Genomic DNA, 57,671 nt, shown 5'->3' with positions numbered 1-57,671 from the left:
GATCAGCTTAAGCTACTTAGCAGCCGCATCCAGCAGCTGCGTGCACTTGGCCATGAACTGCAGCAACTGCAGCAACAGAGCCAGCAACTGGACATCCAGCTACAGCAAGCCCGGCAGCAACAACAGCTGCTCGCAGAGCGGCTGGCACAGCAACAACAAAACCTTAGTGCCGAGCAAACAGAAGGTGCCAAGTTACAGCAACAACTGGATGCACAGTGGCAGCAGTTAACTCAGCTGGTGCAGGCGCAGCAGCAGACCATGCCTGCGCAAGCCGATTTTGCTGATTTTCTGGCACAAAAACAAAAAGATGCCGATCGTTGGCAGCAACAGCAGCAACAATTGCACAGCCTCAGGCCACAACTGGAACGCCATCAGAGCGACTGCGATCACCTGCAACAACAGCAATTGGAACTCAAACAATTGCTGGAAAAGCTCTCCACCACTCTCAAGGAAAGCGAAGCGGAACTGAAGCATCTTGCAGACAAACGGCAACAACTGTTTGCCGACAAAGATCCTGCCACTGAGCGTAAGCAGAGTGAGCAACAATTAGAGCAGCTGGAACACAAACACCAACAGGCCGGGCAACAACGGCAGCAGCACCAGCAGGCATTGCACCAACTGGAAGCTAGCATTCAGAGCCTGCAGGAAAGTGTGCAGCAATGGCAGCAGCGCACGAAAGAGCAGCAACAGGCCTTTACCGAGGCACTAAGCAAGTCAGTGTTTGCCGATGAACAAGCCTTTATAAATGCCTTGCTCTCACCTGAAGACAAGCAACAATTAACACAACTACGCGAACAATTGCAGCAACAAAAACAGCAAGCGGACTTTGCCATGCAGCAAGCCGAACAGCGGTTGCAACAGCTGCAGCAGGATCCACAGGCCAGCCAGTATGCTGCCAGCTCTGTCGCTGAAACCGAGCAGCAACTGCAGCCCCTGCATGAACAACTGGATAGCCTGAACCAGCAACTCGGCAGTATCACCGGTCAGCTGCAGCAAGATGCCCGCTTACGCGGTGATCAGCAGCAATTGCTGGCGCAAATAACCGGGCAACAGGCCCAACTGGATGATTTGAGCTACCTGCATGCGCTGATTGGCTCGCGTGATGGCGCTAAATTCCGTAAGTTTGCCCAGGGTCTGACGCTGGATCATTTAATCCATCTGGCCAACCGCCAGCTGGAGCGGCTGCATGGCCGTTATCAACTGCAACGCAAAGCTGGCGAAGGGCTCGAGCTTAGCGTAATGGACACCTGGCAAGGTGATGTGGTGCGCGATACCAAAACGCTGTCGGGCGGCGAAAGCTTCCTGGTTAGTCTGGCGTTAGCACTGGCACTATCGGATCTGGTCAGCCACAAAACCAGCATCGATTCGTTATTTCTGGATGAGGGCTTCGGCACCCTGGATAGTGAAACGCTGGATATTGCGCTGGACGCGCTGGATAACCTGAATGCCAGCGGCAAAATGATTGGCGTGATCAGCCATATTGAAGCGATGAAAGAACGCATCCCCACCCAGTTGGTGGTGACACGCAAAAGCGGCTTGGGTATCAGCCAACTGGCGAAAGCCTATCGGGTTGACCCAACAGCAGACTAGGGATCCAGCTGCGTTGCCAGCCATTGCCAGGCTTGCAGTTGTTGCGCAGCGTTAAACTCGTGGCCAGCGCCGGGCCACAACCCGGTCTGCAGCTGGTCAGCCGCGTCATGCGCTTGCCAGATCTGCTGCATTCGCTGATAGGCAGCCTGTACCCCGGCTATTGGCATCAGTTGGTCCTGAGCACCATTGATCAACATCATCGCTTTAGGCGCAGCAATACCAGCGACATCAGGGATATCCAGCTGAGCATTCAGACCAGGATGCAGCATATAAAACGACGACTGCCCCCGCAGTATGTTGTTACCCGGCAACAGTAAATCCTGATAACGATTCATCCAGGCGACGGCCACTGTGGCTTTCACTTGATCAGTCAGCGCCGCCAGTTGCCAGGCCCGAAAAGCGCCCATGGAAAATCCAACCACCCCAATACGGTCCGCATCCACGCCATCCAGACCGCTCAGGAAATCAACTAACCGCATGTCCTCGTAAGCCGCCATACCGGCTAACGAACGCCCGGCCAGAAAGAAATTTGCCGCTAAGGCCTGCTGTTGTTCATACTCCACCCGGCCACGATCACTCCAGCCAAAGGTATCTGCCGCCAGCACCAGATACCCCTGCCGTGCCAGCTCATCACCTATAAAGTGGCCACTGAAGTAACGCTCTACCCACTCAGTGGCTGATGCCAAGCGATGATCACCCGCCAAAGGCCGGATCATTTTCTCTTTCCCTATATCAAAGCGGGCACCATGATCATGCAGCAGCAACAAAGCTGGCTGTGGTTCAGTGCTATCCGGCCGGAGCAGCAGGACGGTGATCCTGCTTTCAGCGGTGACTTGCAGCGCCCAGCGCTCTGCACGATAGCCCTGACGTGGTTCGCTGGCCAGTAGTTCCGGCGAAAAGTCGACCACTTGATCCGGCCAGAGTAGTGCCTTTCGCAGCATGATCCTTGCTTGGGTTTTCCATAAGGCAATGTTTTCATCGCCCGACCAAGCCGCGCGATAAGACGTTGGCTTTAGCTCCAGATAAAAATCAGTGGTGCCATCCTCCGCTAAAATGAGCGAAGGCCAACCTACACAGCACAGATAGATCAACAGAAATCGTTTACACATCTCAGCCTCAGTAGCCAGAGCCATAGGTGTTTATTAGGGGCCTGGTGTAAGTTCATCAGAAAAAAGAATGCTCGATCGTTTAAAAGAAACACTATCTTATATGAGCTTATTTCAACTCAAAAGTCGTTTATTTTTTAATGTTATGCCAGCATTGGTTTAACTGGCGCTTGCGTGAGTTCCTGCACCTGCTCTGATGATTTGTTGATGTTGAAGAGCTTCTGGCGATGCCAATACGCCTGAGTATTGGGCTTAGCAAATAAGTAACCTTGCATTTTTTCGCAGCCGAGTCGCATTAGAAAGCGACGTTGTAGATCCGTTTCAACACCTTCCACAACCAGCTCCAGATTTAATGATTTCGCCAACTGAATAGTTGTTTGCAGAACTTTGACCTGAAGTGTATCCGTCGGTATATCTGTCAGAAAGCTTCTATCAAGCTTTAACGTTGTAGCGGGTAACTTTGCTAATAAACTTAGTGATGCCTGCCCGGTACCAAAATCATCGATAGCAAGATTAAACCCGAGTTTTCTGAGCACTCCAAGCTTTTCATACATCAATTGGCTCTGAGTAATGATGCTGGTTTCAGTTAATTCTAACTCAAGGACATCGACCAACCAGGGTTTGTGTGTGGCTAATGACACCAATTCAGCAAAAAACAACGCATCAATGATGTCAGGCCCGGCAAGATTAATAGACAATACGAAGGGCAGCCCTTTCTGACGCCACTCAGTCAATAGTCGCACGGCATCATTCAGTACAAACTCGGATAATGTCACAATAAAGCCGTACTGCTCAGCAAGCTGAACCACCCGATAGGCAGGCACAAACTGACCGGGTTTGCGCTCCCATCGCAGTAAAGCTTCAAAACTGTACACCTTTCCGGCCGCGTTAACCTTAGGTTGTAACCACAAGCATAGCTCACGCATGCTCAATGCTGCTTTCAGTTCTTCCACTAATTGCAACTCAGCCTCTCGTTCAGCGAATGCTTTGGGATTAAATAGTGCAATGGGATTAGTATAATAATCTGCAAACTCTAACGCCGACTCACACTGTTCAATATACTTCTCAATACAATCCGACGAAGCAGGTGTCACCGTAGCACCAAATTCATAGGCTAAACTCAAATCTTCACCTTCAACAGGCAAAGCAGTTGGTAGTTGTTGATATAAGCTTTTTGAATAGGCACTGACATCGCTCTCTCTCTCGGGTAAAGGACTCCATAATATAAACTTTACTCCCCGTATCCGCCCAATCATCACTTTGGCAGGAAGCACTGCTCTAACCTTTTTTGCAAAAGCGGATATCAAACCATCACCTGCGCTATAACCATGCGACTGGTTAAATTGTTTAATATTGCATATACGCACAATGATCAACATCCCTGGCATTCGCTCCGGCTGTTGCTGCAGATGTTTACGAATTAAACGACTAAAAAAATTTAGATTGGGCAAATGTGTCAGCGTATCGTAACAGCGCCACACTTTCTGTTGCTGCTCGTTTGTCAGTAAACGATGATTTAAATCGCGAAGTGCTGAAATATCTTCCAGTTGAAAAATGAAATGCCCCTGCTCCGTAGTAGCAATATGATTTATGACAATGATGCTTTTATTTGTAGTCAGGCATTCAATATTTTGCCCAAGCCAAAAATCATCTTTTTTTTCGCTGTTGTGCTTAGGGGTTAAAATGGTCGATAAATTAACATCATGATCCAAACTCAGCCTCAACAGCCTGAGCGCTTTGCTATTTGCCTTTAAAATTGTGCCTGGCTGGTCGGTTAACAGAGTCGCAAGGTGGCTATTTTCAAACACCTCTTCATATAACTTGTTGCTGCGCATCACTTGCTCATTCAGTGAGCGTAGTTGATGGGTATTCCGCTTTAAGGTTGAAAATACGCGTACGATTGACAGTGGAATACACAAGTTAAAGAATAAAAACAATAGGATATGCACATAGTGATGAGTATCAGGCAAATCAATCGATAGCTTCAGAAAGCTAATGGGCGTCTGCCATAGCAACAGAAAACCGAAAGGAATAAAATTGACCAGCATGATTGCCACGGTCACCCGGAGAGGGAAAAGCATCAGACTAATTAAGGGGGCTGCATAGACAAATAAAAGCCCGAGTTTAGAGAGCTCAAAATCATGGACAAATAACAAAATACACAGACCAGCACCAAAAACGCAGGTTATTAGCAAAATACTACTGATGATTTGAAAGCGAAACGAAAACACAAGCGCGAGAAGCAACACCAGGTAAAACGATAAAATGATCGCGATGATATGATGGGCACCGATGGCATAGGCTTCCAAAGCACTATGCAGTACAACACCACCTGCCAACAGCAAGCCTGTCAGAATAATAATACGCAAAACACTCAGGCGGACGGTCTTCATTGAGTCGGAGTTCAAATCTCGCTCTGTTAACAAACAAAAACGTCTTAGTCGCTCCAACATGACACCTCAATCATCATGAGTAATGATCACTCTTTTATCTAACACCTAATTGGCTCCATTCCAATAAAAACCATACAGTCGTTTAAAACAGCTTACCCAGCTGTTTCGAAAATCACAACGTATTATTTGTATGATTTTATTTCATTAGCTAACAACCCGTTTATAGCTTGTATATTACTTAGTCAAAATACACATTGAGCCGATAAAACCACAGCCAGAAACTCCGCAGGAACTGCTACTCTATACAGAGTCTTGTTATTTATACAGTTACCAAAGGTCATGTAGCATGCCAGACTATATTATTGCCGTTGATCAAGGCACCAGCTCCAGTAGAGCTATTCTTTACAATCGGCAGTTACAACCTATAGCCAGCCATAACGAAGAACTAGCGCTGAGTTACCCGCATTCGGGCTGGGTTGAACAGGATCCAGAGGCCATCTGGCAAAGCGTATTGAACTGCATCCAGCAACTGATGCGGCAAAACGAAATTAAAGCGACACAAGTGGCTGCACTGGCGCTTACCAATCAGCGCGAAACCACCCTGTTATGGGACAAAGCGACCGGCAAAGCCTTGTATCCAGCTATTGTCTGGCAAGACCGGCGTACCGCCGATCAATGTGTGGAACTGAAGCAATCGCATGAAGCCATATTAAGGCAGAAAACGGGGTTGCTGGCCGATCCCTACTTCTCCGCCACCAAGTTGCAATGGATGCTGGATCAGCAAGCCGACATCCGGCGCCGTGCCGGGGCTGGTGAGCTGTGTTTTGGCACCATCGATTGTTTTTTATTGTGGCGACTAACCGCTGGCAAGGTACACGCTACCGAAGCCAGCAATGCCAGCCGTACTCTGCTGTTTAATATTCATCAGCAGCAATGGGATCCCGAACTACTGTCTCTATTTAACATCCCCGCGGCCTTACTACCTCAGGTCTGCGACAGTGCAGCCGAACTTGGTATCACAATGCCAGACCTATTTGGCCACCCCATTCCTATTCTAAGCATCTTAGGCGATCAACAAGCAGCCCTGCTTGGTCAGGCTTGTATCGAGCCTGGTATGCTGAAAAGCACCTATGGCACCGGCTGTTTTGCCGTAGTCAATACCGGCAAACAAGTGCTTAATAGCCAACACCAACTGCTCAGCACCGTGGCCTGGCGTATCAAGGGCGAATGCACTTACGCGCTGGAAGGCAGTATATTTATGGCTGGCGCCACCGTGCAATGGCTTCGTGACAAACTGGGTATCATCCGCCAGGCGAGTGACACCGAAACATTGGCGAAAAAGGTGAGTTACCAACAAAGCGAGTTGTTAATCCCCGCTTTTACAGGCCTTGGCGCTCCGCATTGGCAACCAAAAGCACAAGCCGCCCTGTTCGGCCTGACCCGCAACAGTGGCCGGGAGGAGATCTGCGCGGCGGCCCTTCGAAGTGTCGCCTATCAAACGCAGGATTTGCTGCAAGCAATGAGGAAGGATGGCATCGAACTCTCGGATATCCGTGTCGATGGTGGCATGACGACCAATCAATGGTTCCTGCAAGCATTAGCCGATCTGACACAAACAAAGGTCCTCAGCAGCAAGCAACCGGATGCCACCGCCTTTGGTACCGCCTTTCTGGCTGCTTATCAATTGGGCTGGTACCCGCAATTAAGTGCTATCAACACACTCCGGCAAAAGCCCACTCAATTCACCCCAGAATTGAGCCCACACCAACAAGCTATCTGCTATCAGAACTGGTGTCAGACCATAAATAAACTACTGGCATAGCACCACAGCAACCTAACACCGGCTCAGAGGATATAGCTGAGCCACAACATCCAAAATAACTGTAAATATATAGTGTTGCGGCCGTAAAAGATTTATCATAAGGCATCTGATGCAGCCACCAATCCCAATAAAAAAGGCAGCCCCCGGGAGGAATCATGGATTCAAAAAAACTGGAGTATCAACATGCAAAACATATTGATCGTTGGGGGTGGCGCCGGAGGACTTGAACTAGCTACCAGGCTGGGTAAAAAACTAGGCAAAGCCAGTAAAGCTCGAATTACTTTGGTGGATAAAAACACCAGCCATATATGGAAACCTTTGCTGCATGAGGTAGCCAGCGGCTCATTAGATACCGATACCGACGGAGTGATCTACAGTGCTCATGCGGCCCGGCATGGCTATCAGTTCCAGCATGGTGAATTTATCGGCCTCAATACCGCTGAAAAAAATCTTACACTAGCAGCAATTTATACCGATGAAGGCGATTTGTTGGTGCCAGAGCGCACACTTCACTACGACACTCTGGTACTGGCTATTGGCAGTGTCAGCAACGATTTCGGCACGCCTGGCGTGAGCAAGCACTGCTACTTTCTTGATTCAGCACCACAAGCTCTGCGCTTCCACCGTGCTTTGATGAATAACTTTGTTCGCATCAATCAACAAGACGATGATCGGGCGCTGAATATCGCCATTGTTGGCGGCGGAGCCACCGGTGTAGAGCTGGCAGCAGAGCTGTACCATGTAGCTGCCCTAGCCAAGCGCTACGGTTTATCTGCCATGAATGCAAAGAAGTTAAAAATTCACTTGCTGGAAGCTGGCCCCAGCATTCTGCCAGCACTCCCCAGCCGTATAGCCGATGCCGTTCGAAAAGAGCTGAGCTTACTGGGTGTAGAAGTACGCGAAAACACCAAAGTAAGTGCAGCCAATGCACAAGGCTTTATTACCGCCGATGATCAGCAGATCATTGCCGGGATGATGGTATGGGCAGCCGGGGTGAAAGTCCCAAACTTCATTGCTAAGCTGGCAATCTTCGAACTCAACCGGCTACAGCAAATTCTGGTGACGCCAGAGCTCAAGGCCAAAGGCTTTGACGATATTTATGTACTGGGCGATTGTTGTGGCTTTCAGCAGCAAGATGGAAGCTGGGTACCGCCACGCGCGCAGTCAGCCCACCAAATGGCTAGTCTGGTCGCTGATAATATCTTACGACAACGCCGTCAAAAGCCACTTAAACCCTTTGTCTACAAAGATCATGGTTCACTGGTCAATTTAAGTCGCTACAGCACGGTTGGTAGCCTGATGGGCAACTTGACCGGCAATAGCATGTTCATTGAAGGCAAACTGGCGCGCTTTGTCTATATTTCGCTATACCGCATGCATCAGATAGCCATTCATGGTTGGTGGAAAGGCATGCTGCTGGTGTTGGTAGAAAAAATGAACCGGGCGGTCCGACCGAAACTAAAACTGCATTAGCCTAAGACAGCGCCAATGTGTCTATTGGCGCTGAAGGCTTAACACCAACGGGTCAGTTGAAACTCACTCAGGCAACGAATTTTGGCATCAGCAATGGCAAATTTTTCATGATGCCATTCATCCGCTGCCGGAATTGCCACCACCGTCATGCCAGCAGCTTTGGCCGCACTGATGCCAGTATAGGAATCTTCAAATACCAGACAATCGGCTGGTGCTATCCCCAACTTACCTGCTGCCAGCAAGTAGATATCCGGGGCGGGCTTGCCTTTGCTCACCATTTCGACGCAGCAATGGGCATCAAAGTAATGATGGATCGCCAACGTTTGCAAGGTGGTGTCCATTAAAAATTGCGACGAGTTGGTTGCCAGTGCCGTCGGTATTTGGCGCTGCCGTAGCTGCTGCAATAGCGTATGCACACCTTTTTTTGCTAAACCTTGCGTCACAATAGCCTGCCCCACCTGCTGAATAACCGCTTCCTCAGTCTCTGCCAGACTTTGCCCCTGCCAAGGCGAATGTTGATACCAGAAATCAGCAACGGCTTGGGTCGTCATACCTGCAGTTTGCTTGGTTTGCTCCGCGGTTAACTTCACGCCAAGCTGGCTAAACACACTTAATTCTGCCTGTTGCCAGAACGGTTCTGAATCGATCAACACCCCATCCATATCGAAAATAACCGCTTTCACCACGGACTCTCCTCATTAATTTTCATGCTGCTTCATGAACCACTATGCACTATGCTGATAATCAACGCTATTAGTGAACAGATCCATCAATAGCAACGTACACAAGCAGAACTTTTCATTCTATACAGTGCTGTCCATATTGACATGGCAGTGGTCTGACACACAAGGTATACACATGAACAAACTGATCTCCATTCCGCAAGAAGCCTTTGATTGGTATGACGATTATGCCCATGGTAAAATGGATCGCCGCACTTTTATGAAAAAGCTTGGCGGCTTGGCTGCGCTGGGCTACTCCATGACTTTTCTGACCTCTGCGTTGTTGCCCAATTATGCATTTGCAGAGCAAGTATCATTTAACGATCCTGCGATCAGAGCCAGCTACCTGAGCTTTGCCTCACCAGAAGGCCATGGTACCGGCCGGGGTTACTTTGTGCAGCCTGCGACAGCAGAAGAGTTACTGCCGGTCGTGTTGGTGGTGCATGAAAACCGTGGACTTAATCCCTACATCAAAGATGTAGCAAGGCGGTTAGCCAAAGCTGGTTATGTTGCTTTTGCTCCCGACGCCCTGCACTCATTGGGTGGCTACCCCGGCAATGATGATGAGGGACGCGCCATGCAAAGCTCGTTGGATCGTGACAAAATACAGCATGACTTTGTTGCCGCCGCTCATTTTTTAAAAAAACATCCGCTTAGTAGTGGCCAACTCGGCGCCGTAGGCTTTTGCTTCGGGGGGTACATGGTTAACTACCTTGCTGCAGTTGAACCAGACTTATTGGCTGCAGGCGTCCCATTTTACGGAACTCCGGCGCATGAAAGCCTTCGACACCAGATCAAGGCTCCGTTGATGATCCATTTAGCCGAGCACGACAGCCGGGTGAATGCGACCTGGCCTGACTACGAAAAAGCCCTTACCGCACATGGGGTTGTCTATCAGATGCATATGTATGAAGGCACGCAACATGGCTTTCACAATGACTCAACCCAACGGTACGACAAAGCCAATGCAGAACTGGCCTGGCAAAGGACGCTGGCATTTTTTCATGAAAAACTTGCGTCACATCAGCCGTAATTTATGTATGCATCCCTTGACTAGTTGAGTATCCGCCCCAAGATGCAGTACTTGAATTTTATTTTTGTGCAGAGACGATGAACCACGAAATACGTTACCGCTTTACCACTGCCCAAATCGCCAATCGATTTGCCAGCGAACTCAAGCATTGGCCAGTGGCTGATGTGAAAACCAGTCTGCTCGATGGTGGTCTGGCGGTGAAGGTCCGTTATCAATTTGATGGCACCGGCTTCGATTACACCTGTGCCGAGCTGGATGACATGGCAGCTAAACATGGCGGCACCGAAACCACTTAAACTGTGTGCATCCGGTGATCGTCTTTTAGCTCCTATGCGTACTCGCGGCACGACGCTTTGGTTTCATGCTACAGCAAAAATATAAATCTGATCTTTCTTTCGTGTCATTACGTTTCTTACACGGACTGTTACATCCAACTTACAACGAAGAGGAAGATTTATGAAACTGTCTTATGCTATTACCGGTGCTCTGTTAGCTGGCTCGTTGGCGTTTACTGCCCAAGCACACAACCACAAATCAAAAGCTGATATCGTAGACACAGCTGTTGCTGCGGGTAGTTTCACCACCTTGGTGACCGCAGTACAGGCTGCAGATCTGGTCGATACATTAAAAGGTGAAGGTCCTTTTACTGTGTTTGCTCCTAACGATGATGCCTTTGCCAAAATCCCAGCTGCAGACTTAAATGCATTGGTGGCTGACAAAGCTGCACTTACCAATGTACTTACCTACCATGTTGTCGCCGGCAAAGTCATGGCTTCCGATGTGGTCAACCTGACTTCGGCAACAACGGTTCAAGGTCAAGATCTGGCAATCGAAGTTAAATACGGTAAAGTCTTTGTCAATGGCGCTGAAGTAGTAGCCACCGACATTGAAACCAGCAATGGCGTGATCCACGTCATCGATACCGTAGTAATGCCAAGCAGTAGTTATTAAGGAGTAGCGTTAAAACGCTAGTCTTTTATGCACTCTCCAATGACACTTTCGGCCCTTTTAGGGCCGTTTTTTTGAAGATCCAAGCTCTATAACCGTATTGGAAGTTTTTCTTAAAGCGTTTGACAGGTGCGAACTTAATGGATCACTTGCTTGGTTCTGACAAGACTGGTGGCGTACTATCCATATAAGTTAAGAAGTTCGACCAAACCTCGTGGGTTCTCTGTTTTGTTAACTTAGTTTTGCAAGCGACAGCCATGACGCCTCGAATTGTGCCTTCACGCCATTTCGTATACACGGAGTCACAGTGGGATTGCATATAAACCTGCCAATCTTTTTGAGCTATTGTGATGGACTCGATGAGCTCGGAATCGAACGCATTATGCTCAAGGCTTGCTTCCAAATACTGGGTTAGTTCAGTTTGCGCTAACTCCAGTTCGATCAACGCACACTGGTTAATCTCAAGCGTGCTTAGAGCATTATCGCAGTCGAGAGTTTTATCGGTTGCCATAGCGGTAAATGACGAGATCGCTAGAGCTAATGTAATATACTTTTTCATAATTCACCTCGAAGCACACAGTCCCCACACAAGCTATCACGCCTTTTTAGTTGGCATCATGACCTTGAGCAACAACAAAGTACCACACGTTGGAAGTCCCTCTTAAAACATTTGATATGCCTTTAGCTTAAGACTTTATGAAGTACTTGCGTTTCGGTGCCGATGCGGCCATCAGGCCGATCAACCCTGTTGCTTGTATAGCGATCAGGGCAATGGCCCCCGATGCATCCAGTGCCCACAAAGTCAGGGCCGAGATAAGCAGCCAGCAGGCCGGGATGATCATGCTGAGCCACAACACCCAGCCGCGAAGCATGATCAGCAACAACCCCAGTGTAGTGATGGCAGTAGGGTCAGCATGAATACCAAAGACTTCGGCTTGCTGCCATGAGGCACCAGTAGTGAGTGGCGCCAGTAACGGTAGAGCAATGAGGCCAGCGAGGGCGATGGCTATACCGATCAAAACCGCGACCTTATCCACCCCCCCTAAAAAAACAGCTGGCTTTTGCTGTGGCATCGTATGAATACCTTTACCGCTAAGTGAAATGACAAGCAGCAACATCGCCTGAGCAAAAAATACATAGCCTATATAGCCACCCGCCCAATTCAACTCGGCATAGTGCTGCATAAAAAATGCCACGGCAACAAAGGTCCAAATGGGAGCAATAAACAGACAAGCCAAGCGAGTACGATTGGTGAGTGCCAGCCACACCACTGCCATACCCAAAGTCAAAGTGATCAGGTGTAGTGGCCAAAGGGTTTCATTTAAGCGCTCAAGCAGTCGAACATAGATTTCAATCGTAAAAGGAATAAAGTCTTGTAACTGATAGCTGGCCCCGCCGTTCATAGCGACTCAATGTAGCGTACCATGCGCTGTCGGTTGCTGGCCGAAGGCATGGGATGATGGCCGGCGCGCATATTCTCCTGCAAATGCTCCAGCTGAGTCGTGGCCGGAATAACACAGGTTATGCCGGGATGACTGACAATGTACTTTAGCAGAAAGTCCGCCCACGTTGTGCAGCCGCACTCAGCTTGAGCCCACTCGGGCAACGTTTCACCACGGCGTTTTAACGCCTTAATCAAACTACCGCCGTTGTAGGGTCGGTTGGCGATGACAGCAATGCCCTGCTCTTCTGCCAGAGGAAGCAGCCGGCTTTCCGCACGGCGTTGGGTGATGTTGTAAGTCAGCTGAACAAAGTCGATATCTCCGGCAGCCATGATCTGTTCTATCTCTCTGTGGCGGCGGCCATGTGAGGTGGTGATACCAATATAGCCAATCTTACCTTCCGCTTTCATGTCCCGCAGTTCAGCCAGATGCTCCCGCCAATCGGTTAGATTGTGTACTTGCACCAAATCGAATTGCGGTACTTTCCAACGTGATTGCAAGTCGTCTACCTGCTCGCGTGTCGAGCCACCAGCCGGGCTCCAGACTTTTTCGGCTGAGAACAGACGGCTCGGAATACCCAGCTGTTGCAAGGCGTACCCCATCACATCGGGTGCAGAACCATACATTGGGGAGGAGTCAATCAAGCCGCCGCCGAGCTGAAAAAATGCCCGGACCACTTCCATTCTGGCGTTAAGCAGCTGCGGATCGCGGCCAACATTGAAGGTACGCCAGGTGCCCATCCCGATGACAGGCAGGGTTTTGTCACTTTTGCCATAGCGTTTTTGATACAGCCCATCGCTGCTTGTATTCTGTGAGTGTTCGCCTGCTGACAAAGCAGCCATGGACTGGCCAAACAATGGTAAAGAAGGCAGTAAGCTAGCGGCCACACTGGCGCCAAGCAGCTTGAGGCTCTGTCTGCGAGTGAAGCGATTGTTCATAGTTCACGCTCCTTCAGATCATGGGGGCAGCCTGCTGGTCGTGTTGCTCTGCAGGACCCATCCGAAACACCAAGCATACCAGCCCATACACCGCGTTGACAAACCAGCCATTATTTAAGCTTGAAGCTAGCCTATGCAGTCAGCGGCTGGCGGTTAAAGTAGTACCTTTAAACAGTATTTTACGGTAGCTTAGGCAATTGGAGTCGGAGTTAGCCATTGCCAACTGCCAGTCACTACATTGAGGAATACATGCATTTACCCACTGTTACTCTGCTTGCGCTGGCTATTAACCTTATTGTGGGCATTTACCTGTATCTGCTTTACCGGCGCAAGCCTAAAGACAGGTGCTTTAAACTGTGGTCGTACTCCTGCGGCTTTTTTGTGTTGGGCTCGGCTCTGGTGGCAATGCGCCCTTACCCTATCCCTGAATTTTTCAGCTTTTTTATCGCAGACTGCTTATTGCTGCTAGCACCGGTCTATGTGCTGGCAGGGCTGGTTCAATTCTCACGTTTTCGCTATACCAAACGCCGACGTCAGCTGGCTTTTGTGGCTCTTGCCATTGCAATCACGATTTTTTTGCTCAGCTATCCGCAGCCAGGGCTACTCAGTATCATGGCCGCACTGGCCATCGGGCTGACATTTTGTTTGTGTGCCTTTTTATTAAAGAAATCGATTATCACCGAACCCATATTTACCAGAACCCTGCAAGCCATATTTGTGCTGCATGCATTGCTGATGTTTGTGCAGGCTGCGCTGGTTCTCTTTCATTGGCAGCAGTTGAATATTCATGGTTTGCCGGAATCGTCGATTTACACGCTGCTAAGTCATATTCTGCTCACAACTCTAACCGCCTTACTGCTGCCATGGTTAAGTTTTTTAAAACTGGAACGTAAACTTACCCTGAAGTCACAACGAGATGGCTTAACCCGTCTGGCCAACCGCGAACATTTTTTCAATCAGCTTGAATACTACTGGCAGCAACACCCATATACTCCAGCTGTATTTATGATGATCGATATAGATTTTTTTAAAAAGGTGAATGATACCTTTGGCCATGCAGTAGGTGATCGGGCCATTGCCTCCGTAGCAAAGCTGTTATCTAAGCAATTACGCAGCAATGATATTATTGGCAGAATTGGCGGGGAGGAATTTGCTGCTCTGTTAATTGATATTGATGAGCACACTGCGTTACAGGTGAGTCAGCGCTTATGTCAGCAAGTGGCTAAGCAGTTAAAGAGCATTGAAGACGCACAAGTTGAACTCACTATCAGCATTGGGATGGTACATGTGATCCCCTCATATCATGATCATGTGACAGCCTTTAAACAAGCGGACGAGGCATTGTATGCCAGCAAACAGGCTGGTCGAAATACTGTAACGCTAGGCAAACTGCACAGTGCCTGAACCAATCGTATGTAAACAGCACTGGATCGACGCTGGAGTTTCATGCATGCTACTGCCGCATATTTACTGACTGCAGATGACTGCACGAGAGCTTGTTTTATGGCGTTTCTTTGGGCGATTACCCTGTTATGGGCTTTTTCATTTTCACTGATTGGTGTCTATCTGGCTGGTCAGGTTGATAGCTATTTTGCTGTACTGAGCCGGGTAGCATTGGCAGCATTGGTGTTTCTACCCTTTTTGCTCCGCCAAAAAATCGCCCCAACACTGGCAATACAGCTGATGGGTATTGGCGCCATTCAACTCGGTTTAATGTACTTGTTTTATTACCAGTCATTTTTACTGCTCAGCGTACCCGAAGTGCTGATCTTCACCATTTTCACTCCCGTCTACATTACCTTGTTGCATGATCTGCTGGAAGGTCGTTTCCATGGGCGTTATTTACTCAGTGCGCTACTCGCCATTGCAGGTGCTGCCATTATGCGCTGGAACAGCCTGAATGATGATTTCTGGTTCGGTTTTTTGGTGGTGCAAGGGGCCAACCTCTGCTTTGCCAGTGGTCAGGTCTTGTACAAATACCGATTGGCTCACTGGCCAGTTGCAACCCCACCCGCCCATCATACTCTGTTTGGCTGGTTTTACTTGGGTGCGCTACTGATCGCTCTACCCGCCTGGTTGCTGTTGGGGCAACCTCAGTACCCCACGACAAGCCTGCAGTGGAGCATCTTGCTGTGGCTAGGGGTAGTGGCATCTGGCCTTGGCTATTACTTATGGAACCGGGGAGCGACCAAGGTCAATAGTGGCCAGCTGGCCATTATGAACAATGCACTGATCCCTGCGGGCTTACTGGTTAATCTGTTGATTTGGAATCGGGATACCGATGTCCTTCGTCTGGCTCTCGGCGCGGGCCTAATGCTTGTCGCGCTATGGCTGGTCAGCCGCCACCAGCAGAAGCATTAGTACCCCTTATTCTGATAGCCTCAGCAATCGTTCGGCCTGACGCTTCACCGCTTGTTTAAGCTCAAGCGGCTCCAAAATGGTGAAGTCAAAGGGCAACTGGCTTAGCCACAGTGCAAACCAATAGCTGCTGTCGGTGCGGGTGCTCAGCAGCAAACCATTGTGCTGCGGCTGCAGCATAGCAGCCATAGAGCCTAACACCTCCTCAGCTTCAACTTTGTTGGTGTGAAGGCATACCTTCACCTCCAGATTGCACGGCATGTTATTCAGGCTCTGGTGAAAATGCTCTGCTGTATTAAAGTCTGTCGGCCGTTCAAAGCGGTGTTCGAGCAGTTGAACCTGCTGTAACCGATCCAACCTAAAGGTTCTGAGCTCTTTGCGCAGATGGCAATAACCACTCATGTACCAACGGCCGCGGCGGAACAGCAAACCATAGGGATCCACTTGACGAGACACCGGCTCTTGCTGATATGAAGCATAGCGGATGCTGATAGAGCGCTGCTGCTCCAATGCATCCAACAATGGCTCCAGATGCGGTTCATAGGTATCCGACACAGACTGCGGCAGCACCAAACTGACACTTGAAGCAATGGCTTTCGCCCGGGATTTTAACTTAGCTGGCATCACCCGCTCCAGCTTTGCCTGCACACTGTGAAGTGCAGGCTCAGTGCCGGCCAAACGAAGGTTACTTGCAGCCAGTAAGCCCAGCGATAAAGCAAATGTCTCTTCATTGGTAAACATCATCGGCGGCAATTTAAAGCCGGCCACCAGCATATAGCCCCCCTCTCGCCCCTGCTCGGTGGTCACAGGAACGCCCATGTCTTCAAGCACCCGGATATAGCGTCGTACTGTGCGGGTATCAACCCCGAGCTGGTTGGCCAACTCAGTGCCGGTCAGTCGCCCATTGGACTGCAATAATTCCAATACCGTCAGAACCCGAAGCGTAGGGCCGCTCACTTGATTTTCCTTCTACTCATCTATTATTCATGTTCATGCTGCAAAAAAACAACTATAGCGGAAAACTAGGACGTATTCTGTCCTATATTGATTTTATAGTGCTGCTCAGGGGACCAACTACCTCTTATCTGCTTAACCAACAAGGAATGGAACCATGCAAACATTAACGCTTTACACCAACCCCAATTCACGTGGCCGTGTTGTCCGCTGGCTACTGGAAGAACTGAAAGTACCCTATCAAATCAAAGTACTGGAGTACGGTGCTGACATGAAATCTGCCGACTTTCTGGCCCTGAATCCTATGGGGAAAGTACCGGTCATTACTCATGGCGATGTGGTGGTCACTGAGGCAGCAGCAATTTGTGCCTACCTTGCTGATCACTTTGCCGATAAACAGCTTGCCCCTGCCACCAACAGCCCAATGCGAGCAACCTATTACCGCTGGTTATTTTTTGCGGCCGGCCCGGTGGAAATGGCCACCTCCGCCAAAGCGTACGATTGGCGTATCGATGCTGAAAATGCCCCAGCCGTTGGATCTGGTTTCTATCAAAATACCGTTGATGCATTGGAAACGGCTTTACAGCATGGACCTTACTTGTGTGGCGAGCAATTTACGGCCGCCGATGTGTATGTCGGCAGCCAAATTATCTGGGGCATGATGTTTAAAACGTTGGAAGAGCGACCAGCCTTTACCCAGTATTCAGAGCGGTTGCAAGCCCGTGAAGCCGCCATTCGGGCCAATCAGCTCGATGATGCACTGCAAGCATAATAGGACAACACTCAGACAAAATTAAGCTCATAGGGTATCGCTGTCACATAGGTGCACGGTGCTACCCTGTAACCTGCTGTATTAAATTGTTTTTATTGGTAATAATACTTCTTTGTGCATTCAACTCTGGGTAGGCTCATGTTTTTACTAACCAGAAAGGTATTTCCCATGTTGATGCAATTTCGTGTAATCGCTTTGAGTATAACCTTGCTATCAGGGTTAGTTGCCTGCGGCAGCAGCTCGGATAGCGATGAAGACCAACCTGACTATTCACAAAGTTATGTACAGTTTTATCATGGTGCAAACAGCCAGGAGCCTGTTCGATTGCAGCTGAATGACAGCCAGCCGACTCAACTTACCCTGGGGCAAGCCTCCAGTTTACGCACGCTGGAAAGTAGCGAGCATGAGTTTAGTCTTACCACAGTGCATAGCCAACAAGTTCTGCTGGAAGATAACCTGGTCTCAAAGTCGGGCTATAAGCATTTATTGATTCTGGCTGAAGAAGCTGGTGAGCCGAGCCTCCTGGAAGTTCAGTTCGATCGCAACATCACACTTGAGCAGCAATTTATGCTCACGCTCACCAACCTTTCGCAACAATTCCCGGAGTTGGATATTTATTTGGGTAAGGCCGATGAGGGTTTTGATAACGCCGAATTTGTAGAACAACTGAGCCTCATGGAAATTGCCTATCCAGCTGAAAAACTGGAGCGTGGACACTATACCATCTTCCTGACGGAGCCAGGCCAGCAAGACGTGCTGTTTCAAAGCCAAAGCTTTCATTATCAATATAGCAGTACGTACAGCTTGATCATACGCGATCAGCAAGGTCCACTGCCTGAGCAACTGATTGCCGATGTGGTATTGAACACAGGTTCGACCGATCAGCTGCTTCACCGCTATGCCCCCGCGCAATTCCGATTGTACAACAACGTGCAACCAGTAGAAATTCTGCTTGACCAAGAGTCTCTGCTTACACTTAATCAACATGAATTCAGCAGTTACGTCGCGCTGTCGCAAGGGGATTATCAGTTATCCGTAAACGATCACGAAGCCAACCCACTATTGAATAATCAGTTGCTCAGCCTGCAACAAGGTCAGAGTAAAGTGGTGGTATTGTTTCAGGATAGTGCCGGTGAAACCAGAAACCTTCAGTACACTGAGGCTAATCGACCACAGATCCATCAGCACGATGTCACTGTGATGAATCTCAACCACACCTATGATGAGTTGAACCTGTACTTTGTCCGGGCTCACGAAACCATTCAGGACGCGCACTATAAGGTACAAAAGTTAGAGATAGGTGACCAACAACAAATCCGCCTACCCGCTAATCAGGTGTCACTGGCATTGACCGCAATAACCAGTCAGGGCAATGAGCTGTTACTGGATAAAACAGCGCCCATGACCTTGCAGCAGGGACAGCATTACTTAATCAGTTTAGAGCACGACCCCGCTAGCCCAAATGATGTAAAGCTACGGATCGTTCATTAAGCCAAAGCGTTATGCAGCAGTAGATAGCTTAGTATACCGTTGTCTACTGCTTGTTGGTCAACTTGATAAAAAAGCCAGAGCAGTCCGGCTTTCATCACGAGATCACACTCACGGTATCCACTGAAACCCGCCAGTAAAACTGCGGTAAATCCCAACCAGCATATAAAAACTTTATTCCTGCTCCCGACTGCTCTAATTTAGCTACTAATCGATGTACTGGCGATCTGCTTTTAAAAGCTTTTTCGCTCGCCTGTGCAAAACCGCCATACTTTGCTGCCACCAGTAAAAATGAGCTGCTGAAAGTACTACTTCCATCATTTTCAGCAACTTCAGTACATCTGTAATAAAGCCCATATCCAGAAGGCAGCGGTCTTACCGGTACCGGTGACATGTCGCTGTAGCCATATTCAAGCAAAGCACGCTATAAATCTGCAACTAAATCTAAAGATGAAAATTGCATACGAGTTCCTCTGTAGATTTGCTACAGTTAAAAATAAGGGGGAAATTACTCACCAGTATCTTCGCTCGGGCGCGGCAGATGCTTGCACGCTCTGGCCAGGATCTCTACATAAAACTCGGGCAGTTCCTGCACCACAGCAGCATCAATATGTTGATTGATTTCAGAGCTAAAGATCTTTTCTGCGGCTTCTGCTGACGCGTTAAAGAGACAATCAAAGGCCCAGTAGTACATCCGGCTTGCGACGCTCTCTGGCCAGGTACTTTTAAATTTCATGCTTAATGGCGTCGACCAAACGAGCCGTATTCAGCTTAGCGTGCGTTAAAGCGAATGTTTTTTATCAAAATTCCTACAGGTTTGCATTCAAGAGTAAAAACTGAACACGCTTATAAAGCGCGCATTCTACATGGATAAGCAAAAGATAACCGTCACGTTCTGCTATTTACTGGCAAAATCTAAGCAGTGGTAAACCAGCTCTCTCCATCCGGACCTGTGATCCAGGAAAGCTTGTTGGTATTACCAGTTATAGTTACAGCCGCTTTAGCTCTAGTGCACTAGTGTGCTATCCGCTGGGAAATCTTACCATACTAAGGCCTTTCGATAATTGAGGCTCAATTTAAGCTTAACCTATTTTATTTTGTTAGTTTTCTCGAAAAAGACTCTAAAAGCCTTATTTCACATTCTAACCTCTAACTCGCTCAATGCCGACTGAACCACTCCTTATCATTTGAGCCTTTGACTATCACCAGCTTTTTCTTGTAGCCTAAGCAATAACTTAACGTTAAATCATTTAAACATCTTTGAACCAGGGTTAACTATTTCAGGTTCGAATTGGATTCATATTTTTGACATAGTATGTGATGTTTCGATACCAACAAAAGCTGGTAGCTAAGGGCTCTATGGTTTCCATATATGTAGCAGGTAAGGACAAAACAAAACAGCTAAGTGATTGGGAAATACGCTGGGACTCCAACCAGAATGAGTTGAAACTGATTTGCCATTTCCCCTCTGGCAAACGCTATTCCCGGCCGCTTAGCGAATGTGAAGTTACCCCCAGCAGAGACGTTCACGGAATGCTGATGGCAGACAAAGGAGGCTCTGTATACAGTGCGACAGAACGTGTGACGATTCTGGGTGAAAAGTATGGGCTTATTCGCTACCCCAACAATCAAAGTGTTTTTGCCAAAAAATTGGCCGATATTGAGCTTGTCCCAGCAACCACACTCACGAATGACGCCCTCTTCCACTATTTTGTTGCTGTGGCAAAAGCTCGAACTAAGCATGCAATGGCAGCAGAAAAATCAATTGCCGACAATGTGGTGCGTCAATTTGAAAAAATCCTTCCCCATGCAGACACAGTGCTGCAAGCTTACTGTACAGCTCAGATGCAAAAGCGTGTGCCGCAAGGAAATTACATCTACCCGTTTGGCATTAATGAAAGCCAGCTCAAGGCGGTTGAGCATGCTTTCACATCGCAGATTAGTGTGATTGAAGGCCCACCAGGCACCGGGAAAACCCAGACGATCCTGAACATCATCGCCAATATTATGCTGCGCGGGGAAAGCGTGGCAATACTATCCAACAACAACGCTGCTGTAGAAAATGTGTACGAAAAGCTCGCCAAATACGGCCTGGATCATGTGGTCGCAAAACTTGGGAACAAGGATAACCGAGAGGCCTTTTTCACAGATGGGACGACCACCTCACAGGAGGAACTCCCCCCTAAGCCTTCCATCGCACAGATCCAGACTGTGCTCGCAGCCTTGAAGCAACAGCTGCATACCCAGAATGAAATGGTGCAACTGCAAGCTGAAATTGACGAATTACAAATTGAAAAGCGCTATTTGCGCCAGTGGCAAAGCGACAACGAGGTAGACACATCAGCATCGCTGGATAAGTACACACTCTCCCCCGCCAAAGCAGTGGAGCTGATGGTGTACCTGGCTTACATCAACGAGCGAAAAATCAAGAAAATCACCCTGAAGGATCGGATTGAGTTGTTACTCAATCATTGGATACTGCGGATGAAGCCTTTCTCAAGCGCAGAGCAACGCAACACTATGATTTACGCTTTACAACTTCACTACTATGAGCAAACGCTACAGGACAAAAAAGCACAGTTAGCCGCTTTGCAGGAGATGTTAAAGCAAGATAATTTCACCACTTTGCTGGATGAGCTCACCAACAGCTCCATGATCTATCTGAAACACCACCTCAGGGAGCATATCCCTGCGCAAGCAAACTTCGATGCAAAAAATTACCGGCAGCAATTTGATGACTTTATCAAGCGTTACCCAATCATTGGCAGTGGTACGCACTCGATTGTAAACTCCATTGGGAAAGGCGCCGTTCTTGACTATGTCATTATCGACGAAGCTTCACAACAGGATATTGTTCCCGGGGTGTTAGCGCTTGGCTGTGCCAGAAACCTGATTGTGGTTGGTGATAGCAAGCAGCTAGCCCATATCCCTTCCACAGTAGGAATCCCCTCTCCCCATGAGTTCTACGACTGTGAAAAATACAGTTTACTCGCCTCGTGCATGGGTGTTTTTAACAACTCACTTCCCCGTACCCTGTTAAAAGAGCACTACCGCTGCCACCCCAGAATCATCCAGTTTTGTAACCAGCAATATTATGACAATCAACTGATCCCGATGCGGCAAGATAACGGTGAAGAAGCACTGACGCTCATTGTCACCGCCCTAGGGAATCACACCAGAAACAATTCGAATCTGCGCGAACTGGACTCCGTGCTCAAGGTGCTAGAAATACAGGATGGCGTTGAATGGGATAAGACCCACTCAAAAGGCTTTATTGCCCCCTTCAGGGCACAGGTTAGGCTGTCTGATAGCCATTTACCCTGCGATTTCATTAATGACACTGTCCATAAGTTTCAGGGCAGAGAATGTGAAGAAATCGTCTTTTCCACCGTGCTGGACAAGAAGCAGAGCAGTCAACGAAAGTTAGGCTTTGTCGATGATGCCCGTATGGTCAATGTCGCTGTATCCAGAGCCCAACATAAGTTCACACTCGTCACCGGCGATGATGTCTTCACCACTAATAATGGACACATCGCCGCACTGGTGCGTTACATGGAATATTACGCGGATAAGAAACAAATACACCGGGCGATTGTTGTTTCTGCCTTCGACCTGCTTTACAAAGAATACGACCAGTCCCTGCAAGCATTAAACGAGCGGTTGCGACCGACTGACTCCAAATTTAAATCTGAACAAATCATTGCAAATCGACTGCGTTCTGCAATGTCCCAAGAGCCCTACCAGGCACTGATGTTCCACTCCCAGATCGCCTTGAACCAATTGGCTGCCCCCACCAACGACGCTTTAACAGAGCGGGAGCAGCAATTTTTGAGAAATCGAGCCAGCTGTGACTTTGTCATCTACTTCAAAGTGGGCAAGACACCTTTGGGGGTGATTGAAGTGGATGGTAGCTATCACGACACTCCCGAGCAAGCCGAACGCGATGCGTTAAAAAATAGCATCCTGGCAAAGGTGAATATTCCACTGTTGCGCCTGAGAACGGTCGAAAGCCATATCGAAGAGAAAGTCACCACATTTATAGCCACATGGGCAAGAAAAACGAACTAATAGCCACACCCAGTAAAGCCTGATATGTTGCCATCAGTTAGGTTCCCATTTCTTAAATAGTGGCGAAGAATCAATTGAGGGATCAATGGTACTTTTTGAGCTCGCGCCAGTAGATATTTCCAACTTAAACGACGCTGACTTAAGAGAGTTAGTCGCACGTCTATGCGAGGCTGAATTAAGCCGGCAAGGCATCTCATCAGTTCATATAAAATGGGGCGGAGCACAAGAAGCGCCCGACGGTGGTCTTGATGTTTATGTACAAGATGTCAGCTCATTGCCGTCACCAGGCTTTGTACCCCGCATAAACACCGGCATTCAAGTAAAGAAAAATAGTATGAGTAAAGCTGCCTGCGCTAAAGAAATGCAGGATAGTGGCAGTGTTAAAAAAATAGTATCCAGTCTCGCAGACAACCAGGGTGCTTACATCATTGTCAGCGGGAAGGATCGTTGCTCAGATAAAATGCTTTCCGATCGTATTTCAGGCATGGCATCAGCGATTACAGGTTTGCCGAACAAGGAAAACCTTAAACTTGATTTTTATTGCAGTGACCGACTTTGCAATTGGTTAAGGCAGCATCCTGGGGTTGCACTTTGGGCCAGAATAAAACTCGGCAAACCGCTATCTGGTTGGAAGCCATTTGGACGCTGGACGTCAGTACCAGCTAACAAAGACGATGAATTACTCCTTGATGACCATCCCTGCGTAAGGGATCTCAATTCCCCAGATAAAAGCGCCGTTGCACTTATCGACGGAATAAAATTAGCCAGAGATAAACTACTTAATCCCTGCAGTGCAGTTAGGATTACCGGATTGTCAGGTGTTGGCAAAACACGGTTTGCCCAAGCGTTATTTGAAGCCGGAACTGGTGAAAATGTGTTGTCATCAACCGACGTAATTTATGCTGATTTAGGCGAAGATTTAAAACCTTCGGCTGCAGAACTACTGACTTATTTAATTGCCAACGATTATGCAGCCTTTGTAGTGCTTGATAACTGCAATCCGGATGTGCACAGGCAGTTGCAAAGGCAGCTGTCAGAGAGCAAAGCAAGGTTAAGTTTGCTGACGATTGAATATGATATTTCTGATGATAAACCGGAAGAGACTGATGTCATCCACCTAGAGCCTGCCAGCGAGAAAACTGTTTCATCACTTATTCAAAGACGCTTTCCAAAACTAGGACAGCTCAACGCAGACAGGATCGCTGAGTTTGCTGGAGGTAATGCGCGCGTAGCAATAGCATTAGCTAATCGGGTAGACGCTGATGAAACGCTGACTAAATTTTCCGAAGAACAGCTTTTCAAACGGCTCTTTCATCAAGGAAAAGTACACTCCGATAGCTTATTACACAACGCAGAGATTCTGTCTCTGGTTTACTCATTTAATGTATCAGCTAAGGAGTTTAACGACGAACTTAGCGTGTTAGCAAAGATCGGAGAAGTGAAACGGACCGCGCTGTACAAAGACCAAGCAGAGTTACTCCGCCGTCAGCTTGTTCAGCAGCGCGGTAACTGGCGGGCAGTTTTACCACATGCTCTTGCTAATCGGTTGGCGAGTAGAGCATTGGAAAATATCGCACCAGATGAAATCAATACAGAACTGTTTAAACCTGAGAATATCCGGCTACTTAAATCCTGTGCGCACCGGCTGGGCTATTTGCATGATTGCCAAGCCGCGCATGAGCTCGCAGGCAGCTGGCTACAACCCGGAGCACCACTACATAACATAGCTTCATGCGATGCACAGCTAATTGCCATACTGACTTATATAGCTCCGGTCTTTCCTGCCACTGCGTTAGCTGCAATTGAAAGAGCATGTGTCGATAAAAAGTTCGCTTCCAGAAAGAACACTTATTTTTCAACTGTTGTCGGACTGCTCTGCAAGCTTGCGTATGAAGATAACATGTTTGATAGAGCTGCTTCGGTGCTAGTGAAATTCGCTGAAACAGAAAGTAAAGATGAAAATAACGACAGTATAGTTAACAAGCTTAGTCAGCTATTTTCACTATATCTTTCAGGTACTCAAGCAACCCCGGAACGCAGACAGAAGTTTCTGCGGCACTTACATTATAGCGATAACAAAAGGTATCAAGAAATCGCAGAAAAGCTATTCAGTTCCGCTTTTGAAGCATACCGCTGGTCTTCCTTTGGTAGTTTTAGCTTTGGTGCACGCAAACGAGATTGGGGATGGCGGCCCCAGACAAATGCAGATGTAAAAACATGGTATGAAGGATTTATTGAAATTTTAAAACCTGGTCTTGAGGCAACTGATGAAAGCATCAGAAATCACAACCGGAGTATTTTATCCACTAACTTCCGAGGCCTTTGGTCAAAAGCGCATTGCTTTGAAACTCTTGAAAACTTAATTACAAAGCAAAATAAGCTAAAGCACTGGCCAGAGATGTTGCTAGCAGTAAAGCATACCCTGCATTACAACAAAAAAGCCCATTCTCCAGAGCTACTCATCCTATTGCAAAGCTTAGAAAAAAAACTTACACCATCAAGTTTCATTGAAGATTTGAAATACCATCTATTCTTCAGCACACACACCCTCACAGAACACTGCGAAGATGAATATCCAGAAAGCTATCAGGCTATCTGCAAAAAAATTATTTCCTTCGGTGAAATGGTCGCATCACAGTCTGAAATATTGGAGTATTTTGCACCGCAGCTTTGGATTACAGATAGAGATTCAATCTGGTTATTCGGTAAAGGGCTCGCACAAGGAAGCCAAGATAAAACCGAAGCCTTTAACTACCTTGTATCATTAATGCAGAAGCAAAAACGAATAGTGGTTTATCCAAATTTATTTGCTGGTTTCATAAGCGCTGTCTATACAGAAAACTCTGAACAAGCGGAACAGCTACAAGCACAAACATTATTGGTTCCTGAGCTGCAACAGCACTTTGTTTACTTGTTGTGTAGCACGCCGATAAACCAGTGGGGTGCAAATAAGCTATTCGAAGTTGCAAAGCATGGTCTTGTTGAAGCATCGAAATTTCAACGTCTCAGCCGTGGCCGTATACATGAAACAATTAGCGACAATGACTTAGCAGCAATCCTTGATGCCGTGAGCAAGCTAGAAGATGGCATATTCTTTGTAATTGAAATACTTAGCATGCGCTTTCACACCGATAAAAATAGCACTTATGTGCCTCAAGACACCCTAAAAAAGCTCGGCCGTACGACTATTTATCGGCTACTTTCATTAGATAAAGATAACGTTCATTATAATCAGCTATTTGGTCTGGATCGAATTATTGAGCAGTGTATAACTGAAACAGCACCACAGCATGAAGTTATTGAGATTATCGATTGTCTCTGTGATGGTTTAAGTAGCTATCGGCTCTTCAGGCCTGATATCACCAAAATAATCCTGTCTTTGGTTAAAAGCTTCCCTGAACTGGTTTTAAATCGAGTATTTAATGGTGCAGATCGACAAGACTACCTAGCATCTCGTTTATTTAAGGATAGTTTCTCTAGACACGTTTCTTACCTTAATGATGTGCCAACAGGACGTTTATTGGCGTGGTGCAATGGTGATGAGTCGCGAATTCAAATAGTCGCAAAATTCATTTCTGCCTATAAACCTTTCCCTAAAGAACCACCCCTCGGTGAAAATCCGAAAGCCGTGATGTTGACTGAACATGCTCTGACACTCATTAAAGTAGCACAAGACAAGCTTTCTGTTGCCAATGAAATATACGAAGATATTAGCCCGAGTTCATGGTCTGGATCTCAAGCCGATGCAATGGAAACACGCTTAAAAGCTTTTGCTGACCTGATTAAACACGATTTGCCAGAGATAAGATCATTCGTACAATCAAAAATAACGATTCTAGAGCAAATAATTCGTGAAACCAGGGAGCGTGAAGCTTTAAGGGATACTGAGCGTGAACAGCGGTTTGAATAATTCTAGATTCAGAAATCTGCTAAGGTCTTTCGCAGTGCAAATTAAAAGGGTAATAAAATGATTGAAATTTCAAATACCGCGGTACCTTTCTTGGTCGGGATGCAGTATGGTAAACCGAGCAGCAGCGAAGGCCAATGGTTTGATTGAACCCGCTGCTGTTGCTCCATCTCAGTATTGTTTTACATCAAGTGCCATCACTGCATCGTAAGCATTTAAATCCAGCACTGCCCTCACATGGATGATCTGCCCTTGCTGCATGGTAAAAAACCAGGTATAGCTGTTGCGATACATGTTCCCATTAATCAATGGTCGCCTCGGCTTCAAACAGAATGATGACGTCATTACCTGCCTGATAAATAGCATGCACCTCAGGTTTTAATGGTGTAGCAAGCCGTTGATTGAAAGGCGTCACCATCCTATCCTGAAAGTCCTGTAAATCATAAGTTTTGGCTGAGTCAGTGGGCCCCATGATTGTCCAGCGTGCATCTGCCGCAAGCAAGTCAAATGGCGATCCTGTGCTCTGACTCCATTGATTAAAGACTTATTTAACCAATTGTTTGTGATTGAGTGGCTCTGCTAGTACAGAGCCACTCATGAGGCACAACCAGATCAATGTCATTCTATACGGAAATATTTTCATCACGATAGCTTCTTAAAACGCATGTCCTTTACTAGACACTGAGCGAATCACCAACTCACTCACATCTACGTTGTCTGGCTGGGAAATCGCATACAAAACTGCATTGGCAATTGCGTCTGGATTTAACGACATAGTACGAAGTTGCTCTATTAATCCAGCGGCAGCTTCATCGGTAATATCATGGCCAAGTTCAGTGGTGGTGACACCTGGAGACAGAACGGTCACGCGGATAGTACTGGACTCCTGGCGCAAACCTTCACTGATAGCCCAAACCGCATATTTACTGGCACAGTAAACAGCACAAGAAGGACCCACAGCATGTGCTCCAGTGGATGCGGTATTGATGATCTGACCATTGCCTTGCTGTTCCATCAGCGGTAATACAGCAGCGATACCATTCAAAACACCTTTAATATTGATATCAATGATCTTGTTCCATTCATCGGTCTTTAATGCGCCCATCGGCGATAAAGGCATAATGCCAGCGTTGTTAAACATCACATCAATACGACCAAAAGTATCTTTGGCAAAGGTCACAAACTCATTCACCTGCTTGGCATCGACTACATCCAATGCATGATAAGCGGCCTGACCACCGGTTTGCTGAATATCACGAACAATGGCGGCTAGCCGCTCCGTACGCCGCGCACCAAGGACGACGATTGCCCCCTGTTTGGCCAGTAATCTGGCCGTGGCTTCCCCAATACCACTGCTGGCACCGGTGATTAAAACTACTTTATTCTCGACATTTTGCATCTGCTCTCTCCATTCGTATCTGTCTGTAATGACCATGCAAATAGTAGAGTCAAAGCCATGTCCTTTGGATACATAGAGCTACAAGGAAATTGCCCATTCCTACGGTATTACACCGATTTTTAATAGCTGAAATCACTGGCAGATGATGAGGCAAAAGCTCATCTCACAATGGTTGCTTCCTATCCAGGGAATTAGGAGAGATCAGGGTACTGAAGGCAATGTAAGTTTTGATTCAAAGTGCTTAAAATGATGCACTATGTGCTTAACTCCGGGTAAAAATCGATGATCGTCACGTACATTCAGATAGAAATCAATTTTACGGATGTCAGGTTGATCCCGGAAAGATATTTTGCGTAACTTACCTGATGCAATATAGTCTTGCACATCTATACAGGGTAACCATGCATAACCGATCCCTTCGCAAACTAACTCTATTGCTGAGCTCGTTTTGTCCACCGTCCAACAACCATCATTTTTCGTTCCCAGTAAACTTCCGACGGGATCCTGACCTACCCGAATCTCTATATGGTTGTTTAATTCATCCGAAAAAATTGCAGCTGAGCTCTCAAAAACAAAGCTTTTCACACCGAAAACGGCAACATAAGGCACACTTATGCTGCCATTTACGGAATATCCGGAGACGGTTGATTTCAGTACCGATAACACAACATCAGTATAAGCTCCATCGTCAAATGGTGCTTTTGATACTTGAGTGATCTCAAGTTGCTTAAGCAAAAGCTCTGCGCTGGTAGATTGCAGCACACACCTGAGAATTCCATTCGGGAACAAGGCATCAACAGCAACTTTAATGCTTGAATCATTTAAACCAGTTAAGCCAGCGACATAGCTTTCAAGGTTGCGCGCATCGGATAATAGCTTCTCAGCCAGATGGAATACTTTCCTGCCATCTGGCGTTAATTGTGTTTTTTTACCCTCAACTTTAAGCAAGCTGACATTTAGCGTCTGCTCTAATTTAGTGACTGAGCGGTGTACTGACGATTTGCTTTTATAAACTTTTTCGCTAGCCTGCGCAAAACCACCATATTTTGCGACTGCTAAGAACATATGCCATTGCTGGATGGTAGCTTTATTCATGTTCTGCGCTCCCAATGTACCATTTCATACCATGCAATCCGATTGCTAATAAACCCCTTTCCGGCATGGAACAGAGTGCCAACACTAGATATCCCTGCTGGAATTGAAATAAAAATGCTCCTTCTTGTACGTCGATCAGAGTGAGATGCTGAAAGTACGGCTTCTGATCAAAAGCGCCATGAGTAAGCAATGTTCAGAAAGTCCATGCCTGGATTACGGTTGGATAAACCAGCATTAGAGTAATGCATATAACGAATCGCCAGCATCTTACTGCTTTGCTGATCCAGCCCTATTAACAAGCCGAGTCGATCTTCAAACTGAAAATATGAGCCTAAATCTTTACCGGCGAACTCACGCTTTGTCAGCACGCTGACACCAACCCCAAGCTCCCAAAACACGGGCTTACCAGACCAATTTGCAAACTGCTTTTTCAACACAGGGGACAGTGCTAACACCACATTACTTTGATACTTCGATGGCTGACCATACTGCCAAAAGTTGGTGCTTGCTTCCCAATACAAATTAGCGTCACCCAGTATTGGTAAAGTCGCAAAGTGATACTCCGAGGGGCGGTAAGCCAATCGAAGCCCCTGCACTCTTCCTGCACCCTTCAGGTACTCTACTGAAACCTGTGAGATATGCTCTGTGCCTGTATCAGCCTGCACCTGCCCTAGCATGCTAACAAAAAGCATGCATAGTACTCCCAACTGCCGCATACACTAACCCCGCTCTACGTATCTTCCATCAAGGACTAATTAACCATAGCAATATTATACCGATCGGTACAAAACAAGTAAACAGTCTATTCCCAGAAACATTATTTGCTCTGTGAAAAATGTTTTGACGTAAATTAATGTACTCTTCTTTAGGTACCGCCCTTTTAATCTGTAAGCGACGATTCAGACAGTGGCTATAACAACATCACGGTTGTTACTGAACTACAGTATAAAAAGCCGGACAACTCCGGCTTTATCACTGTGTAACCATCCCTACATCAGCTGGATCCCGCCACCAAAACTGCGGTAAATCCCTACCAGGCGGATAAAGCTTTGTTGTTGCAACTGCGCCAGTTGATCGCGGCTACGCAGAAGCTCCCGTTCGGCATCGAGCAGTTCGAGAAACTCTCCGCTGCCGGCAATATAGCGCTCGCGGGCTATTTGCACAGCTTTGTTACTGGCTTGCCACTGCAGTTCGGTGCTTAGCTGCTGCTCGCGGCTTAGGTTGTAACTGCCCAGCGCCAGCTCCATATCGTTCATGGCGTTAAACACCTGCTGCTCAAACTGCGCCAGCGCCATGGCTGAGCTGGCTTTGGCGGCACGGATGCGGGCTTTTACCGAGCCTAAATCACCTGCCTGCCAGCTTAAGCTGGGGGCGACCGACCAGCTTTGCGTATCAGTACCCAGCGTTAAACCAGGGTCGGAGACAAAGCCCAGAAAACCACGTACCGATAGATTCGGATACAGATCTGCCGTAGCCACGCCAATGTCTGCGGTGCGGGCAGCGAGCATCCGCTCAGCACTTGCCACATCAGCACGGTAACGCAGGTAGTTTTCACCTTCGACAATGGCAACGGGTTGTTTTAGTTCGGGTAAATGCGGCACGGCCCCTAACTTTAGCTGACCCGGGCGCTGTGCCAGTAAAGCCGATAAAGTTGCATCAGCCGTGAGCAGCGCGACCCGGTAAGCCGGCACTGAAGCTTGCACCTGATGTAGCTGCACATCGATTTGTGCCAGTTCGTACTCCGAGGCCATACCGGCATCCAGCCGGGCCTGCACTATGGCGCGGCTTTGTTGCAAAATTTGCAGGTTTTGCTCTGCCACCACTAGGCGCAGCTGGGCACCCCGGTATTCACCATAATTAATGGCAACCTGGCTGATCAGCTGCAACTGGGCATCGTGCCACAGAATATCGGCCTGCTGCGCCTGCGCCTGCGCCGCTTCACTGGCCCGGCGCAATTTACCAAAGAGATCCAGGTCCCAGCTGACACTGGCACCGGTGCTGTAGCCACGGGTGATCACGCCGTTATCATCAGGTGAGAGCGTCGCGTTCTCGCTGGCCTGATAGCCGGCATCCAGTGTGCCTTTGGGCAATACATCGTTGTTGGTATCACGAAATACCGCATAGGCCCGGTCGACGTTCGCCCTGGCTTGCGCCAGGGTACGGTTTTCTGCCAGTGCCCGCTCAATCAACTGATTGAGCGCGGCATCATCAAAGGCCAGCCACCAGTTTTGTAACTGCTCTGCTTGCTGATAAGGGCTGGTGAAGCGAATATCTGCCACCCGGGCCGGTGATTGATAATCCGGCCCTACGGCACAGGCACTGAGCGCTGCCACCAGGATAGCAATGGCTGTTGGTTTAAGCGGACTACGCATGCGTGGCCTCCACTGAGTTCATGGTTGTGGCTGGCGTTTGCTGTAGGGCCTTTTTCTCGGCCCGTCTTGCCAGCATGTAATAGAACAGCGGGGTTAAAATCAGCCCGAAAATAGTCACGCCTATCATGCCGGAGAATACCGCCACCCCCAGTGCCTGGCGCATCTCTGCACCGGCTCCGCTGGAAAACGCCATCGGTACCACGCCCATAATAAAGGCGATTGACGTCATCAGGATGGGACGTAACCGCAATCGGCTTGCTTCCAGAATCGCTTCCATCGCAGTTTTGCCATGGTCTTGCAGTTCTTTGGCAAATTCGACGATTAAGATGGCGTTTTTGGTGGCCAGCCCGACCAGCACTATTAAACCGATCTGGGTCAGGATATTATTGTCACCGCCGTAGATCAGTACGCCGCTTAGTGCCGATAAAAGCGTCATCGGGATAATCAGGATAATGGCCAGCGGCAGGCTTAAGCTTTCGTACTGCGCCGCCAACACCATAAAGACCAGCAGGATCACCAGTGGATAAATAAAGACACCGGCATTACCCGCCAGGATCTGCTGATAGGTCAGCTCAGTCCACTCGTAGGTCATGCCATTTGGCAGGGTTTCTGCCAGGATGCGCTCTATCGCCGCCTGAGCCTCGCCGGTGCTAAAACCGGCCGCCGGTCCGCCATTAATTTCTGCGGTGGTAAAGCCATTGTAGTGCATCACCCGATCTGGCCCTGCCGAGTCCGTCACGTTAATAAAGGACCCCAATGGCACCATTTCACCCTGCCGGTTAGGCACTTTTAACTGGCTGATTTGCGCCGCACTTTGGCGAAACTGCTCGTCGGCCTGCATGTTCACCTGATAAGTACGACCAAACTGGTTGAAATCATTGACATACATCGAGCCCATATAGGCCTGCAACGTTTGGAAGATATCGTCCAGCGCTACGTTCTGTTGCTTGGCTTTGGTGCGGTCGATATCCAGATCCAGCTGCGGCACATTCACCTGGTAACCAGAAAACACGCCTTCCAGTTCGGGAGTCGCCCAGGCCTTTTGCATTACCTGCATCGTCACCCGGTACAGCTCTTCATAACCGTGGTTGGCACGGTCCTGAATTTGCAACCGGAAACCACCAATAGTGCCAAGCCCCATCACCGGCGGTGGTGGGAAAATGGCGATAAAGGCATCTTCGATACCGGCAAACTTCTGGTTGAGCGCCGCAGCGATGGCATTGCCGGATAGTTCTGCAGAACCGCGCTCATCAAACGCATCCAGGCCAACAAACACAATGCCGGCATTAGGACTATTGGTAAAACCATTAATACTCAGACCAGGGAAAGCAACTGAGTTAGCCACGCCAGAGTGATCCAAAGCAATTTGCGACATTTCTTTTATCACAGCTTCCGTCCGCTCCAGCGAGGCAGCATCCGGTAACTGGGCAAAAGCCACCAGGTACTGTTTATCCTGGCCAGGCACATAGCCTGTCGGGGTTGTGGCAAACTGCAAGCCGGTGACACCTACTAATGCGATGTACATAACGCCGACAATAGCGCCATAGCGGATCACCTTTTTCACCAACCAGCCGTAGCCGCTGGATAGATGGGCAAAAAAGCGGTTAAAGGGGGCGAATACCCAGGTACCAAATAACTTATCCATACCACGGGTTAAAGCGTCTTTTTTCTCGTTATGGCCTTTCAATAGCAATGCCGCCAGCGCCGGGCTAAGCGTCAGCGAGTTGATGGCCGAGATAAAAGTAGAAATGGTAATGGTTAAGGCAAACTGCTTATAGAACTGCCCGGTTAACCCCGACATAAAGGCAGTAGGAATAAACACCGCCGCCAGCACCAGGGTGGTCGCCACAATAGGCCCGGTCACTTCTTTCATTGCTTTTTGTGTAGCTGCCAGTGGCGCTAAGCCTTCACTGATATTACGCTCGACGTTCTCCACTACCACGATGGCGTCATCCACCACGATACCGATGGCCAGTACCAGCCCGTACAGGGATAACGCATTGATCGAAAAGCCCAGCAAATGCATAAAGGCAAAGGTACCGACTAAGGATACCGGCACCGCCACCAGTGGAATAATAGAGGCCCGCCAGGTTTGCAAAAACAGCACCACCACCAACACCACCAGTAGCACGGCTTCCAGCAGCGTTTTCACCACCGCTTCGATGGAGCCCCGCACAAACACAGTTGGATCGTAAACGATATCGTAGGCCAACCCTTCCGGAAAGTTGTTGGCCAGTTCGGCCATTTGTGCCCGCACATCGTTCGAGATTTGGATCGCGTTCGAGCCAGAGGCCTGAAAAATTGGAATGGCAACGGCTTCTTTATTGTTCAGCAAAGAGCGCAACGCATAGTTGGATGCTCCCAGCTCGACCCGGGCAACATCCTTTAACCGGCTGATTTCTCCATTGGCACCCACCTGAATGATAATATCTTCAAACTCTTCAACCGTGGTTAAACGGCCTTTGACATTGATCAGCAACTGAAACTCAGCATCACGGCTGGGCTGGGCACCTAAACTGCCAGCAGCAGCCTGCTGGTTCTGCTCGCGAATGGCGGCAGCGATTTGTGTTGGTGATAAGCCCAATGCGGCTACTTTATTAGGGTCCAGCCAGATACGCATGCTGTAGTCGCCGGCACCAAACAGCTGGACGTTACCCACCCCGTTAATCCGAGCTAATTCATCTTTTACGTTCAGAGCGGCATAGTTCGACAGATACAGCATGTCGTAACGCTGATCGGGCGAGGTTAAGTGCACCACCATGGTGAGATCAGGTGACGATTTCTCGGTCACTACCCCTAAACGCTGCACTTCCTGCGGTAAGCGGGGCCTGGCACGGTCTACTCTGGCCTGCACCTGACTTTGTGCCAAATCAGCATCGGTTCCAATGGCAAAGGTAATGGTTAATGTCATACGACCATCCGAGGTGGCCTGCGATGACATATAGAGCATATTTTCCACGCCGTTAATTTCCTGCTCTAACGGTGAGGCGACTGTTTGTGCAATCACTTGTGGGTTGGCTCCCGGATAGTTCGCCGTAACCACCACAGTCGGTGGCACCACTTCCGGGTACTCGGTCACCGGCAACTGCCAAACCGCTATCGCACCGGTAATAAAAAACAGCAGTGAGATCACAGCGGCAAAAATAGGCCTTTTAATAAAAAATTGCGAGAGCATAACGCGTCCTTACCCTTGGTTCGCCGCTTTGCCAGCCTGGGCTGTCAGTGCGGAGCTGGTTTGATCCAGTAACTGTTGTTCACGACGCAGATTGGCCAGCTGTTCGCTGCTTGCCATCGGCACCATTCGGGGGTCGATCTTCATATTGGGCATGACTCGCTGCAGGCCATTTACAACAATTCGATCCCGGGCCGATAAACCCTCACGTACAATGCGCAGACCATTGACCTTTTCACCCAGCGTAATTGCACGGTACTCCAGCTGGTTATCGTCATTCACCACCAGCACAAACTTGTTGCTCAGATCGGTGCCGATGGCTTTTTCATCAATCAGCACGCCATCGTACGACTGGCTACCGACTAATTTAATGCGGGCGAATAAACCTGGTAGCAAATCGTTGTCTCTATTATCGAAACGGGCACGGATGCGGATGGTACCGGTCTGCTGATTGATGCGGTTGTCGACAAAATCAATACTGCCGGTGTAGCTGAATGCCGGGTCATCGGCCAACGCCATGTACACCGGATTGGCTGCAGCATCACGGGTATCCGCCCGCTGGCCTGCACTGGTTAGCCGGCTGTATTTCAGATAACTTTGCTCATCCACATCAAAATACGCATGCATGCTGTCGGTAGAGACAATGTTGGTCAGCTGGCTTTGGCCTGCCAGCACATAGTTGCCGGCGGTGACCTGCGCATAGGAAACCCGGCCGCTGATCGGCGCTGTAATGCGGGTGTAGCTTAAATCCAGTTCAGCCCGTTGCAGCGCAGCCTCTACCGAAGCCACGGCAGCAGCCGTTTGTTGTTTGCGGGCCAGGCGGCTGTCCAACACTTCAGCCGATATGGCACGCTGCTGACTCAAAGTTTCCGCCCGGCGGTATTCACTCTGAGCCAGTTCAGCGGCACTTTTCGCGCTGAGCAGTTCAGCATTCAGCCTGGCCACTTCTGCCGCAAAAGGCCATGGCTCTATCTGCAGCAGCAAATCACCCTGCTTCACCAAGGCGCCTTCCTGAAAATGCACTTGCTCTATGTAGCCTGACACACGCGGCATCAGTTGCACGGTTTGTGGTGCCTGCAAGCGGCCGGTAAATTCATCCCATTCGGTAATGCGTTCGAATACGACCTCTGCCACACTCACTTGCATCGCAGCTGGCTCTTGCTCCTGATCACTGGCTTCCGGTTGACTGCAAGCCGCCAATACCAGTACCGTCATACTGGCAAGCAGGAATGTTTTTATCGTGTTGTTTGTACTCATAACGCTGTTCTCCACACTATGGCAATGGTTTGCCTGTGACTTTCCTAAAAAAGTTTCCTTAAGAGGCTTCCCTTAGATAACTTCATTCTGTACCGATTGGTAAATATATAGCACAACTGAAAACTGTCAATTCATTTTTGTACCGATCAGTAAGTTACTTTAATTCTATGACAGAAAAATTTGTTCTAAACATGAACTGCACGAGCACCTTTGCAGTAATTGGTGAGGTAGAGCCGACAGAGGCGCTGTAAGGGTGTGCTGGAATGGTAGGCTGAACTGACGCATGCTTTAATACCAAAAGCCGGATCATTCTTGCCTGATACTCCAAAAAAGCTGGATCAAGTGAAATGCGGTGAACGATTGCATCGGATGAAGTGTCTTAATGAAGAGCTAAGCATGCTTTATGTACCCGCCGGTAAAAAACCATACTGGACAAGGGGGCTTATGCTATTTACTATATCAGTAAGTTTTAATTCAGGAGCTGAACAATGTCAGTAGTAAGTTGCACTCCGCATGTAGGCCGCCCGCGAGCCTTTGATATGACCACAGCGCTGGAAAAAGCGCTGGAGGTATTCTGGCGTAACGGCTATGACGGCACCTCTTTGTCAGATTTAACTGAAGCCATGGGTATTAACAAACCCAGTTTGTATGCTGCCTTTGGTAACAAAGAGCAATTGTTTTTAAAAGCCATCGAGTTCTACGAAAACCGCTCCTGCTCGTTTTTCTTGCCTGCTCTGGAAAAGCCAACCGCTTATCAGGTGGCTGAGCATATGCTGTATGGTGCGGCGATGAATATGACCGACAAGGAGCATCCGCAAGGTTGCGTGGTAGTACAAGGTGCTTTGTCGTGCAGCGAAGCGGCCGCTCCCGTGAAAGAAGCCCTGATGAATCGCCGGGTTGAAGGCGAACAAAAGCTCTGTGAACGTCTTAAGAGAGCCATCGCGGAAGGTGATTTGCCTGCCGGTGCAAATGCAGAAGTGCTGGCCCGTTACCTCGGTACCGTACTACAAGGTATGGCTATTCAGGCCAATAATGGCGCCACCTCCGAGCAACTGCGCCAGGTCGCGCAGATGACATTGCAAGCCTTTCCTCGTAACTAACTCAGTATTGGCTGTTATTCAAACTGGCTATTCCGTCACAAGCTATAGCCTTAGCGCCATAGCGAACATTAACATCACGGTTTTGACGGCCAAGTTGACAAGGCTTGGCCAGCAACCGCTTCCAGCACATCGCGACTAAAGCCAGCTTTGGCTTGAACAGCCATACCGTGGGTCACTGCCATCACAAAAGCGGCAAGTGCAGCACAATCTGCCTCTTCAGGCAGATCCCCTTCCTGTTTTGCTCGTTCAAAACGCTCACGCAGCGCCGTTTCTCCGCTGGCACGCGCATCAATCAAAGTACGCCGGACCGGCTCGGCATCCTCAGAACCAGCCAGCACACCATGAATACCCAAGCACCCCGTTCGATCCGGATAACGGGTATGCAGTTCGGCGGCACTGCGCAGGATATGGGCAGCTACTTCCCGAGCCGTCGGCAACTCAAGTGCAGCCGGAAAAAAGCTTAGATAATGCTCGTAGTAACGTTCCAGCGACCGGCGGAATAAGGCTTCCTTGTTACCAAATGCGGAATAAAGTGCAGGCCGTTCAACACCTGTGGCTTTTGTCAGATCAGTGTAGGAAGCACCTTCATAGCCCTTACGCCAGAACACATTAAGCGCTGCATCCAGCGCTTTATCCACATCGAACTCACGATGACGCCCCATTAGATTACCTCCACTTTTTTCATAACGATCGATACTAAACGACTTGACAATGCATGTCCAATAACATACCGTTCGTTACTATAACGATCATTATGAAATATTAAGCTCCGGACAAAGAGGTGTTCTATGCAAAAAGTATTGATAGGCAAGGTCGCCTTGGTGACTGGTGGCTCGCGAGGCTTAGGTGCTGTTGTGGCTGAAACACTGGCCGACCAGGGTGCCGATATTGCCATCAGCTACGTGACGTCCTCTGATAAGGCTGAAGCGGTTGTCAAAAAACTAAAGGCTAAAGGGGGTCGTGCTATTGCTATCCAAAGCGATCAGGCTGATACAACCGCAGCCCAGCCACTAATTGATAAAGTGATGGCTAACTTTGGTCAACTGGACATCCTCATTAACAATGCGGCAATCTTAGTTCAGGGCAAAACCATTGATGCCCCTGATTTAGACACGGTCAGCCTTGACCGTCAGTGGCAAATTAACGTGATGGGCGCTGTAGCCACCACTCGTGCCGCAGCTCCGGTACTCACCAATGGTGGACGCATTATCTTTATCGGCTCGCTGTTGGGTACTTGTGTCCCCTTCCCCGGCGCTGCCGATTATGCGGGTACCAAGGCTGCTATCACTGGCTATGCCAGAGGCGCAGCCCGTGATCTAGGCAGTCGCAATATCACTGTCAACACCGTTCAGCCCGGTGTCATGCCAACCGACATGGCAACCGAAGTACTGGGTAACAATGTCCCCGATGCATTACTCGACCTGCATCCCATTCGTCGGATCGCAACGCTCGAAGAAGTAGCCGCTACCGTTGGTTTCCTGGTGGGGCCGCATGGAGGCTATATCACTGGTGCCGTCATTGATGTAGCTGGTGGTGCGGGCATCTGATGATCCACACAAAAGAATCTCGAAACTCAAACAGACACAATAAATGAAAGGAAAAAAGATGAACAAGTCATTTAATGCCAAATCAACCACCGATGACGTATTGGCAAGCGTGGATCTTAAAGGAAAACGCTTTCTGATTACCGGTGTCTCATCAGGCATAGGGTTGGAAACCGCCCGCGCTCTGCTCGCCCAGGGTGCTAACGTTGTGGGCGCAGTCAGAGACCTTACCAAAGCGATGTTAGTGACTGCTCCCATACGAGACGCTGCCTCAAAAAGTGGCGCTAGCCTGGAGTTGGTCGAGTGCGACCTGGCCTCCTTGCAAAGTATTCGCAGCTGTACCGATAAACTGCTTGCTGATGGCCGGCAGTTCGACGCTATTATTGCCAATGCCGGCGTTATGGCAACACCGTTTGGCCGTACGGTCGACGGCTTTGAAACACAGTTTGGCATTAACCATCTTGGACACTTCGCTTTAGTCACCGGGCTGGAGCCACTGCTGATTGATAACGGTCGTTTAGTGGTGCTGTCGTCTCAGGCTCACCGTGTTGCCGATGTGGATTTGAACGACCCGAACTTTGAACAGCAAACCTACGAGCCTTTTGTTGCTTATGGCCGCTCTAAAACAGCCAATGCTCTGTTTGCTTTAGAGTTTGACCAAAGATTCCGCCACCGCGGCATCCGGGCGGCCTCGGTGATGCCAGGCAACAGTTTCACGGATCTGGCGCGTCATTTTTCACAGGAACAGTTGCAGGGACTATTCGAGACAGTAGGCAAAGCGCGCGCGGAGTCAGGTCTGCCACCGGCTGAGCTAAAGGAGATCCCACAGGCCGCAGCAACATCAGTCTGGGCCGCTGTAGTAGCCAACCAGGACGATATTGGCGGTCGCTATCTGGAGGACTGCGCAATCGCCCCCATCAATGACACCCCTAACCCATTTGCCGATGGGGTGAGGTCGTATGCGCTTGATGCAGAAATTGCCAAGCACTTGTGGGCAAAAAGCGAAGCATGGATCCGCCAAGCATAGAATCCATAGTATTGAATGAGGAACTCTTACTTCCTCATTCATCACTTTCAATCAATATCTAAGGAACATTACTGATGACGACCATCGGCATTATTGGAGCAGGCGAAGTGGGCAGCCAGATCGCTCGTGCCGCCATTGCGAGCGGCTATCAGGTTGTAATCGCCAATTCACGTGGCCCCGAAACCTTAACGGCGCTTATTGCAGAGCTTGGCCCATCCGCGCGCGCAGCAACTGCAGCTGATGCGGCTGCAGCTGGCGATTTCGTCGTAGTGGCCGTGCCACTGAAACTCGAGAATAACATGCCTGTAGCAGAGCTGGCGGGCAAAGTCGTGTTGGATACTAATAACTACATGGCTTGGCGCGATGGCAACTTTGCTATGATCGACTCAGGGGAGAAAACCGTGCACGAGCTACGCCAGGAGCAATTACCCGGCTCAAAGGTGGTCAAGGCCTTTACCCATATTAAGGCACCGCGTTTCTTCATCTCGGCCAGCCCGGCAGGCACACCAGACCGCCATGCGATGTCGGTCTCCAGCAACTACCCCGAGGCAGTGGAACTGGCGACACGACTGTACGATCAGTTTGGTTTCGACACCGTCGATAACAGCCCGCTTAGTGAGTCATGGCGCAGCGGTCCGGGACAACCTGCCTGGCACGCTCACGAGCATCAGACAAAGTCTGAGCTGGCTGCCAACCTCGCCAAAGCACAACGCATCGTACAGTCATAACACTCTATCTGGCCGCGGCTGGTTGTACATTCGGTGACATCGTCGATGTCACCACCTTTCATACCGATCCAGAGAATCAAATCGATACCATCATGGAAGTGAAGCAAAAAATGTTCAGTGCGCCACCCTATCCAAACTGGACGGCCATCGGCGTCAATTGGCTGGCTGGTTTTGATTTTGAAATTAAGGTGATCGCCAGAATTCCGTAAGCCAGATCACTCGGGTCATATCTCTCTGTCGCCAGGGTAGTGGTTTATAATTGTCACCGGCTTCCCTGGCATCATCCCCCTAACAGGAGCCGTTTTGCAAACGCTGTTGCAGTGGCTCTATGACTGCATCCAGAAATTGCCGCACCCGTGGGGACAGCAAGCGGCTATGTGGGAACACAAACTGCACCGGCAGTGGTGGGGGCTCGTACTCCGTTAACACAGGCACCAGGGTGCCTTGCTCCAGATCCTGCTGTGCCTGATAACCCAAGACCCGGCAAATGCCGACACCATCGCGCGCGGCGGCCAGGCCAGCATCAATCTGATTGGCACTGACTACCGGGTGAATGCGCTGTTCCCACAGCTTACCCTCTACCTGGAACTGCCACACTTCCCCTGCCGGTGCGAAGCAAACTGTCGGCCACTCAGCTAATTCTGCCGGGTGACTTGGCATGCCACGCTGCGCAATAAACTCGGGGCTGGCACAAAGTAGATAAGGGGTACTGCCAATGGTTCGGGCGACCAGCGAAGAATCCGCCAGATGACCGATACGCAGCGCCAAATCAAACTTTTCTTCAATCACATCTACCACTCTATCCAGCAGTGTCAGCTCGGCGCTCATGGCGGGGTTGTGTTTTAGCCATTGGTTCAACAGGGGCGCAAGATGCAAACGACCAAACATCACAGGGGCAGTGATAGAAAGCTTGCCTGCCGGCTCTGTACGGCAGCTGTCGAGCCGAAACTCAGTCGCCTGAATGTCCGCTAGTATCCGGCGGCAATGCTGCAGGTAGTCAGTCCCTTCCTCGGTCAGGGCTATATGGCGCGTACTGCGATTAAGCAACCGGACACCAAGGTGTTGCTCCAGGCTGGCAAGGGTACGCACCACAGCTGCAGGAGAGCGGTCCAGCTTATCAGCGGCAGCTGAAAGACTGCCTTGCTCCACAATGACAACAAAGGTATTCATCGCTTTGAGTTTGTCCATTTATTGCCCCTGTGTTATCGCGTGACAGCGGATTTGTGCAAAAAGCTGAATAAAGATATCAGCTTCACGGTATTTATTGAATCTCACTAACAGTGTTTACTTGTACTACTAAACAGATTTGTGGAGTCAGCCATGCAACAACCTCAGCGTATACGTCAGTTTGATCATGTTGGGATCCGGGTCAGTGACCGTCAAGAGGCGGTGGCTTTTTATCAGCAACTCGGCTTTCAGGAAGTCCGTCGTTTTGAACAATATGAAGCCAATGAAATGGAGACAGCAGACGGTGTCCGCATTAATCTCATTTTCAACGCAACCCGTTTACAGCATGGCCGCAATCCGCTGTTGGATGAACCCGTTAAGCTACCTGGCATGACTCACCCTGCCTTTATCGTTGATGATCTGTTCGCCTTGAAAGACTGGCTTAATCAAGTCGGCATTATCATTACCGAAGATATCCATCGCATTGGTCCGCGCCGGATCGCACTGTTTATTCGCGATCCTGACCGGAATGTCTTGGAATTTAATCAGCTGCTTGCGGAAGCGACACCAGTAAACACACCCGGTAACGAGCATTAACCCAATAAGGCCCTTATTATGAAACTATACGATCTGGAACTCTCCGGCAATTGCTACAAAGTTCGTCTGTTCGCCGCATTAATCGGTATCAAGCTTGAATTAGTGCCGGTTGATATCCCTGGAGGTGCACATAAACGTACACCAGTTATAGAACTTAACCCCTTAGGCCAATTACCGGTGTTGGTAGATGACGATGTAGTGCTACGCGATTCCCAGGCGATACTGGTGTATCTGGCTCGTCGTTACGGTGGCAACCAGTGGTGGCCAGATGGCGCGGCCCAGCAGGCTGAGGTAATGCAGTGGCTATCGACAGCCGCCAACGAAGTTCAGCATGGCCCTAATACGGCACGCCTGATAGACAAGTTTGGCATTCCGCTAAATAAAGAGCAGGCATTGGCAGTAAGTGCGCTACTTTTATCATTGCTCGAACAACACCTAAACCAACATCAATGGCTGGCACTGGGCCGCCCAACCATCGCTGAATGCGCCGTGTTCCCATACGTAGCACTGGCTTGGGAGGGCGGCGTAACGCTTGATCCCTACCCGGCAGTTCGAGCCTGGATGGGACGCATCAAAGCATTACCAGGTTATGTAGGCATGTCTGGCATTGCGTAACCTCGCCAAGCTAAAAGCTATGCCGTGAATAGCCAATTGATTTGGAGGCACACTGTTTATTTAGTAGATTCTGCTGGCTCTTTTAACAGACCGGACGCCAAGAGCTGAAACGCTTCTACGGCTATAAGCGTGGCGTCTTCAGGTTGAGAGCTGGCATGCGTGCGGTATGAATTCATTATACATACGTACCGTATGTTATAGCAGTATATCAACAGGCTCGAACTGTTACTAATTTAAATGAGAGTCAGACTATGCACTAACGTTAAGGTATTTTCCGCGCCAGCGTCGTACTGGCTTAGGTGTAAACTGGTTAGCGGGTTTTGATTTTGAAATTAAGGTCATGCCCTTATTCCATAACGGTTATCACGTGACCTTTTAGGGCTGGCTCAGCCTTTATTCAAATAACTGGATATCCTGTCTGCCCCTAACTGATCCAGCGTGATTTGCCCAAACCGTTGCAGCATCAAAGCCTTCGCTTCATCCATTACGTCTTTTAATGCCGTATTGACGGCTTGCTCAATCACACAATGGCTGTGCTCGTCGCTTAAACCAATAGTAAAAATACTGCTCTCGCCAAGCGCATGGTGGATATCCAGTAAGGTAATGTTAGCTAGCGGCTTCGCCAGCAACCAGCCACCGTGGTGGCCCTTAGTGGATGTAACATAATTGGCGTCGCGCAACAACGCCATAGTGCGGCGCACCACTACGGGGTTGGTCGATATCATCTCGGCCATTTCTTCAGACGTTACCGGCCGGGCAATGGCTGCCATATGCACCAGTATATGCAGTACCCGGGACAATCTGCTGTCTTTCCTCATCACTCACCTTGTATTTACCTGGGCCTGCCTGTTGGCATTTTATCATGAAACTTTTAAGGTTACATGTATTGCTTCCCAATGGAATCTTATGTAACAATAAAAGTTACCTTTCATGTACTGGAGAAGACGAGGTGCCTTCATGCAAGCCGACTCCGTGATAATCGAGCATTTCTCAAACACTGCAGGTACTTATGATAAAAAGAACCTGCCACTGTCAACCCTTGCCACGACCCTACACTTTCTGATTGGTCTTATTTTGCAACCTGCCCCTGCCCGCGCTCGGGTATTGTGTGTCGGGGTTGGTACCGGCGCTGAAATACTGTCCTTGGCGCAGTCGTTTCCGCAGTGGACTTTTGTCGGAATCGATCCCGCTAAGGGCATGCTGGAGGTCTGTGCAGAACGGCTTAGCCAGGCAGGTATTCTGGACCGCTGTGAATTGATCCATGGTTATGTTCAGGACTTGCCACCAGGTGAGCACTACGATGTTGTGTTAAGTATTCTGGTGGCGCACTTTGTGAAACGTGAAGACCGCCTCGGTTTTTATCAGGCTATGTGGCAGCGTCTTAGCAACAACGGCTTTTTTGTTAGCGCAGAACTCAGCTACGATCTAAACGCCGATGGATTTCCCTTAATACTAAAAAATTGGCAAAGGGTGCAAGCTTTGATGGGCGCCAGCGCTGATTCACTGGAGAAACTTCCTGCGGTGCTGCGCGAACAGCTCACCATTATTTCACCGACAGACACCGAGGCGCTGTTGAAGCAATGCGGTATTGCAGTACCGGTGCGTTTTTTTCAGGCGTTTATGATAAGCGGTTGGTATGGGATAAAAAGCGATGAAATTGAGTAGGATCCTATTTGATCCTTAGCTTAACTTGAGGTTTTATACTAACGGCAGCTTTTGGGGAACTCAGGAAGAATTATGTCCGTACTTACCTCCAATCAACACAAGTTCAATCCATCCAGTCTGGCGTTTACGCCACCGGCATTGCAACAAAACGCAGTGCACTTACTTGCTGCATCCGTGCTTGCTGGCGACCAGGCTGAAGCATATCCGCCAGACTACAGCCACCCGGGTGCTTAAGGCTATCGGTTGGATTCAAGGTCGCTGCCTTAAACTCCGCACTTCTTGCCTGATCCTACAAAGGATGGTGACAGCGATAGGCAAAGCCGGGTTAGCTGCTTATACTTCGTTTATCAGTAAGATGGAGATACAAATATGACTGATGAACGTGAACGTTTACGCCTGCACATGCTGCAACCACTGCAAGCAGCTATTCAGTCAACCGGCTTTAACGATACAGCAATCCCTGGTGTCAGGTTGTACCGCAGTGATGGCCCGACAGCAGCAGCCCCTACTATTTATGAACCGACCTTATGTTTATTGGTGCAGGGCTCCAAACAAGTTTGGCTGGGCAATGAACGGCTGCAGTATCATGAGTTGCAGTACTTGCTGGCTCCGGTTACCTTGCCGGTGAGTGGGAAGGTAATTACTGCCAGTCCGGAGAAACCTTATCTTGCCTTGAGCGTTAGCCTGGACTTACGTGAGCTGACCGATCTGGTGATTGACCTGGCAGCTAAGGTACCGCAGCCAACCACACCGGCTCGTGGCATTGCTATGGGCGATGCTGATCTAGAGTTAGTATCCGTATTTCATCGTCTGGTTCAGCTGATGCAGTCACCAGAGGATATTCCGGTATTATTACCATTACTGAAACGGGAAATGCTGTATCGTTTATTGCTGGGCCCAGTCGGCAGCCAGTTGCGGGAATTCACACTGATAGACAGCCAGGCTCATCGCATCAGCAAGGTTATAGACATCCTGCACCAGCGTTTTCACCAGCCGCTACGCATTAAAGATCTGGCTGATGCCGCTCATTTAAGTGAGTCTTCACTGTTTCAAAGCTTTAAAGCGGTCACCTCTATGTCCCCCTTACAGTTTCAGAAACAATTACGTTTAAATGAAGCCCGGCGCATCATGTTGTACGAAGGCTTGGAAGCGGCGACCGCAAGCTACAAAGTTGGCTATGAAAGCCCATCGCAATTCAGCCGCGAATACAGCCGCTTGTTTGGCGCACCGCCGCAGGCAGATATTCGTCGCTTAAGATCCCCGCTGACCACCTAGACTGACTTAGCACGCAAACAATCCTGCGGCTCCCAACAAGGTTATGCATATGACTGCAGCGATGCAAGCCAACTTATTTATACCGCCACCGCCCGCCGTGCTACCTCGGTTTCAGCCAGCCCCAGTGCCTTTTTTAACCGGCCGTCCTGGTATTCCTCATAGCCGACACGGACAAAATCAACACTGTGCAGCCCAATAAAACCGAGCATGGTGAGCAAGTGTGGTTCCAGAAAATTCAGCTCGGCCATCGGGCCTCCGGGCAACAGATCGCCATCCCACACAGAGACAATAATGGTGACTGGTTTGTCGGCTAGCAGCGGCTGATACGGCGGCTCGGCATCGGGATCAAACTGAAATGAACGACCGGCCCGGATAATCTGATCAAAATAGGCTTTTAGTTGCGCCGGGACACCAAAATTATACATCGGCACCCCCAGCACCAGCGCATCTGCAGCTTCAATCTCTGCCAACAGGGTCTCGCTTTCCGCTAACACCGCCTCCATCGCGGGTGAACGCTCCTCAGCAGGCGCAAATGCACTGGCAATCCAGGCTTCATTGACAGGTGTAGACAGATGCAATGTCAGATCCCGCTCGCACAACACGCCATCGGGATGAGCTGCCAGCCAGCCCTCAGTATATTGCTTGGTTAAACGTCGGGTGATAGAGCGGGTGGTGCGGCCGCTGGAGTTGAGTACTAATAATCGTGGCATGGAGTAAACCTTCTTTAAATGAACACAATGAAACGAACCGCATCATTATTCATGTTCACAACGATTGGATCCACGACCAGGATAGTGAGTTAGTCACCAAAAAGTGAGTAGGTTTACAGGTTTTTTTCCCGATGCGCCAGGTACGCCATACCCCACTGTTCCAGACCATCCATCACCTCAGACAAAGTTTCGCCGAACTCCGACAAGCGGTACTCAACCCGCACAGGAACTTCCGCATACACATCACGCTCTATCAAACCATCGGCTTCCAACTGCTTCAGTTGCGTGGTCAATGCTTGTGGCGAAATACCTGGTAAAGCACGTTGTAACTCCGAATACCTGCGAGTTTCTTCTTTTAACTCATGCAAAATAGAGGGTTTCCAGCGGCCACGAATAATATCCAGTGCGGCTCGCACCGGGCAATTCTCCTGCAAGCTGCCAAATTTCTGCTGGTACTCAGATAGTTGATCACCATTTTGCGATAATGGTTGGTTCATTGTGGCCTCTCGTCATAATGCTAAACAGCAAATAGTTGTGGGCACCTTCTGCCCATATTGTAAAGATAGTTACCTAGTTATTCACAATCGTCAGTGACAGATAGTGGGTAGTTAACGTTACTTATAAGACTCAAACAACACCTTTAAAGCACTGGCCGATCCTTGCAGGCTATCATAACTGCTCTTGCAGAAACTGCAGGCAGGCTTTGACCGCTGCACTCATATGACAGCAATGCGCATACACATAAGATAAACGGGTAAGGACGATGGAGCGCTTCAACCTATGCATTGCTCTTACAGAAAATCTCCCCACCCACCCTGAATCATGGTTTGAAAACGCCAATCGCCATTTTCCTTAAGTAAGACGTCTGCGTATTTCAGCGCACCTTCATCGCTATCTTTCTGGGGGCGCCATTCCGTGAGTACGATCGCCACATTGGCATTAATCATATACGGGGTGCGTGTCATGTTGTATTCGATGTCTTCAGGAGTATTCTCCATGGCGCTTTTCATCGACGTGATAAAGTCGTTCCGGGACCAGGTTCGGGTTACGCCATTCCCCGTTGAGTCATCGGTAATGACATACATAGGAAATAAGCCCCGGTCGGCCATTGCTTCAAATTTGAAAGCCTTGGTCAACTCGTCATACTTAGCAAACCAATCGTAGATTTCCTGCTGTTGTTCCTTCGTTGGTTCAAACATACCTGATTTCATTGAAACTCCTATGAATTAATTCTAAGCAACCAGAGTCACTATCCAAAAATAGCCGGCCGCAAGAGCCACACCCCATACATCTCCAATACCGTGTTTACAAACTGGCCTTACGGATCGTCAGCGTACCCAACATTAGTCCGACCAATGCCACTGCGATGGCCATAAGTGCGCCGTACAAGACGGATGGCGTGAACACCACTCCAGTAAACAATGCCCGCTCTGCTTCCACCAGATAAGTCAGCGGATTAAAGCGCGAGGCCATATACAGCCAATCAGGCGCTAGCTCCATCGGCAAGAGCACCCCACCCAGCAACATCAGCGGCAAGGCTACTGAATGCGACACCATGTAAAACAGGCCACCGTCATGTTTGCTGGCAATGGCCAGAGCATAGGATAGAGATGCGATCCCAATGCCAAAGACAAGCAACAGTATCAGTCCCAGCAGCATAGGCAGCAGATGCAGTGCCAGGCCAAATGGCGCCGCAACCGCAATGATGATAACGGCCTGAACCAGCAAAGGTGCCAGCTCTTTCAGGGAACGCCCTACCAAAATGGCCGAACGATTCATGGGCGTCGCCAGAAAGCGCTCAAAGCTTCCGGACATCAGCTCTTCGGTCAGTGCCCAGCCACAACTGACGGTGGTGAACAACACCAACATTACGATCATACCGGGCACAAACCATTGCAGTGGATTGCCATCGGTTCCGGTCGGTACACTGGTCAGCAAGGGGACGAAAAGTCCCAGGTACAATAGTGGCTGAATGATACCGAACAAAATGTAATACCAGTTACGCAGAGTTGGAGTGATCTCACGGTGGAAGGAAATCAACGTATCTTGAATGAAAGTCATAAACCCACTCCTATGAGATTAAATAATTGAACCGAATAGTATTAGGCCGGCAATTCGGCGCTTTCCCGCAGACTACGCCCAGTCAGGCTTAGAAACACGTCGTCCAGTGTCGGGCGCTGTACATTCGCAGTCTGTACCTCAAGACCGCTTTTGTGCAGGTTGTGTATTAATCCCGGCAGCAGGCTCTCTCCCTTATTGACCGTCAAGATCAAACGGATGCCCTCTTGAGTTACATCGCGAGCTGTGGGCAAGCTGCGGGCTTGTTCGGCTGCCGAGCCAGCATCCTGTTCGGACTGGAAACTCAGCCGTATCTGATCACCCGCCAGATCAGCTTTTAGCTTCTCCGGCACGTCATCGGCAATCATCTTACCGTGATCCATGATCATCACCCGCTCGGCCATATTGTCGGCTTCATCCAGGTAGTGAGTCGTCAGAAAGATGGTCATGCCAGTTTGCTGGCGCAGCCGGATAATGTGCTCCCACAAATTGGCCCTTGAATGCGGGTCCAGACCGGTGGAAGGTTCATCCAGAAACAGTATTTTAGGGGTGTGCATCAGGCCAAGGGCCACATCAAGGCGGCGTTTCTGACCGCCAGATAAGGTGGCACAATCCCGGTCGGCTTGATCTTCCAACTCCAATACAGCCAGCAACTCATCAGCCCTCATTCTGGCATCAGCATAAGACATGCGATATGCCCGGCCTTGGGTAATCAGTTCATCCCGCACCCGATGATAGGGGCCGGAACCTGTGCCTTGTCCGACATAACCTATCAGTTGCCGCACCGCGACCGGGTTGCGAGCGACATCGTGACCGCCGATGATAGCCTGCCCGGACGTTAGGGGGAGCAAGGTGGTCAACATACGCACCGAAGTAGACTTCCCGGCACCATTAGGTCCAAGAAAAGCCACCAGTTCGCCTTCCTCCACCTCAAGGCTCAGGCCACGAACGGCCTCTACCGGGCCGGCTTTGGTTTTGAACGTACGTGTAAGATTACTTGCTCGAATCATGCCTTCCACCCTCTTCCCCAAATTGGCAATAACAGTACGCGGATAAATGCCCCTTCGCTCGACAAGCGGTGGCTCTCGCTATAACCTTGTACAGTGAATAATATTAATTTAAATGTTGTACAGTGTAAATAGTTATTTTGAGGAAGTGTGAAGATGTCACAGGAATTTTCTGGCAAGGGTGATCCGCTTAAGTTAATGCACCTGCTGTGGGGTAAAGTACAAGCCCCCCGCCGCGGGCCTAAACCCAAAGTCAGTCTGAGTGAACTGGTGGCCGCTGCCATTGTCATTGCCGACTCAGATGGCATTGACGCCGTTAGCACGCGTAAGGTAGCTGAGGCCGTAGGTATCTCCCCCATGTCGTTTTATACCCATGTCCCATCCGTGGCGGAGCTGCACGACCTGATGCTGGACCAGGTACTGGCGGAATGCACTCAGCCACCAAAGGACTGGCAAAGTTGGGGCTGGCGCCAACGCCTGACATGTATTGCAGAAAACCTCTGGCAGCACTATATGCGGCATTCGTGGGTGGTAGAGATGGAAACCCATCGTCCGATACTGGGGCCAAATACCCTGGCCAATTATGAACTGGCGCTCAGTGCCATAGACGGACTTGGGCTAGATGAAATAGAAATGGACATGACCGTTACCTCGCTGCACAACTACGTGCTGGGTGCTGTTCGACATGCGGCTCGGGAGCAGTCGGTGTGGAAGGACACCGGCATGAGCGATAATGAGTGGTGGTTTACCATTGCGCCATTTCTGGAAACACTCGATTATACGTCTTATCCGGTAACCTCACGTGTAGGCCCAGTTGTTGGCGAGGCTTACGGTGTTGGTGATCCACAACGTGCTTTCCAATTTGGGTTGGAACGTTTTCTGGATGGCATGACCTTGCTGATTAAACGAAGAGGATAGCAGAGCTGGCTCAAGGGTCGGGTTCGGGGAGGTGATTCCCTCTCGCCAGCCTACTTCATAGCTCGCTCGCCCCATGTCAGTCGCTGTTTTTATAAGGAGATGGCAGCAGTGCCATCTCCCCTTCGGGGTGTAGCACGCTGTGAGCATGAAAGTGATCTTGCCGCTTTGGATTTAGCATCCCGATGCGTTTTAATCAGCTTCGGTATTGAGTGTCATTTCCAGCAACGAGCTCTGAAAACCAAACTTCTCATAGGCCCGGATAGCGGAGCTATTTTTTGCATACACATCCAGATAAAAATGGTTGATCCCCTGAGCTTGCCCCCAGCTCACCAGCTTCTGCAAAATCACTTGGTTTAAGCCAAGGCCTCGGTATGCTTCGGCCACATACATAAACCCTAGGTAGCCATGCTTAGCGTGCTGTAAAGAAGCTTTTGACTGGCGTATCTGAACGTACCCGGTAGCGATAAGAGCACCAGAGATTTCGCCCACGAATAGCTTTGTATCCTGAGCAGAAATTAGCTTGTTGATGTCGTAATAATAAGCTCCCGTTTCTTTCAAAAGTGCATTATACGGACGCTCAGCATCAACCACTTTTTGTTCTAACGCCAACAGGGGCTCGTAGTCATCGCTTCGTGCTTCCCTGACAATTAAACCATCTAAATTCATCAATCCTCTAACTTTACAGGAGGTAGCGTGCGTAAAGTTGTCGCATTTTTACAAGACGCAGCACCTGTGAAGCCCCATTATTTAAAACGATTTTACACCACAATGTGGCGATATCGCCTACTCCGAATCAAAAATAAAAACTAAAAGCATATATTTTTCAATATATTAAAAATTGGCGTAGCGCTTGCGTTATGTCGGTCAGATTCACTAAATATCGGGAAGAAGATGAAGAAAATTATCCGCAAAGCAGGCAATAAAATCATTCAAGGAGCACACTGGCTAAGTGATGTGCTCACTCCAAAGCGCCAAACAAAGCGCTGGTTATGGCTGCCAGCAAGTGTTCTGGCCGCTCTAGCAGGCGCCTACCTTAACCTGGTATCACAAAATGGCGCAGGCCCCTGGGTTGATGCCATAACCGGTGCGCTTATCGCTGTACTGCTTACATTAGTGGTGGGCTTTGCGCTATGGCTGACAAAGCTCCTGATCCAGCGGCTGGGTCGACACCTTGGTCTATTGCCAGTGGCGGCAGCACTGACCGCCGCCTGGTTGCTGCATCATATTGGAGACCATTTCGCTTACGCACTGGTCGCCATCTTATTTATCGGCACCTACCTGATCACGGTTGCACTACTGCTATTGGTAAAGCGGCAGCGTTTGCTGGCAGCAGGCGCTTCCTTGCTGGTTGGTGGTTGGCTCACTCTGGCGACAGGCCATTGGTTCGTTCAGGAGCAGCACAGTGAAAGCCCTGTTGCGACGTTAGTTGCGGCCTACCCTGAAACCAGCAATCAAGCACTGGTAGAGCCAGGGCCTTACTCAGTGGAACATTTCACCTATGGTAGCGGCAAGGATAAGCGTCGTGCCGACTACGCCGGAAATGTTCGCTTTCAAACACCTTCAGTTGATGCCAGCAAAATGCTCGAAAGTTGGAGCGGATGGCGCGGTCGTATGCGCTCACGTGCCTGGGGTTTCGCTGCGGACGAATTACCAATAAACGCCCAAGTCTGGTATCCACAGACAGGCGCGGGTAACGCCCCTTTGCCTCTTACCCTGGTTGTGCACGGCAATTCCAACATGTTTAACCGCTCTGAGCTTGGCTACGCCTGGCTGGCCGAGCATTTAGCATCACGGGGCCATATTGTGGCGTCCGTTGACCAGAACTTTCTCAACGGCGGCGGCCTTTTATACAATGGCATCGCGCCCGAGAACGACGCCCGTGGCTGGCTGTTGCTTGAGCATTTAAAGCAGTGGCAGCAATGGAACCAGGACGAAGAGCATCCGTTTTATGGCAAAGTCGATATGAACCGGATCACACTGATGGGACATTCGCGCGGCGGTGAAGCGGTTTACCTGGCAGGTGTCTTCAACCAGCTCAATCACTACCCCGACAATGCCTTACTGGAGTTTGATTACCATTTTGGTATTCGTGGTATTGTTGCCATCGCACCGGTCGACGGCCAGTTCAGACCGGCCGGAAAAAGCGAGGTGTTAACAAATACCAACTTCTTCACTATTCATGGCGGGCATGACAGTGATGCGTTTTACTTCCACGGTGACCGCCAATACTACCGCGCACAACCCAATTATGCCGAGAGTCAGTTTAAAGCCACTTTGTATCTGCACCATGCAAACCACGGCCAGTTCAATACACAATGGGGAGAACGTGACTACGCAGGGCTTTACGGTCAGGCGTTGAATACCCAGGTATTATTGTCCGGTGAAGCGCAACGTCAGGCAGCAAAAGGCTATTTCACAGCCTTTGTCGAATACGACAGTGCGGACGACTCTAAGCTATTCTGCAACCCCGAGCTTGCGGGCACTATTCTGCCAGCCGATGTGGTCGTTAGTCGCTGCCAAACCACTGAACGTAAGGTACTGGCTAACTTCGAAGACGGGATTGACGTTACTCAAGGCAATGCGGCTCAAATTAATGCGCAAGGACTAACATTGTGGAAAGAGGCTCAGCTCACCTTCCGCCAGGGAACCCGTGAACGCGGCGGTGTCTGGTTAGGTTGGGATGCTGAGACAGAAATACAGCAGCCAGCTTTCTACGAATTACAGCTAGCGCACAGTTTGCGTGCCACAGATACACTGCACCTCGAGCTGGCGCAGCTGGATCAGGACCCTCCTGGCTATGAAGGCGAGCACAGCGGATTACGTCCTGCTGCAGACTTTATTGTTGAACTTGAAGATGCTTCGGGCCAGGTCGTGCAGCGTCGCGTCAGTGAATTTGGTGGGCTCCTGCCCCCCTTGCCTGCCCGGCATGTCCGTGAAGAGAAGCTACTCGGCTTGGTTGGGCTAGAGCGTGTGATGAGCAACGTATTTAGTAACCACTTAGTCACCGAGGCCGTCATGCAAAGCGTTTCTATCCCGCTCATAGACTTCGCCTCGAGCGACCTGCAACTTGACGACATCCGCACGATCCGGTTTATCTTCGACCAAGGTGCAGCGGTAATCATGCTCGACGAAGTGAGCATCAGCAATTAATCGTGTTGTAAACCACCACTGAGCAGAGGCTCAGTGGTAAACGCTGTGATATTCAATGATCACTGGTATCCCAAGGTGGCCCTTTCAGCTCGACCACATTCCCTTCGGGATCGGTGAGATAAATCGATGGCCCTTCCCCTTCGGCCCCATATCTGGACTCCACACGGCCAGCATCGATTCCTTTCGTGCGCAAATAACAATATGATCAAGCTGTTTAATGTTGAACATCCGCTCCCTCCATACCAACAAGCCGAGTTTTATTCGTACCTTACCGGCCTTGCCTCAGCAGGCCCACTATAATTACAACAATTTACATTATGGTATGGGTAGTCGCATGGCTTGCTGCTAAGTCGACATTAAGCCTGATCACACAGCTGATTGCTGACTTTAGCTCCAACCTGTCTCAGTGTTGTATGCGTTAAAAACGCCAGTGTTAAAAATACCACACCGCTAAGAATAGCTACTACTTGCATGCCTTGGTTGAAAGCAAATCTGGCGGCCTGTTGTACATCATTTTCGAGTGTGTCGGCAGCCGCTTCGACAGCCCATAGCCCCTCTTGCACCACCGACATATCGACTCCGGTGGAGGATGCACCGACCTGTTCCAGCACCGTGAATTGATAAACAAACAAAGCCAGGCTGCCAAGCAGCGCCACCCCAAGCGCAACACCCAGCTCCTGGGCCATTTCAGACATCGCAGATGCCGAGCCGGCTTGCTCCAGGGGGGCTGAGCTCACTACCAAATCGGTACCAAGCGCAGCCAGTGCCCCCAGGCCAAAGTAAATGAGTGAAAACCCTGACACCACCAGGCCAACCTGCAGTTTGGCCGGATCGGCGATGGCAACCAGCCCACAGCCAAAGCTCGCCAACAGCAATGCTGCTGCCAGCACCGTTGCCGGCGTAAACCGCCGGACCAACAGCGGCGCGACTAAACCGGCCAGCACCATCATCAGGGCTGGTGGCCCCATCCAGAGCCCGGCAACTACCGGGCTATAGCCAGCAATCAGTTGCAAGTACTGCGTGACGATCAGCATCATGCCAGCAACCCCGACTAAGCCGGTCAGCAATACTAACAGAGCTACATTGAAAGTTTTGTTGGAGAACAGCTGCAAATCCAGCATCGGCGAGCTTAACCGGCTCTGCTGTTGAATGAATAACCACAAGCCGATGATCCCCAAGCCAAAATAGCCAATAAGAGAAAAAGACAGTCCGAATCGTGATAACTCTTTGAAAGCATAGATGATGGGTAAAATAGCTAGCAACGACAAAAAAACGCTGCTGATGTCCGGATTGGCCCGGCTGGGATTTTTATATTCCGGTAAGAAAATAGGTGCAGCGCACAGCAGGACAAAAATAATAGGTACAGCGACTAAGAAGGCAGAGCCCCACCAATACAGCTCCAGCAATACCCCGCCAACCACCGGGCCAAGCGCCATACCAAGCGCAAACATGGTCGCCCAGATCCCTATCGCAAAAGCACGCTGCCGGGCATCCTGAAACAGATTACTAATTAAAGCCAGGGTCGAAGGCATCAGGGTCGCACCAGCAATCCCCAGCAAAGCCCTGGCAATAATCAACAGTTCAGCATTCGGCGCATACGCGGCAACTATGGACGCTAAAGCAAAAAAGAAGGCGCCAATCATAAGCAGCTTTCGCCGGCCGATCCGATCGCCTAAAGCGCCCATGGTGACCAGAAAACCAGCGATCATAAAGCCGTAAATATCCATGATCCAAAGCGCTTGAGTACTGCTTGGCTGCAAGGCTTCGGCCAGCGCAGGCAAGGCCAAATACAAAATAGTAATATCCAAACCGAGTAGCAAGGTTGGCAGTGCCAGCACGGCCAACCCTACCCATTCCTTAACGCTGGCCGTTGCATAACGCGGCTCAATGGTTGCATTTTCAGCAGAATTAACGGACATAACGCCTCCCAATCCAATGGTGTGGACGGCATTGTGCTACTGATTTTATCCGGTTACAATATATCTATTTATCCTATTACTATCGGTAATTGCATGCCCAGCCAACGACTGAGCCGCATGAAAAATGAGCTGACTGATTTTCTATTGCACCACCGGAATAAGCTCAAGCCAGTGGATGTTGGGCTGCCGACGAGCCACAGAAGGCGAACCCCTGGCCTGAGACGGGAAGAAGTGGCTGCACTGGCTGGCGTTGGCCTTACCTGGTACACCTGGTTTGAGCAGGGGCGGGATATTCAGGTATCCGAATCGTTCTTACTGAATATCGCCAAAGCGCTAAAACTGAACGATGCCGAGTGTTGCCACCTTTTCCTGCTGGCCCACCGCCGGCCACCGGCACAAGAGACCTTTCAAGAACAAAGCATTGATCCGTTAACCCAGTCCATCATGGATGAATTAGCCAGGCCGGCTTACATTATGGACTTGCGCTGGAATCTCATTGCCTGGAACACCCCAGCTGACGAGCTGTTTTCACTTGCAAAGCGCCAACCAGCCGAGCGCAACTTGCTGCGGCTGCTGTTTACCGATCCGCAGCTGCGCAGCCGACTTCCCAACTGGCAGCATGATGCAGTTCAGTTACTGGCTCAGTTTCGCTGCGATATGGCTGCAGCCCCGGAAGATCCTTTCATTCAGCAACTGATTGCTGAGCTGAAACAACTCTCCCCTGCATTTAACCAGTTATGGGCTACCCCCAAGATGGAGAATTACAGCCGGGGCATTCAGACCATCATGACCAACGATAGAACACCAAAGCGTTTCCAGCACAAAGTGCTGGCAGTCGATGAGTTCAGAAACCTGAATATGATTATTTATTTTGCCATCAGCTAACGTCAAGTTGGATCTGTAACTAAGCGGCCATAGAGCGCTGAATCAGAGACCACACCATCGACTTCCCACCGTTGTCTTAGCAAGCCCTCTTGAGCAAAGCCAAGTTTTTGCAATGCCTTTGCCGACGCCTTGTTTGCCGGATCTATTTCAGCCTCCAGCCGGCGTAGCCCAAGCGAATCAAAGCCATAATGAATCAACGCCTGCCCAGCTTCATAAATATACCCTTTGCCCCAGCAAGAGCGGCATAACCCAAAGCCAATCTCAGCCCGTCTCGATTCCCGGTGAAAACTAAACAGCATGCATTTACCAACCAATTCAGCGGTAGACTTCAGAAATATGCCCAGTACAAGCGACTCCTGGCGCCGCATGGCATCCTCGCAGTGCTGGATAAAATCCAAAGCGTCTTCCATTTTGCTCCACGGAGCCGTATTCCAGTATTGCATCACCTCGGGATCAGAGAAAATGCCAAGTAGCTTCGCTGCATCCTCTTTAACTAAAGGCTTAAGAGCCAATCGCTCAGTTTCAATAACCGGAAAAAATAACCTGTCTGACATTCAAGTCTCCTTTTAGATGATGAAACAGTTATCTGCTTGTGACATGCAAAGCACTGAGCGGACTGCCTGAATGAAGCGAGCACTTTCTGCAATCGCCACAAAGGTTCTTCCCCCAATTTCTCTCGAGTAGCGACAACGACGCTTGATTAAGCTTAATAGGGATCCGCGGCATAAAAGACAAGCCCTATCCATTCAGCTGCCAGGACTATTCGTGTAATGCCCATCAGGACGCAGACGTCTCGTGAACTGGCGGTGATGCAAGATGTGCTATCAGAAAATCAGCAACCACTCTCACTGCGGGTAACTGCCCACGCCGGTGCGGCATCAATAATGTGGTGGTCACTCCTCCAGCCGTCCAGTCGGGCAATACACGTACCAAGGCACCGCACTCAAGGTAGGAATGACAGATTTTGCTGGGCAGACAGGTGATACCGAGTCCGGCT

At 49.4% G+C, this 57,671-nt stretch carries 52 protein-coding genes and 2 pseudogenes (2 of these 54 running past the window's edge); 25 read left to right on the top strand and 29 right to left on the bottom strand.

The window, feature by feature from the left end:
• Positions 1-1,590, top strand: the 3' end of a protein-coding gene (locus Q3O60_RS01070) for an SbcC/MukB-like Walker B domain-containing protein (protein WP_305892050.1). Its footprint begins 2,148 nt before the window's first position; 1,590 of the gene's 3,738 nt are visible here — the last part of the coding sequence; its start codon lies off the left edge, out of view; its stop codon occupies positions 1,588-1,590.
• Here Q3O60_RS01070 and Q3O60_RS01065 read toward each other — a convergent pair.
• Positions 1,587-2,699 carry a dienelactone hydrolase family protein gene (locus tag Q3O60_RS01065; RefSeq protein ID WP_305892049.1) on the bottom strand — a complete coding sequence of 371 codons (1,113 nt, stop codon included), beginning with the start codon at positions 2,697-2,699 and terminating at the stop codon, positions 1,587-1,589. The two genes, Q3O60_RS01070 and Q3O60_RS01065, sit on opposite strands and share 4 nt — an antisense overlap.
• Before the next feature lie 140 nt (positions 2,700-2,839).
• The gene (locus Q3O60_RS01060) at positions 2,840-5,149 is read right to left on the bottom strand and encodes a bifunctional diguanylate cyclase/phosphodiesterase (RefSeq protein ID WP_305892048.1); all 2,310 of its coding nucleotides are present in this window, start codon (positions 5,147-5,149) and stop codon (positions 2,840-2,842) included.
• A 286-nt stretch (positions 5,150-5,435) separates the two neighbouring features.
• Here Q3O60_RS01060 and glpK point away from each other — a divergent pair, with 286 nt between their 5' ends.
• Together glpK and Q3O60_RS01050 are read left to right on the top strand one after the other, a co-directional pair.
• On the top strand, positions 5,436-6,911 hold the full coding sequence (glpK, locus tag Q3O60_RS01055; protein ID WP_305892047.1) for a glycerol kinase GlpK: 1,476 nt from the start codon (positions 5,436-5,438) through the stop codon (positions 6,909-6,911).
• 183 nt (positions 6,912-7,094) lie between these two features.
• Positions 7,095-8,384 carry an NAD(P)/FAD-dependent oxidoreductase gene (locus Q3O60_RS01050; protein ID WP_305892046.1) on the top strand — a complete coding sequence of 430 codons (1,290 nt, stop codon included), beginning with the start codon at positions 7,095-7,097 and terminating at the stop codon, positions 8,382-8,384.
• A 38-nt stretch (positions 8,385-8,422) separates the two neighbouring features.
• On the opposite strand, the gene hxpB is transcribed toward Q3O60_RS01050, so the two are convergent.
• The gene (gene hxpB / locus Q3O60_RS01045) at positions 8,423-9,070 is read right to left on the bottom strand and encodes a hexitol phosphatase HxpB (RefSeq protein WP_305892045.1); all 648 of its coding nucleotides are present in this window, start codon (positions 9,068-9,070) and stop codon (positions 8,423-8,425) included.
• Positions 9,071-9,242: 172 nt separating this feature from the next.
• On the opposite strand from hxpB, the gene Q3O60_RS01040 reads away from it, so the two are divergent.
• The 3 genes from Q3O60_RS01040 to Q3O60_RS01030 all read left to right on the top strand — a co-directional run bounded on the left by Q3O60_RS01040 (position 9,243) and on the right by Q3O60_RS01030 (position 11,090).
• On the top strand, positions 9,243-10,139 hold the full coding sequence (locus Q3O60_RS01040; protein ID WP_305892044.1) for a dienelactone hydrolase family protein: 897 nt from the start codon (positions 9,243-9,245) through the stop codon (positions 10,137-10,139).
• Between the two features lie 77 nt (positions 10,140-10,216).
• Positions 10,217-10,435, top strand: a complete 219-nt coding sequence (locus tag Q3O60_RS01035; RefSeq protein ID WP_305892043.1) for a hypothetical protein — start codon at positions 10,217-10,219, stop codon at positions 10,433-10,435.
• 160 nt (positions 10,436-10,595) lie between these two features.
• The gene (locus tag Q3O60_RS01030; protein ID WP_305892042.1) at positions 10,596-11,090 is read left to right on the top strand and encodes a fasciclin domain-containing protein; all 495 of its coding nucleotides are present in this window, start codon (positions 10,596-10,598) and stop codon (positions 11,088-11,090) included.
• 142 nt (positions 11,091-11,232) lie between these two features.
• On the opposite strand, the gene Q3O60_RS01025 is transcribed toward Q3O60_RS01030, so the two are convergent.
• The 3 genes from Q3O60_RS01025 to Q3O60_RS01015 all read right to left on the bottom strand — a co-directional run bounded on the left by Q3O60_RS01025 (position 11,233) and on the right by Q3O60_RS01015 (position 13,467).
• Complete coding sequence (locus tag Q3O60_RS01025; protein ID WP_305892041.1) at positions 11,233-11,646, bottom strand: lysozyme inhibitor LprI family protein; 414 nt, start codon at positions 11,644-11,646, stop codon at positions 11,233-11,235.
• 127 nt (positions 11,647-11,773) lie between these two features.
• Positions 11,774-12,490, bottom strand: coding sequence for an MFS transporter permease (locus Q3O60_RS01020; protein ID WP_305892040.1), 717 nt, complete (start codon positions 12,488-12,490; stop codon positions 11,774-11,776).
• A complete protein-coding gene (locus tag Q3O60_RS01015; RefSeq protein WP_305892039.1) occupies positions 12,487-13,467 on the bottom strand; it encodes an aldo/keto reductase in 981 nt (326 codons plus the stop codon). The genes Q3O60_RS01020 and Q3O60_RS01015 overlap by 4 nt, the downstream gene beginning before the upstream one ends.
• A gap of 249 nt (positions 13,468-13,716) precedes the next feature.
• On the opposite strand from Q3O60_RS01015, the gene Q3O60_RS01010 reads away from it, so the two are divergent.
• Both Q3O60_RS01010 and Q3O60_RS01005 read left to right on the top strand, forming a co-directional pair.
• On the top strand, positions 13,717-14,871 hold the full coding sequence (locus tag Q3O60_RS01010) for a diguanylate cyclase (protein WP_305892038.1): 1,155 nt from the start codon (positions 13,717-13,719) through the stop codon (positions 14,869-14,871).
• 99 nt (positions 14,872-14,970) lie between these two features.
• A complete protein-coding gene (locus Q3O60_RS01005) occupies positions 14,971-15,828 on the top strand; it encodes an EamA family transporter (RefSeq protein WP_305892037.1) in 858 nt (285 codons plus the stop codon).
• A 6-nt stretch (positions 15,829-15,834) separates the two neighbouring features.
• Here Q3O60_RS01005 and Q3O60_RS01000 read toward each other — a convergent pair whose 3' ends face one another.
• On the bottom strand, positions 15,835-16,782 hold the full coding sequence (locus Q3O60_RS01000; RefSeq protein ID WP_305892036.1) for a helix-turn-helix transcriptional regulator: 948 nt from the start codon (positions 16,780-16,782) through the stop codon (positions 15,835-15,837).
• A gap of 154 nt (positions 16,783-16,936) precedes the next feature.
• Between Q3O60_RS01000 and Q3O60_RS00995 the strand changes: the two genes are divergently transcribed.
• Positions 16,937-17,551 (top strand): glutathione S-transferase family protein, encoded by a 615-nt coding sequence (locus Q3O60_RS00995; protein ID WP_305892035.1) that lies wholly within the window; start codon positions 16,937-16,939, stop codon positions 17,549-17,551.
• Between the two features lie 168 nt (positions 17,552-17,719).
• On the top strand, positions 17,720-19,042 hold the full coding sequence (locus tag Q3O60_RS00990) for a hypothetical protein (RefSeq protein ID WP_305892034.1): 1,323 nt from the start codon (positions 17,720-17,722) through the stop codon (positions 19,040-19,042).
• Between the two features lie 94 nt (positions 19,043-19,136).
• Here the strand turns inward: Q3O60_RS00990 and Q3O60_RS00985 are convergent, their stop codons facing one another.
• Both Q3O60_RS00985 and Q3O60_RS00980 read right to left on the bottom strand, forming a co-directional pair.
• Positions 19,137-19,433: a LysR family transcriptional regulator gene (locus Q3O60_RS00985; protein ID WP_305892033.1), complete on the bottom strand. Its 297-nt coding sequence runs from the start codon at positions 19,431-19,433 to the stop codon at positions 19,137-19,139.
• A 114-nt stretch (positions 19,434-19,547) separates the two neighbouring features.
• Complete coding sequence (locus Q3O60_RS00980) at positions 19,548-19,775, bottom strand: DUF6172 family protein (protein WP_369812608.1); 228 nt, start codon at positions 19,773-19,775, stop codon at positions 19,548-19,550.
• A gap of 623 nt (positions 19,776-20,398) precedes the next feature.
• Here Q3O60_RS00980 and Q3O60_RS00975 point away from each other — a divergent pair.
• Positions 20,399-23,107 (top strand): AAA domain-containing protein, encoded by a 2,709-nt coding sequence (locus Q3O60_RS00975; protein ID WP_305892032.1) that lies wholly within the window; start codon positions 20,399-20,401, stop codon positions 23,105-23,107.
• A gap of 85 nt (positions 23,108-23,192) precedes the next feature.
• A complete protein-coding gene (locus tag Q3O60_RS00970; RefSeq protein WP_305892031.1) occupies positions 23,193-27,017 on the top strand; it encodes a P-loop nucleotide/nucleoside kinase family protein in 3,825 nt (1,274 codons plus the stop codon).
• A gap of 298 nt (positions 27,018-27,315) precedes the next feature.
• Here the strand turns inward: Q3O60_RS00970 and Q3O60_RS00965 are convergent, their stop codons facing one another.
• From Q3O60_RS00965 to Q3O60_RS00935, 7 genes are all read right to left on the bottom strand, one after another.
• Entirely contained in the window at positions 27,316-27,486 is a 171-nt protein-coding gene (locus Q3O60_RS00965) for a hypothetical protein (protein ID WP_305892030.1), read from the bottom strand.
• 183 nt (positions 27,487-27,669) lie between these two features.
• Positions 27,670-28,413 (bottom strand): SDR family oxidoreductase, encoded by a 744-nt coding sequence (locus Q3O60_RS00960; RefSeq protein WP_305892029.1) that lies wholly within the window; start codon positions 28,411-28,413, stop codon positions 27,670-27,672.
• Between the two features lie 201 nt (positions 28,414-28,614).
• The gene (locus tag Q3O60_RS00955) at positions 28,615-29,508 is read right to left on the bottom strand and encodes a LysR family transcriptional regulator (protein ID WP_305892028.1); all 894 of its coding nucleotides are present in this window, start codon (positions 29,506-29,508) and stop codon (positions 28,615-28,617) included.
• Positions 29,509-29,675: 167 nt separating this feature from the next.
• Complete coding sequence (locus Q3O60_RS00950; RefSeq protein ID WP_305892027.1) at positions 29,676-30,200, bottom strand: acyloxyacyl hydrolase; 525 nt, start codon at positions 30,198-30,200, stop codon at positions 29,676-29,678.
• 297 nt (positions 30,201-30,497) lie between these two features.
• Complete coding sequence (locus Q3O60_RS00945; protein ID WP_305892026.1) at positions 30,498-31,880, bottom strand: efflux transporter outer membrane subunit; 1,383 nt, start codon at positions 31,878-31,880, stop codon at positions 30,498-30,500.
• Positions 31,873-35,055 (bottom strand): efflux RND transporter permease subunit, encoded by a 3,183-nt coding sequence (locus tag Q3O60_RS00940; protein ID WP_305892025.1) that lies wholly within the window; start codon positions 35,053-35,055, stop codon positions 31,873-31,875. The genes Q3O60_RS00945 and Q3O60_RS00940 overlap by 8 nt, the downstream gene beginning before the upstream one ends.
• Positions 35,056-35,064: 9 nt before the next feature.
• Positions 35,065-36,309, bottom strand: coding sequence for an efflux RND transporter periplasmic adaptor subunit (locus tag Q3O60_RS00935; RefSeq protein ID WP_305892024.1), 1,245 nt, complete (start codon positions 36,307-36,309; stop codon positions 35,065-35,067).
• Positions 36,310-36,797: 488 nt separating this feature from the next.
• On the opposite strand from Q3O60_RS00935, the gene Q3O60_RS00930 reads away from it, so the two are divergent.
• A complete protein-coding gene (locus Q3O60_RS00930; protein WP_305892023.1) occupies positions 36,798-37,409 on the top strand; it encodes a TetR/AcrR family transcriptional regulator in 612 nt (203 codons plus the stop codon).
• Positions 37,410-37,483: 74 nt separating this feature from the next.
• Here Q3O60_RS00930 and Q3O60_RS00925 read toward each other — a convergent pair whose 3' ends face one another.
• A complete protein-coding gene (locus Q3O60_RS00925; protein WP_305892022.1) occupies positions 37,484-38,071 on the bottom strand; it encodes a TetR/AcrR family transcriptional regulator in 588 nt (195 codons plus the stop codon).
• 126 nt (positions 38,072-38,197) lie between these two features.
• Here Q3O60_RS00925 and Q3O60_RS00920 point away from each other — a divergent pair, with 126 nt between their 5' ends.
• The 4 genes and pseudogenes from Q3O60_RS00920 to Q3O60_RS00905 all read left to right on the top strand — a co-directional run.
• On the top strand, positions 38,198-38,956 hold the full coding sequence (locus Q3O60_RS00920) for an SDR family NAD(P)-dependent oxidoreductase (protein WP_305892021.1): 759 nt from the start codon (positions 38,198-38,200) through the stop codon (positions 38,954-38,956).
• Positions 38,957-39,014: 58 nt separating this feature from the next.
• The gene (locus tag Q3O60_RS00915) at positions 39,015-39,980 is read left to right on the top strand and encodes an SDR family NAD(P)-dependent oxidoreductase (RefSeq protein ID WP_305892020.1); all 966 of its coding nucleotides are present in this window, start codon (positions 39,015-39,017) and stop codon (positions 39,978-39,980) included.
• Positions 39,981-40,054: 74 nt separating this feature from the next.
• Positions 40,055-40,708 carry an NADPH-dependent F420 reductase gene (locus tag Q3O60_RS00910; RefSeq protein ID WP_305892019.1) on the top strand — a complete coding sequence of 218 codons (654 nt, stop codon included), beginning with the start codon at positions 40,055-40,057 and terminating at the stop codon, positions 40,706-40,708.
• An 8-nt stretch (positions 40,709-40,716) separates the two neighbouring features.
• Positions 40,717-40,917 (top strand): annotated as a pseudogene (locus tag Q3O60_RS00905) (Rid family hydrolase); the annotation flags it as partial.
• A gap of 79 nt (positions 40,918-40,996) precedes the next feature.
• Here Q3O60_RS00905 and Q3O60_RS00900 read toward each other — a convergent pair.
• The gene (locus tag Q3O60_RS00900; protein WP_305892018.1) at positions 40,997-41,896 is read right to left on the bottom strand and encodes a LysR family transcriptional regulator; all 900 of its coding nucleotides are present in this window, start codon (positions 41,894-41,896) and stop codon (positions 40,997-40,999) included.
• Between the two features lie 132 nt (positions 41,897-42,028).
• Here Q3O60_RS00900 and Q3O60_RS00895 point away from each other — a divergent pair, with 132 nt between their 5' ends.
• Complete coding sequence (locus tag Q3O60_RS00895) at positions 42,029-42,472, top strand: VOC family protein (RefSeq protein ID WP_305892017.1); 444 nt, start codon at positions 42,029-42,031, stop codon at positions 42,470-42,472.
• Positions 42,473-42,490: 18 nt separating this feature from the next.
• Positions 42,491-43,087: a glutathione S-transferase family protein gene (locus tag Q3O60_RS00890; protein WP_305892016.1), complete on the top strand. Its 597-nt coding sequence runs from the start codon at positions 42,491-42,493 to the stop codon at positions 43,085-43,087.
• Positions 43,088-43,473: 386 nt separating this feature from the next.
• On the opposite strand, the gene Q3O60_RS00885 is transcribed toward Q3O60_RS00890, so the two are convergent.
• Positions 43,474-43,905: an RrF2 family transcriptional regulator gene (locus Q3O60_RS00885; RefSeq protein WP_305892015.1), complete on the bottom strand. Its 432-nt coding sequence runs from the start codon at positions 43,903-43,905 to the stop codon at positions 43,474-43,476.
• Positions 43,906-44,044: 139 nt separating this feature from the next.
• Between Q3O60_RS00885 and Q3O60_RS00880 the strand changes: the two genes are divergently transcribed.
• The 3 genes from Q3O60_RS00880 (at position 44,045) to Q3O60_RS00870 (ending at position 46,027) form a co-directional block, all read left to right on the top strand.
• Positions 44,045-44,752, top strand: coding sequence for a class I SAM-dependent methyltransferase (locus tag Q3O60_RS00880; RefSeq protein ID WP_305892014.1), 708 nt, complete (start codon positions 44,045-44,047; stop codon positions 44,750-44,752).
• Positions 44,753-44,824: 72 nt separating this feature from the next.
• Positions 44,825-44,986: a hypothetical protein gene (locus tag Q3O60_RS00875; protein ID WP_305892013.1), complete on the top strand. Its 162-nt coding sequence runs from the start codon at positions 44,825-44,827 to the stop codon at positions 44,984-44,986.
• Positions 44,987-45,121: 135 nt separating this feature from the next.
• Complete coding sequence (locus Q3O60_RS00870; RefSeq protein WP_305892012.1) at positions 45,122-46,027, top strand: AraC family transcriptional regulator; 906 nt, start codon at positions 45,122-45,124, stop codon at positions 46,025-46,027.
• Positions 46,028-46,104: 77 nt separating this feature from the next.
• Here Q3O60_RS00870 and Q3O60_RS00865 read toward each other — a convergent pair whose 3' ends face one another.
• From Q3O60_RS00865 to Q3O60_RS00845, 5 genes are all read right to left on the bottom strand, one after another.
• Complete coding sequence (locus Q3O60_RS00865; RefSeq protein ID WP_305892011.1) at positions 46,105-46,737, bottom strand: FMN-dependent NADH-azoreductase; 633 nt, start codon at positions 46,735-46,737, stop codon at positions 46,105-46,107.
• A 113-nt stretch (positions 46,738-46,850) separates the two neighbouring features.
• Entirely contained in the window at positions 46,851-47,234 is a 384-nt protein-coding gene (locus Q3O60_RS00860) for a winged helix-turn-helix transcriptional regulator (protein WP_305892010.1), read from the bottom strand.
• Between the two features lie 294 nt (positions 47,235-47,528).
• A complete protein-coding gene (locus Q3O60_RS00855) occupies positions 47,529-47,948 on the bottom strand; it encodes a nuclear transport factor 2 family protein (RefSeq protein WP_305892009.1) in 420 nt (139 codons plus the stop codon).
• 94 nt (positions 47,949-48,042) lie between these two features.
• Positions 48,043-48,798, bottom strand: a complete 756-nt coding sequence (locus Q3O60_RS00850) for an ABC transporter permease (protein ID WP_305892008.1) — start codon at positions 48,796-48,798, stop codon at positions 48,043-48,045.
• 41 nt (positions 48,799-48,839) lie between these two features.
• Entirely contained in the window at positions 48,840-49,805 is a 966-nt protein-coding gene (locus Q3O60_RS00845) for an ABC transporter ATP-binding protein (protein ID WP_305892007.1), read from the bottom strand.
• A gap of 153 nt (positions 49,806-49,958) precedes the next feature.
• Between Q3O60_RS00845 and Q3O60_RS00840 the strand changes: the two genes are divergently transcribed.
• Positions 49,959-50,720: a TetR/AcrR family transcriptional regulator gene (locus Q3O60_RS00840; protein WP_305892006.1), complete on the top strand. Its 762-nt coding sequence runs from the start codon at positions 49,959-49,961 to the stop codon at positions 50,718-50,720.
• 189 nt (positions 50,721-50,909) lie between these two features.
• Here Q3O60_RS00840 and Q3O60_RS00835 read toward each other — a convergent pair whose 3' ends face one another.
• Entirely contained in the window at positions 50,910-51,386 is a 477-nt protein-coding gene (locus Q3O60_RS00835) for a GNAT family N-acetyltransferase (RefSeq protein ID WP_305892005.1), read from the bottom strand.
• 225 nt (positions 51,387-51,611) lie between these two features.
• Here Q3O60_RS00835 and Q3O60_RS00830 point away from each other — a divergent pair, with 225 nt between their 5' ends.
• Complete coding sequence (locus tag Q3O60_RS00830) at positions 51,612-53,870, top strand: alpha/beta hydrolase family protein (RefSeq protein WP_305892004.1); 2,259 nt, start codon at positions 51,612-51,614, stop codon at positions 53,868-53,870.
• Positions 53,871-53,922: 52 nt separating this feature from the next.
• Here the strand turns inward: Q3O60_RS00830 and Q3O60_RS00825 are convergent.
• Together Q3O60_RS00825 and Q3O60_RS00820 are read right to left on the bottom strand one after the other, a co-directional pair.
• Positions 53,923-54,054 (bottom strand): annotated as a pseudogene (locus tag Q3O60_RS00825) (VOC family protein); the annotation flags it as partial.
• A 172-nt stretch (positions 54,055-54,226) separates the two neighbouring features.
• Positions 54,227-55,789, bottom strand: a complete 1,563-nt coding sequence (locus Q3O60_RS00820; protein ID WP_305892003.1) for an MFS transporter — start codon at positions 55,787-55,789, stop codon at positions 54,227-54,229.
• Between the two features lie 93 nt (positions 55,790-55,882).
• On the opposite strand from Q3O60_RS00820, the gene Q3O60_RS00815 reads away from it, so the two are divergent.
• Positions 55,883-56,674 (top strand): helix-turn-helix transcriptional regulator, encoded by a 792-nt coding sequence (locus tag Q3O60_RS00815; RefSeq protein ID WP_305892002.1) that lies wholly within the window; start codon positions 55,883-55,885, stop codon positions 56,672-56,674.
• Between the two features lie 2 nt (positions 56,675-56,676).
• Here Q3O60_RS00815 and Q3O60_RS00810 read toward each other — a convergent pair whose 3' ends face one another.
• Both Q3O60_RS00810 and Q3O60_RS00805 read right to left on the bottom strand, forming a co-directional pair.
• Positions 56,677-57,228 carry a GNAT family N-acetyltransferase gene (locus tag Q3O60_RS00810; RefSeq protein WP_305892001.1) on the bottom strand — a complete coding sequence of 184 codons (552 nt, stop codon included), beginning with the start codon at positions 57,226-57,228 and terminating at the stop codon, positions 56,677-56,679.
• Between the two features lie 223 nt (positions 57,229-57,451).
• Positions 57,452-57,671, bottom strand: the final stretch of a protein-coding gene (locus tag Q3O60_RS00805; RefSeq protein WP_305892000.1) for a LysR substrate-binding domain-containing protein. Its footprint extends 695 nt past the window's final position; 220 of the gene's 915 nt are visible here — the last part of the coding sequence; the start codon falls outside the window, past its right edge; the stop codon is at positions 57,452-57,454.

Origin of the sequence: Alkalimonas collagenimarina, from assembly GCF_030717845.1 — a bacterium.
Taxonomy (GTDB): Bacteria; Pseudomonadota; Gammaproteobacteria; order Enterobacterales; family Alteromonadaceae; genus Alkalimonas; species Alkalimonas collagenimarina.
The sequence above is the reverse complement of the archived record's forward strand: the minus strand, read 5'-3'. Positions and strand labels throughout refer to the sequence as shown.

Coding starts and splice junctions, on each gene's coding strand:
- Q3O60_RS01065 (WP_305892049.1), bottom strand. CDS start 2,699: ATGTGTAAACGATTTCTGTTGATCTATCTGTGCTGTGTAGGTTGGCCT.
- Q3O60_RS01060 (WP_305892048.1), bottom strand. CDS start 5,149: ATGTTGGAGCGACTAAGACGTTTTTGTTTGTTAACAGAGCGAGATTTG.
- glpK (WP_305892047.1), top strand. CDS start 5,436: ATGCCAGACTATATTATTGCCGTTGATCAAGGCACCAGCTCCAGTAGA.
- Q3O60_RS01050 (WP_305892046.1), top strand. CDS start 7,095: ATGCAAAACATATTGATCGTTGGGGGTGGCGCCGGAGGACTTGAACTA.
- Q3O60_RS01040 (WP_305892044.1), top strand. CDS start 9,243: ATGAACAAACTGATCTCCATTCCGCAAGAAGCCTTTGATTGGTATGAC.
- Q3O60_RS01035 (WP_305892043.1), top strand. CDS start 10,217: ATGAACCACGAAATACGTTACCGCTTTACCACTGCCCAAATCGCCAAT.
- Q3O60_RS01030 (WP_305892042.1), top strand. CDS start 10,596: ATGAAACTGTCTTATGCTATTACCGGTGCTCTGTTAGCTGGCTCGTTG.
- Q3O60_RS01025 (WP_305892041.1), bottom strand. CDS start 11,646: ATGAAAAAGTATATTACATTAGCTCTAGCGATCTCGTCATTTACCGCT.
- Q3O60_RS01020 (WP_305892040.1), bottom strand. CDS start 12,490: ATGAACGGCGGGGCCAGCTATCAGTTACAAGACTTTATTCCTTTTACG.
- Q3O60_RS01015 (WP_305892039.1), bottom strand. CDS start 13,467: ATGAACAATCGCTTCACTCGCAGACAGAGCCTCAAGCTGCTTGGCGCC.
- Q3O60_RS01010 (WP_305892038.1), top strand. CDS start 13,717: ATGCATTTACCCACTGTTACTCTGCTTGCGCTGGCTATTAACCTTATT.
- Q3O60_RS01005 (WP_305892037.1), top strand. CDS start 14,971: ATGGCGTTTCTTTGGGCGATTACCCTGTTATGGGCTTTTTCATTTTCA.
- Q3O60_RS00995 (WP_305892035.1), top strand. CDS start 16,937: ATGCAAACATTAACGCTTTACACCAACCCCAATTCACGTGGCCGTGTT.
- Q3O60_RS00990 (WP_305892034.1), top strand. CDS start 17,720: ATGTTGATGCAATTTCGTGTAATCGCTTTGAGTATAACCTTGCTATCA.
- Q3O60_RS00985 (WP_305892033.1), bottom strand. CDS start 19,433: ATGTCACCGGTACCGGTAAGACCGCTGCCTTCTGGATATGGGCTTTAT.
- Q3O60_RS00980 (WP_369812608.1), bottom strand. CDS start 19,775: ATGAAATTTAAAAGTACCTGGCCAGAGAGCGTCGCAAGCCGGATGTAC.
- Q3O60_RS00975 (WP_305892032.1), top strand. CDS start 20,399: ATGGTTTCCATATATGTAGCAGGTAAGGACAAAACAAAACAGCTAAGT.
- Q3O60_RS00970 (WP_305892031.1), top strand. CDS start 23,193: ATGGTACTTTTTGAGCTCGCGCCAGTAGATATTTCCAACTTAAACGAC.
- Q3O60_RS00965 (WP_305892030.1), bottom strand. CDS start 27,486: ATGGGGCCCACTGACTCAGCCAAAACTTATGATTTACAGGACTTTCAG.
- Q3O60_RS00960 (WP_305892029.1), bottom strand. CDS start 28,413: ATGCAAAATGTCGAGAATAAAGTAGTTTTAATCACCGGTGCCAGCAGT.
- Q3O60_RS00955 (WP_305892028.1), bottom strand. CDS start 29,508: ATGAATAAAGCTACCATCCAGCAATGGCATATGTTCTTAGCAGTCGCA.
- Q3O60_RS00950 (WP_305892027.1), bottom strand. CDS start 30,200: ATGCTTTTTGTTAGCATGCTAGGGCAGGTGCAGGCTGATACAGGCACA.
- Q3O60_RS00945 (WP_305892026.1), bottom strand. CDS start 31,880: ATGCGTAGTCCGCTTAAACCAACAGCCATTGCTATCCTGGTGGCAGCG.
- Q3O60_RS00940 (WP_305892025.1), bottom strand. CDS start 35,055: ATGCTCTCGCAATTTTTTATTAAAAGGCCTATTTTTGCCGCTGTGATC.
- Q3O60_RS00935 (WP_305892024.1), bottom strand. CDS start 36,309: ATGAGTACAAACAACACGATAAAAACATTCCTGCTTGCCAGTATGACG.
- Q3O60_RS00930 (WP_305892023.1), top strand. CDS start 36,798: ATGTCAGTAGTAAGTTGCACTCCGCATGTAGGCCGCCCGCGAGCCTTT.
- Q3O60_RS00925 (WP_305892022.1), bottom strand. CDS start 38,071: ATGGGGCGTCATCGTGAGTTCGATGTGGATAAAGCGCTGGATGCAGCG.
- Q3O60_RS00920 (WP_305892021.1), top strand. CDS start 38,198: ATGCAAAAAGTATTGATAGGCAAGGTCGCCTTGGTGACTGGTGGCTCG.
- Q3O60_RS00915 (WP_305892020.1), top strand. CDS start 39,015: ATGAACAAGTCATTTAATGCCAAATCAACCACCGATGACGTATTGGCA.
- Q3O60_RS00910 (WP_305892019.1), top strand. CDS start 40,055: ATGACGACCATCGGCATTATTGGAGCAGGCGAAGTGGGCAGCCAGATC.
- Q3O60_RS00900 (WP_305892018.1), bottom strand. CDS start 41,896: ATGGACAAACTCAAAGCGATGAATACCTTTGTTGTCATTGTGGAGCAA.
- Q3O60_RS00895 (WP_305892017.1), top strand. CDS start 42,029: ATGCAACAACCTCAGCGTATACGTCAGTTTGATCATGTTGGGATCCGG.
- Q3O60_RS00890 (WP_305892016.1), top strand. CDS start 42,491: ATGAAACTATACGATCTGGAACTCTCCGGCAATTGCTACAAAGTTCGT.
- Q3O60_RS00885 (WP_305892015.1), bottom strand. CDS start 43,905: ATGAGGAAAGACAGCAGATTGTCCCGGGTACTGCATATACTGGTGCAT.
- Q3O60_RS00880 (WP_305892014.1), top strand. CDS start 44,045: ATGCAAGCCGACTCCGTGATAATCGAGCATTTCTCAAACACTGCAGGT.
- Q3O60_RS00875 (WP_305892013.1), top strand. CDS start 44,825: ATGTCCGTACTTACCTCCAATCAACACAAGTTCAATCCATCCAGTCTG.
- Q3O60_RS00870 (WP_305892012.1), top strand. CDS start 45,122: ATGACTGATGAACGTGAACGTTTACGCCTGCACATGCTGCAACCACTG.
- Q3O60_RS00865 (WP_305892011.1), bottom strand. CDS start 46,737: ATGCCACGATTATTAGTACTCAACTCCAGCGGCCGCACCACCCGCTCT.
- Q3O60_RS00860 (WP_305892010.1), bottom strand. CDS start 47,234: ATGAACCAACCATTATCGCAAAATGGTGATCAACTATCTGAGTACCAG.
- Q3O60_RS00855 (WP_305892009.1), bottom strand. CDS start 47,948: ATGAAATCAGGTATGTTTGAACCAACGAAGGAACAACAGCAGGAAATC.
- Q3O60_RS00850 (WP_305892008.1), bottom strand. CDS start 48,798: ATGACTTTCATTCAAGATACGTTGATTTCCTTCCACCGTGAGATCACT.
- Q3O60_RS00845 (WP_305892007.1), bottom strand. CDS start 49,805: ATGATTCGAGCAAGTAATCTTACACGTACGTTCAAAACCAAAGCCGGC.
- Q3O60_RS00840 (WP_305892006.1), top strand. CDS start 49,959: ATGTCACAGGAATTTTCTGGCAAGGGTGATCCGCTTAAGTTAATGCAC.
- Q3O60_RS00835 (WP_305892005.1), bottom strand. CDS start 51,386: ATGAATTTAGATGGTTTAATTGTCAGGGAAGCACGAAGCGATGACTAC.
- Q3O60_RS00830 (WP_305892004.1), top strand. CDS start 51,612: ATGAAGAAAATTATCCGCAAAGCAGGCAATAAAATCATTCAAGGAGCA.
- Q3O60_RS00820 (WP_305892003.1), bottom strand. CDS start 55,789: ATGTCCGTTAATTCTGCTGAAAATGCAACCATTGAGCCGCGTTATGCA.
- Q3O60_RS00815 (WP_305892002.1), top strand. CDS start 55,883: ATGCCCAGCCAACGACTGAGCCGCATGAAAAATGAGCTGACTGATTTT.
- Q3O60_RS00810 (WP_305892001.1), bottom strand. CDS start 57,228: ATGTCAGACAGGTTATTTTTTCCGGTTATTGAAACTGAGCGATTGGCT.